Raw genomic sequence first — 46362 nt, 5'->3', positions numbered from 1 at the left:
GGTCTATGTATATTTTATACAAGGGAACCCTATGTCAGGTTCCCTTCATCATCTTCCGAAAATTCTCTCAATACAGAGAGGATATCTGAAGTAGAAAATCCCCGGCGAAGGAGAAATCCGTAAAGCCTCTGCTTCTCTTTTTCATCCATGGGCCCCTGCCCTCTTCGCTTCTTCTGAACAAGTTCCCGGATCACAGCTTCCGTGTCCGTCTCTTCTTCCATTTCCTGAAAGGCCTGGTCAATATATTCCTGAGGAACACCTTTTCTGCGAAGCTCCATCTGAATCCTGGCCCGGCCTTTCCTTCCGCTCTGGTTCTGAATATAAGACAGGGCATACCTTTTATCATCAATATAGTGGAAGGATTCCACATAGGCCAGCGCCGCTTCTGCAGCTTCCGGAGGATATCCGTTTTTCAGAAGCTTTTCTTCCAGATCTTTTTTTGTCCTGTCTCCCTGTTCCAAAAGATGCAGAGCTCTGAGCTTTGCTCTCTTTGTCAGCACTTCTTCTATAATCTCCCTGTATATTTCCGGGGAAATTTCCCGGTCTTTCTCTATATGGTACCGGAATACTTCTCCTTTATACAGGACAAAAGGCGAATGGCCTTCCACTTCTATCTGATATTTCTGTTTTGTCACAGGTCTGATCTCTGTAACAGTCATCTGCATTCTCCTTATGCTTCTTCTGTATCAAGAGGGAGAGTTTCCTGAGCCGGCGCTTCCTTCCCTGCTGTTTCAGTTCCTTCCTCTACAGCCAGTCCGTAATGCTCTCTCACCTTTTTCTCAATCTCTTCGCGAACAGCAGGATTTTCTTTCAGATATTTCTTTGCGTTTTCACGTCCCTGTCCGATCTTGGCATTATCATAAGCATACCAGGCGCCGCTTTTATTTACGATTCCCAGGTCTGCTGCCAAATCCAGCACATCACCTTCTTTGGAAATGCCTTCTCCAAACATAATATCAAATTCTGCCTCTTTGAAAGGAGGAGCGATCTTATTCTTCACTACTTTGATCCTGGTACGGTTTCCTACCATCTCTCCGCCCTGTTTCAGTGTCTCGATCCTTCTTACATCCATACGGACAGAAGAGTAAAATTTCAGAGCCCGGCCACCGGTAGTTACTTCCGGATTTCCGAACATCACGCCTACCTTCTCACGAAGCTGATTGATAAAGATCACGATACAGTTTGACTTGCTGATATGGGCAGTCAGTTTACGCAGAGCCTGAGACATCAGTCTTGCCTGGAGTCCTACATGGGAATCACCCATATCTCCCTCAATCTCTGCCCTGGGTACCAGTGCGGCAACAGAGTCCACGATAATGATATCCACAGCTCCGGAGCGGACCATAGTCTCTGTGATCTCCAGGGCCTGCTCTCCGTTGTCCGGCTGTGATATATACAGGTTATCAATATCTACGCCGATATTTTTGGCATAAGCCGGATCAAGAGCATGCTCTGCGTCAATGAATCCGGCAATGCCTCCTCTTTTCTGCACTTCTGCCACCATATGAAGAGCTACTGTGGTCTTACCGCTGGACTCCGGTCCGTAAATCTCAATGATCCTTCCCTTTGGAACCCCGCCCATGCCCAAAGCGATATCCAGGCTCAGTGAGCCTGTAGGAACTGTCTCCACGTTCATGTTGGCTGCAGAATCTCCCAGTTTCATCACAGAGCCTTTGCCAAACTGTTTCTCTATCTGTCCAAGAGCGGCATCTAATGCCTTTAATTTATCTTCTTTCACCATCTGTGCCATTTTTCTTCTCCTTTTATTTCGCTGTTTCCTTCTACGAACTTATGTTCGCCTATGTATCCAATGATAGTATAGTTTTCAGGGATTGTCAACTGTTTCTTTTACTCTTTACCTGTGTTAGAGGGGTATTTATCTGGGAACCGGGGGAATCCGGAAAGAGCCTGAGCTGTGAGGAAGAGGTGCTCTGTACCTTCTCTGAGAATATAGAATGTATTTCTCTGATATGTTTATGAAAATTATAACACGTCCCAAAGTCCCCTGTAAATCCCAGGAAAATCACCAAAAATCCTCTTTTCAATCCTGTTGAAAACTGTGAAAAAAGCCCTCTCCCCCCAAAAAGAGGAAAGGACTTTTTCTTATCCCTATGGTTTTCGGATTTTTCTTACTGAACAGCAGGCTGGCTGAGCACAGAACGCACATGGGCTACTTCTTCAGGTTTTGCACAGGCTGCTGGAACATAATAGCTCTTGGCTCTGGCAATCTGATAGATTTCCTCCTGAGACATTTCGCACTGGTTCCGCATCTGTTTCAGCACCTGTTTTAACTGGGAATTCTCTGTCTGAGAGATCATCTCTCCGTAGCGTACCAATTCGCCGTTGATCCCTGCCAAAGTATCTGCCACCATTGTCTTATCTGTCATCTTCTCCACCTCCTACTGTAAAAATTTCATAAGCTGCTGCTTGCTCTCCAGAGCAGACTGGGCTGATTTCTGGAAAAACTGCTTCACCTGAGGGTCCTGAGCCTCATGGGCGTAGTCCTGCATTTTACAGTGGGTAGTGTCAAAACCACCAATGAGATGACGAAGATTCTGAAGGTCTAATACCGAAATTTCTGTCATGATCTTTTCCTCCTTAAATTTAGTTTCCACAGTTAGTATGACAAAAATCCGGATTTTTATGTGACATTAAGGATTTCGGATAATCCTTTTGCTGCCAAAATAGGTAAGTAAGAAATAGGCTCCATAAATCAGGATAAAAAGAACTGCCGCCTTTAACAAAGTTCCAGAGTCCTTCACTCTTAACATATGTTAAATGCAGCAGCCCATTTTTAATTTTCTATGTTCAACCTCCGATCAGCCAATTGTACATCTCCTCGTACTGTTTTGCAGAATTATTCCAGGAGAAATCTTTTGCCATGGCCCGATCAATCATTTTATTCCATTCTCTCTTCTTATCGTAGTATACGCCTTCCGCATAACGAATGGTTCCCAGCATCTCATGAGCATTGTAATTTTTAAAGCTGAATCCGGTGCCGGTGCTCTCATATTCATTATAAGGCTCTACGGTATCTTTCAAACCTCCGGTCTCTCTTACAATAGGAAGGGTTCCATAACGAAGGCTCATCAGCTGGCTCAGGCCGCAGGGCTCAAAAAGGGACGGCATAAGGAAAGCGTCACAGGAAGCATAAATCCTGTGGGAAAGTGCATTGTCATAGAAAATATTGGCAGATACTTTGCCCTGATACTTCCATGCAAAATGACGGAACATATTCTCATAACGCTCTTCGCCAGTTCCCAGAACTACGATCTGTACGTTATCCTGGCACAGTTCATCCATTACATAAGCCACCAGGTCGAATCCTTTCTGATCTGTAAGCCTGGATACGACACCGATCATCATAGCTTTTGGATCTTCGTTTAATCCCAGCTCTCTCTGGAGGGCCGTCTTATTCTTTACCTTTTCCTTCCGGAAGGTCTTGGCATTAAAGTTCTTTGCGATCATAGGATCTGTTTCCGGATTCCACTCATTATAGTCCAGACCATTGACAATACCCCTGAGGTCATTGCTGCGGGCTCTCATCAGTCCGTCAAGGCCTTCTCCGTAGAATTCCGTCTTGATCTCCTCTGCATAAGTATTGCTTACAGTGGTAATGGCATCTGCATATACCAGACCGCCTTTTAACAGATTGGCATCTTTGTATGCCTCTAATTTATCTGGTGTAAAGAAGTAAGCCGGCAGTCCTGTCAGCTCACGGATGGTCTTAATGTCCCAGGTTCCCTGGAATTTTAAGTTATGTATGGTCATAACTGTCTTAATTCCCTGATAGAAGGGGCTGTCCTGGAATCCGTCTTTTAAGTATACTGGAATCAGTCCGGTCTGCCAGTCATGACAGTGGATCAGGTCCGGTCTGAAGTCAATGGTAGGCAGAATAGAAAGAGCTGCTTTTGAGAAAAAGGCAAATTTTTCAATATCAAAACGGATGTCTCCGTATGGCTGATATCCTGAAAAATAATATTCATTGTCAATGAAATAGAACTTAATACCGTCATATTCCAGCTGCATAATGCCTACATATTCTCTTCTGTAGCCAATATCCATATAAAAATGGGTAATATACTGAAGCTGGTTTTTATACTCTTCCTTCATGCATAAATATTTCGGAATAATAACCCTTACATCAAAATAGTTTTTGTCGAAACACTTGGGCAATGCGCCTACAACGTCTGCTAATCCCCCGGTCTTTATAAAAGGCACTGCCTCTGAGGCCACAAATAATATCTTTTTCACCTTAAAATACCCTCCTTGCCAGACATTCTGATTCTTTGTCCTTTTCGGACTAAATCTAACGATATTATACCCCATTTTTTATGCAAAGAAAAGTGATTTTTTAAAGGAATCCAGGTATATTGTGTTATTTTTTATATTCCAGCCTGATTTTATCTGCAATCAGGGCGATAAACTCTGAATTGGTAGGTTTTCCTTTTCCTGTACTTACCGTATATCCGAAAAGTTCGTCGATAGTGTCCATTTTCCCCCTGCTCCAGGCCACTTCAATGGCATGGCGGATTGCTCTTTCTACCCTGCTTGGTGTGGTCTGATGCTTTTTCGCTATGGTAGGATATAAGATTTTTGTGATGGAATTGAGCATTTCCATATCGTTTACAGAAAGGATAATGGCATCTCTGAGATACTGATATCCTTTTATATGGGCGGGAACGCCGATCTCATGTATGATATTGGTCACATCTGCTTCCAGATTTCTCTCATAATAACTGGTACTGTTTTCATAGGCATTTACTTTCCGCAGGTCTTTCTTTCTGCCTTCTTTCTCCTGGCGGATATGTTTGATCCTGGACAGAAGCATGTCATTGTCAAAGGGTTTGAGGATATAATAATTGGCTCCCAGCTGGAAAGCGTCCTCTGTAATCTGTTCCTGTCCTACTGCAGAAACGACGATAAAGGCCGGATGCTTTTTCAGTTCAACATCTTTGCTTACCCGTTCCATAACAGTCAGACCGTCCACTTTGGGCATTATAATGTCCAGAAGGACTACATCGGGCTCTTTTTCCTTAATAATATCGTATATTTCGGCGCCGTTGCTGGCATGTCCTACTAACTCCAGCTCCTGGTCTTCATTTATCAGGTTTCCAAGTAAATCTAACATTTTTTCATTATCATCTGCTATAGCGACATTTAACTTCTCCATTACTTATCCTCCATATATTTGTTGCCATATTCTTCAGGAAATGACGGGCGCCCTCTAGAATCGCCATTCCTAAAGACTATTAGTATTATATTATTTGTGGTTTTCAGAATCAAGCTAAATCATACTACAATTAGCGATATATTCTGATAACTTTTCTTCTTTTTCGACATATTTCATATTTTCTTCCCAGAGTGTTTGGATTTATTCCAGCATATTTTCAATGAAAATCCCGTATCCTTTTGAAGAATCCTGAACAAAAACATGAGTTACCGCGCCGATGAGTTTTCCATCCTGAAGGATCGGGCTGCCGCTCATTCCCTGAACGATTCCTCCTGTCTTTGCCAAGAGCTCAGGATCTGTCACCTGTATCTGGAAAGATTTATTGGTATCCTGCTGACTGCTGTATATATCTGTGATCTCTATATCATAATATTCCACCTTTCCCTCTAACTGCATAAGAATCTGGGCTTTTCCTTTTTTTACTTCCTGTTTGTATCCGATCTTCACCTTTTCACCAGAAATCTGGGTGTCAGAAAAAATCTGGCCGAAAATCCCGATATCTGTATTTTTCTCTATGGTTCCGATTTTTTTCTCGTCTTCATATTCAATATAACCAGAAAGTTCTCCCGGAACGCCTTGGGCTCCCCGGATTATAGAAACGATCTGGGCCTGATAAAGTTCGCCTCCCGATACATCCAGAAGTTCTCCTGTGTCTGTGTCGCTGATACCGTGTCCCAGGGCTCCGAATCTGCCTTTCTCATCCACATAGGTAATAGTACCGATTCCCTGGGTATTATCCCTTACCCAAATTCCCAGCTTATAATTTTCTTCCTGGGTAAGCACAGGCTCCAGAGACAGGGGAATCTCTTCTCCCTTTCGATTTACCACCAGCTCTACATTCTCCCCCTGGCAGTCTTCAATTTCTGCAATTAGTTCTCTTTTTCTGGAAACTGTTTTTCCATTTACCTCCAGGATATAGTCTCCTGGCTGGACAATGTTTGCCGCAGGTTCCAGGGCTATACCATTTTGGTTTGTAATCTCTCCCGTATCTACGATGAGCACACCCTGAGTCTCCATGTACAGTCCAACAGGATTTCCTGAAACGCAGACCCACTGATCCTCTACCGTCTCTACCTGTACATTCTTCAGGGGGAGCATTCCCAAGAGCGAGCAGGGAATCTGATAGCTTCCTCTGTCCGACACGTCAATGGTCTCTGGATAGGTTATCAGAGGAATATCCAGAGAATCCCCCAGGCCTTCCTCCTGTCCATACCGGATATAGACCGTATCCGGTATCCTGTCTTTAAGTTCTTCCAGAGAAAGAACTCCCGCAGCTATCAGGTCCGCTAATAAAAATCCGAAAAGAAAGAGACGATAATTACGTTTTTTCGACAAAAAATCACATCCTCTCTTAATTTTATACGAAAAAAGGATACACACTACTGTGTACCCTTTTTATTATGTGACCTTTTGTCTATTTCAATCTTGTATTTTTTTGTTGCTGTGCCAAATCTTTCATTTCTGCAGCATTTTGCAGAACCGCATCGGTTATCTTTGCGCCGCCCAGCATTCTGGCCAGCTCTTCTACAGAATCATCATAAGAAAGTCTGCGGATCCTGGTACTTGTTTCCATATTTTCCACATTTTTCTCTATAAGATAATGGTAATCCGCCTGAGAAGCAATCTGCGGAAGATGGGTAATGCACAGAACCTGATGATTCTCTCCGATAACCTTCATTTTCTCTGCTACCTTCTGGGCAGTCCTGCCGCTGATCCCGGTGTCAATCTCATCGAAGATCAGGGTCTCCGTCTGGTCTTTATCTGCCAGCAGAGTCTTGATTGCCAGCATGATCCTGGAAAGTTCTCCTCCTGATACCACCTGCTGCAAAGGCAGCACCGGTTCTCCCGGATTGGTAGAGATCATGAACGTTATACTGTCTTTTCCCTGGGCTGTATAACTTTCTTTTTCCCTGAAAGAAATATGAAATTCCACATTTAAGAAATTCAGGTCCTGAAGGCTCTGGATAATCTTCTCCTCCAGCATAGAAGCCCAATCTTTTCTGCATCTGGTAAGTTCCTGGGAAGCTTTCTTTAAAAGCATCTCCTGCTCCTCCAGCCTTCTTTCCAAATCTTTTTTTCTGGCCTGGAAATTTTCCAGTCTTTCCAGTTCTTTCTCTTTTTCACCCTGGTAAGAAAGAATTTCCTCAATAGTATGTCCATATTTGGATTTTAAATGATTAATAAGGTCCAGACGGTTCTCCGTTTCCTGAAATTCTTCATCTGAAAAAACAAATTCCGAAAGATAGGAGGACAATTCCCGGTTCAGATCGTTGAGAAGACTGTCCATGTCTTCCATAGAGCTGTAAATATTTTCCAGTTCACTGTCATATTCCCGGATCTGGGAAATTTTCTGCATGGCTCTTCCCATCTGGGCTCCCATCCCTTCTCCTTCATATCCGGTAATCTGATATACGCTGCCAAGGCCTTCCGTTATTTTCTTTCCATTTGCAAGTTTTCTGTAGACAGTCTCCAGTTCCTGGTCCTCTCCTGGCTTCAGCTGGGCCTGGGAAATCTCCTGGATCTCATATTCCAAAAATCCCATTTCCCGCCGCCGCTGCTCTTCATCTATCTGATAGCTTTCCAGCTCTTTTTTCAGCCTGCTGTACTCTATGTAAAAACCTTTTACTCCTTCTTTTTTTTCAAGAATCTCCCCGCCGCCGAATTCATCCAGAATCTCCATCTGTTTCTCCGGATAAAGAAGGGACTGATGTTCATGCTGTCCGTGGATATCCAGTAAAAGAGCTGCGATCTTTTTAATATTTCCTGCCGTGCTGGCCTCTCCATTGACTTTACTGATGCTGCGATTTTCCATAAGCTTTCTGGTTATGATAACCTGACCTTCTTCCGGAAAAACATCCAGCTCTTTTAGTTTTTCCTCTGTACAGGAATCTACCTGAAACACCAGTTCCACCAGGGCATAAGGTGCGCCTTCCCGGATCATGCCTCTGGACATCTTCTGCCCCAGGGCCAGATTCACGGAACCCATTAAGATAGATTTTCCTGCGCCGGTCTCTCCTGTAAGTATATTCAGTCCCGGTCCAAAATCTGCCTGGACCTCCTGGATCAGCGCCAGGTTCTTCACATGTAAATGCACCAACATCTCTGATCCACCCCGTTTTTACTGATTGATGATTTTCTTTATTTTGTTCAAAAGCTGCAATGTTTCCTCAGGACTTTTGCTGAAGCATGCAATAGTATCGTCTCCTGCAATACTGCCCACTACTTCCCGCCAGTTCATATGATCCAGGGCTACCGCCGCTGCGTTTGCCATTCCCACTCCTGTCTTGATCACCAGGATATTCTGGGCCGCGTCCATAGATACAAAAGCTTCTCTCAGAACCCGGATATATTTTTCTCCGTCAGGAGTTTCCTGAGAGGTTACAGCCATATATTTGGATCCTCCTCCTGGCTTTGCAACTTTTGTCAGGTTCAGCTCCCGGATATCTCTGGAAACAGTGGCCTGAGTCACCCGAAATCCGGCCTCATTCAGCCTGGAAGCCAGTTCTTCCTGTGTCTCGATATCATAATGATTGACCAATTCTATAATTTTTGAATGTCTGGCAATCTTCATATCTGCCTCCTAATCTCTCATCTTGGTGCGGAGCACCTCCAAAAAACTGATGTTACTGATCTTAATGATCCTGGTATCTTTTACAGACCGGCGGATCACGATTCTGTCTCCCACATTCATGGCAATGTTGGTATCTCCATCAAAAGATGCCACTGCCTTTCCATTTCCCCTGTGAGTTCCCTGAGCAATCTCCACTCCAATCTCGTCCTCGCCGGGGAAGATAATGCTCCGGGTATTCAAGGTGTGGGGAGAGATAGGAGTCATGAGCATGATATTGGTCTCCGGGGAAACAATAGGGCCTCCTGCTGAAAGGCTGTATCCTGTAGAGCCTGTAGCCGTAGAAATAATAATTCCGTCTGCCGCATAAGCGTTAAGGAATTCCTGGTTGATATAATTTCGGAACCTGGTCACTCCCATAGGGCCATCTCTTCCGATAACAATATCATTTAACGCCACATCCTCTGCCACCATTTTTCCCCGGTGATATACTTTCCCATTAAGCATCATCCGTTTTTCAATGGTATATTCATCTGCCATAAGATGATTCAGGGCCGGTTCAATAGATCCGCTGTCAATCTCTGCCAGATATCCCAAAGTTCCCAGATTAATCCCCAAAAGAGGAATCTGCCGGCTGACCACATCTCTGGCCGCCTGCAGGAGGGTTCCGTCTCCTCCCAGTACAAGCACACATTCCACTTCCTGAGGAATCTGATTTATGTCCGTATAGTGATGAAGATTATCTCTGGTCCCCGTAGATGCAGGACGGATATAGCAGTTCTTTCCTTTGCTCTTTATGTATCCTGCCACCCGGGAAGCAATCTTCAGTCCTTCGTCTTTATCACTGTTTGCAATAATATAAAAATTATCCATAACTATTTATCCAGTTCTTTGTGGGCCTGGGCCACAATTCCATCTATGTCTATATTTCCATCTTCTGGAACCCCCTCTTGCTTTTTCTGGAGGTGAAGAAGATATTCTATATTTCCCTCTGGCCCCTTAATAGGTGAATACTCCAGATTCAGCAGAGCAAAGCCCGTCTCAGAGGCAAAGGCTGTGACTTTTTCTATAACTTCCCGATGAACTGCCGGATCCCTGACTACGCCTTTTTTTCCCACCTTTTCTCTTCCTGCTTCAAACTGAGGCTTAATAAGACAGACTACCTGTCCCTGGTCTTTCAGCAGTTCATAGACAGGAGACAGCACTTTGGTCAGGGATATAAAGGACACATCAATAGAAGAAAAATCTGCTTTTTCTTCCAGATCCTCAGGCGTAACATAGCGGATATTGGTCTTTTCCATACAGACTACCCGGGGATCGTTCCGCAGTTTCCAGTCTAACTGCCCATGGCCTACGTCTATGGAGTAAACTTTTACTGCTCCGTTCTGGAGCATACAGTCTGTAAAGCCTCCCGTGGAAGAACCAACATCCATGCACACACAGCCATCCAGGCTCAGCCCGAAGTGGGTCATGGCCTTTTCCAGCTTCAGTCCTCCCCGGCTTACATATTTTAAGGTATTTCCCCTTACTTCAATCTGAACCGTATCGGGAAACATAGTGCCGGCCTTATCTTCCTTCTGATTGTCTACAAATACGCTTCCAGCCATGATCACTGCCTTGGCTTTTTCCCTGGAAGCCGCCAGGCCCCGCTTTACCAGCAAGACATCCAGACGCTCTTTCATTTATCTGGCCTCCTTGATTTTCTCGTAAATAGATACCGGGTCCAGTCCCAGTTTTTCTTTCAGTTTTTCCGGATTTCCATGCTCCACGAACTGGTCCGGCACTGCAAAAATCAGTACCTGAACCTGAGGATGGTTCATCCGCATATAGTCAGCTACTGCCATACCAAAGCCTCCTGTCTTCACATTCTCTTCCATTGTAACGATCAGGCTGTGGCCGGCTGCCAGAAAGTCCAGCATCTTTTCATCTAAGGGCTTTACAAATCTGGCATTGATCAGAGTCGGGTTCTCCCCATCCTCCTTCAACTGACGGTACACTTTCTCCCCGGTCTTTACCATACTTCCCACCGGAAGAAGGGCTGTCTTTTCCCCTTCAAAAAGAAATTCGCTGCGTCCCAGGACAATGGGAGCCCGAAATTCTTCTAATCCATCATAAGCCTCACCTCTTGGGTAACGGATAGCAATGGGGCCCTGATATTTCACTGCAAATTTCAGCATATCGGAAAGTTCCCATTTATTCTTGGGAGCCATTACTGTCATATTGGGGATCATAGACAGATAGGTCAGGTCAAAACAGCCCTGATGGGTTTCTCCGTCGCTTCCCACTAATCCTGCCCGGTCTACGGCAAAGATCACATGAAGTTTCTGGAGACACACATCTTCTATGATCTGGTCAATGGCTCTCTGAAGGAAAGAAGAATAAACCGCCACCACCGGTATCAGGCCTCCCAGAGCCAGTCCTGCGGCAAAGGTCACTGCATGTTCCTCTGCAATCCCCACATCAAAGAATCTGTCCGGGAACATATTACGGAATCTTTTCAGTCCGGTTCCATCAGGCATTGCAGCGGTAACAGCTACCACCTTTTCCTCCCGGTCTCCGAATTTCCGCATAACTGTAGAAAAAATATCGGTGTAGTTGGCTTTTCCATTTTTGTTTAAAGGAATTCCATGCTCCAGGTCAAAAGCAGCGGTACCGTGGAATCTGGCCGGATGGCGCATAGCCGGCTCATAACCTCTTCCTTTTTCCGTCTTTACATGAACCAGCACCGGGCCCTGGATTTTCCTGGCCTCCTGGAATACCTGGATCATTCTGGCACAATCATGTCCATTTATAGGGCCCAGATAAGTAATGCCCATATCTTCAAAAAACATCCCCGGAATGAGCAGCCTTTTCATACTGTCTTTCGCTTTGTGGATTTTCTTCACTGTGGCAGGTCCGATTCCCGGAATCCGGTTCAGCCCTTTTTTCACTTCAATTTTCAGGTCATTATACCCTTCCGCAGTGCGCAGGTTTCCCAGATAACTGGAGATTCCTCCCACATTCTTGGAGATAGACATTTCATTGTCGTTGAGCACAATGATAAAATTAGATTTCAGCTGTGAGGCATTGTTCAGGGCTTCATAGGCCATGCCTCCTGTCAGGGCTCCGTCTCCGATAACAGAAACCACCTGATAGTTCTCTTTATTCAGATCTCTGGCACACACATACCCCATTCCCGCTGAGATAGAAGTGGAGCTGTGTCCTGTGTCAAAAGAATCACAGGGACTTTCACTCCGCTTGGGAAATCCGCTCATTCCTCCCAGCATACGGAGATGTTCGAATCCTTCTTTTCTCCCTGTAAGGATTTTATGGGTGTAGGACTGGTGTCCCACATCCCAGATAATCTTATCCTCAGGGAGACAGAGCACATAGTGGAGGGCCATAGTCAGTTCTACTGCCCCCAGATTCGAAGCCAGATGGCCTCCTGTTTTGCTTAAATGCTCCAGAAGAAAGGTCCGGATCTCCCCTGCAAGCTGGGGAAGCTGCTCCAGAGGTATATTCTTTATATCGTTTTCTTTCTTTATTTCATCTAACAGCATGGGCTATGCACCTCTATTTTCTGCGGGTACACAGAGAAAGAAACAGTTCTTTTAAGAACTCCGTGTCCCCTGGCAGCTCATCAAGGAGCTTCAGGGCTTCCTCTGTCAGATTTTCCACTTCCTGACCCGCTTTTTCCATTCCTTCCAGCGTAACATAGGTTGTCTTATGATTTTTTTCATCACTTCCCACCGGCTTGCCAAGCTCTTCCTGGTTTCCCGTTACATCCAGGATATCATCCTGAATCTGAAAAGCCAGGCCGATATATCTGCCGATAGTTTCTATCTTTTCCAGGTCTTCCATACCTGCCAGGGCGGCGCCTGCCATAAGTGAGGCTTCAATAAGGGCTGAAGTCTTATTAATGTATATATATTCCAGCATCTCTCTCGTTAAAGGCTTTCCGTCATTCTCCACATCTACTCCCTGGCCCCCTAACATTCCCCGGATCCCGGTCTTTTTTCCCAGGATTTCCAAAGCTCTGGCCGCCCTTCTAAGGGCTTTATCATCTTTTGCCATGCCAAAAGCCCGGAAGGCCGTTTCATAGGCGTAGTTTAAAAGAGCGTCACCTGCCAGAATAGCCGCAGATTCTCCGAAAACCACATGTGTAGTCTTTTTTCCCCGGCGGTATTCATCATTATCAATAGCAGGGAGATCATCATGGATCAGGGAGTGTGTGTGTATCATCTCAATTGCTGCCATAAAAGGTTCTGCCAGTTCTCCCTCTCCGCCGCAGACCTGATACATCTCTCCCAGGAAAATAGGCCTGAGCCGCTTCCCCCCTGCCTCCATGCTGTAATTCATGGCCTTTATGAGATTTTTTGAAAAGCCCTCTTCAGCAGGAAGAAATTTCCCGATGACCTGCTCCGCTCTCTCTGTTCTTTTTTCCAACTCATCTCTAAAATTCACTTAGATCACCATCTTCATTTATTTTCAGCATTTTTTTCTCGACTTTGTCGATTTTTCCACTGCACTGCTTTAAAAGCTCCATACCTTTCTGGTACATAGTAAAAGACTCCTCCAGAGAAATTTCTCTGCTCTCCAGCTTTTCCACGATGTCATCCAGTTCTTTGAGGGACTCTTCAATGGTGGTCTCCTGTCTGCTATTTTCTGTCTGTTCCATTTTTTACGCTCCTCTCTTCCTGCTTTTTGCTCTTTACCTCCGTCTCCAGAGAACCGTCTGTGACCCGGATGACCAGCCGGTCTCCTACTTCTGCCTGGGTAATGCTGGTCACTGCATGTCTCTGCTTGTCTTCTACATAGGAAAAGCCCTGATTCAGTTTGTCCAAAGGAGACAGGCCTTTCATCCGCTCGATATAAATATCCAGCCTCTGTCTTGCCAGATAAATCTGATTTTTCATAGAGGTCTCCAGCTTTTCTTCGATATCCATGAGCCGGGTCCTCATTTCCTGAATCCTGTACCGGGGGCTGCCATGTTCCAGCCGGGTCTGATAATACTTCAGATTTTGTCTCAACATCAGAAGCCTGTTTTCCATAGCTCTGTCCATTTTTCTTTGGTAATTCTCCAGAGAATCAAAAAATGTCCGTATATCTGCTACTGCCAGTTCTGCAGCGCCGGAAGGAGTGGGGGCCCGCAGGTCCGCCACATAATCTGCAATGGTGGTATCTGTCTCATGACCCACAGCGGAAATTACCGGAGTCCGGCAGTCAAAGATTGCTCTGGCCACTGCCTCTTCATTAAAGGCCCATAAATCTTCTATGGAGCCTCCTCCTCTTCCTACAATTATAACATCTACGCCCAGTCTGTCCAGGGTCTGAATTCCCTTTACAATGCTCTGAACAGCCCCATCTCCCTGGACAAGGGCCGGGTAAAGGACAAGCTGCACATAGGGATTCCGTCTTCCTGCAATGTTCCGGATATCCTGTATGGCAGCACCGGTAGGAGCAGTGACCACTCCTACTTTCCGGGCGTATTTGGGAATAGGCTGTTTGTATTCCTGGGCAAACATTCCCATTTCTTCCAGTTCTTTTTTCAGGGCCAGAAATCTCTCATAGAGAAGTCCCGCCCCCTCCAGGGTAATCTCTCTGGCATAGAGCTGGTACTTTCCGTCTCTTTCATAAACGCTGACGCTGCCTCCTGCCACCACCCGGTCTCCGTCTTTCATAGGAAAGGCCAGGCCTTTTCTCTGGCCGGCAAACATCACACAGGATATGGTCCCCGTCTCATCCTTCAGGGAAAAATAAATGTGTCCTGAGGTATGATACTTACAGTTGGACACCTCTCCCTTGATATAGATCCGGTTCAGCATAAAATCCTGGTTAAACATGTTTTTAATATAAGTATTGACCTGTCCTACGGAATAGATACTGTTCATAATGCCTCTCTTGCTACTTTTCCCAGAATTCCGTTAATAAAGGAGGCGGAATCCTCTCCTCCAAAGGTCTTGCTGATCTCCACAGCTTCATTGATGGCCACTTTCACCGGAACATCCTCATCATATTTCATCTCATATACAGCCAGACGAAGGATATTTAAATCTACCTTGCTCATTCTCTTTGTCTTCCAGCCTGTGGATTTTTCGTTTAATATGTTGTCGATCTCCTCCAGATGTTCCTGTACCTTTCCATACTTGTCTTCCATGTAGGCCTGCTCTGTGGGAGCCAGCTCCTCCATAGCGTCGAAATACAGCTTTATCTGCTGAGGCATTTCCTCAGCCTCATTAAACTCCCTTAAAAACAGAAGCTTAAAGATATGTTCTCTCATTTCTCTTCTTCCCATGGTTTCCTCCTTCAAAAGAAAAAGGTGCCTCTAAAAAAGACACCTTACCTCTCTGCTCTTTTAGATGTTTACTTGTCAATGAACTACTATTTGGTCTTTTCGATCTCCACGCTGGCAATGCGTACGTTTACATCGGAAACGGTCAGCCCTGTCATATTTTCGATAGCTGCCTTCACTCTCTCCTGAACAGTCTTGCTTGTTTCCAGGATATTGTATCCATATTTAATATTCAAAGCCAGGTCTACACATACCACATCCTCCAGTACGTCTACCTTCACGCCTTTGGAAAGGTTCTTCATACCCAGCTTTCCTACCAGTTCGTTGGTAATATTTCCAGCCATGGAATCCACACCCTCTACCTCTGTGGCAGCCAGTCCGGCGATGATGGCCACTACCTCATCGGCGATCTGCACTTCTCCAAGAGAGCCGTTGTCATGTATCTTATATACGTTTCTGTCTTCCGCCATAATCTCTACCTCCTAACAGGAAATATCCTGTGATTTATTATACCAAAAGCCATAGAAAATTAAAAGCGGTTTTTTGCTTTTCCCGCAAAAAACCGCTTTTCCTTCCTATTCTCAGTTTTTCGAAAATTCTGCAAGCTTTAAACCTTCATTTCTGTCTAAGGTCATTCCAATGCTCCAGCTGTTGATAAACAGAAGCAGCGGATTTCCTTTCAGGTCCATAACCTTCTTCATATCAGAGGTTCCTGTAAGCTTCTTCACATCCACTTCTTCCTTATTTTCAATCCAGCGGATGTGCTCATAAGGCAGAGACTCCAGACGGATATCCACATTGTATTCATTTTCCAGACGGTATTTCAGCACGTCAAACTGGAGCACACCTACTACCCCTACAATGATTTCTTCCATGCCTCCCATGATTTCCTGGAAAATCTGGATAGCGCCTTCCTGGGCAATCTGGTTGATGCCTTTTACAAACTGTTTTCTCTTCATACTGTCCAAAAGCCGTACTCTGGCGAAATGTTCCGGAGCAAAAGTGGGGATTCCCTCGTACTGGATTTTTCTTCCCGGAGCACAGACCGTGTCACCAATAGAAAAGATTCCCGGGTCAAATACGCCGATGATATCTCCTGCATAGGCTTCGTCTACCACATGGCGGTCCTGAGCCATCATCTGCTGAGGCTGGGACAGACGCATTTTCTTATTTCCCTGGACATGGTAAACCTCTGCTGAGGCTTCAAACTTTCCGGAGCAGATCCGCATAAATGCAATACGGTCCCTGTGATTCTTGTTCATGTTTGCCTGGATCTTAAAGACAAATGCAGAAAAATCCGGATCCATGGGATCGATCTCTCCCTCATCTGACATTCTTGGCAGGGGAGAGGAAGTCATTTTCAGAAAATGTTTCAGAAAGGTCTCCACGCCAAAGTTGGTAAGCGCGGAACCAAAAAACACTGGGGACAGTGCTCCTCTGTCTACCTTTTCCTGGTCAAACTCTGCACTGGCTCCATCCAGCAGCTCGATTTCTTCTAGAAGCTGTTCCTTCTGATCCGGATCAATGACTTCATCCAGACGGGCTTCTTCAATCCCTACTTCTTCCTCGATACCTTCCTTGGTACCTTTCATAGTATCTGAAAAAGTCAGGACTTTTCTGGTCTCCCGGTCATAAACTCCCCGGAATTTTTTTCCGGAACCAATAGGCCAGTTTACCGGACAGGTAGGGATTCCCAGTTCTTTTTCAATATCGTCTAATAGGTCAAAGGTGTCATTGGCATCTCTATCCATCTTATTGATAAAAGTAAAGATAGGAATATGCCGCATAGCGCATACCTTAAAAAGCTTTCTGGTCTGGGCTTCCACACCTTTTGATGCGTCAATGACCATGACTGCAGAGTCTGCTGCCATAAGGGTACGGTAGGTATCTTCTGAGAAATCCTGATGTCCTGGGGTATCCAATATGTTGATGCAGTAACCGTCATAGTTAAACTGCAGCACAGAGGAGGTAACGGAAATACCTCTCTCCTTTTCAATTTCCATCCAGTCTGAAACCGCATGACGGGCAGTCGCCTTTCCCTTAACGCTTCCTGCCAGATTAATGGCTCCTCCGTAGAGGAGGAATTTTTCTGTCAGAGTGGTCTTTCCGGCATCCGGATGAGAAATAATTGCAAATGTACGTCTTTTTGATATTTCTTTGGTATAGTCAGCCACTGTTGGCCCTCCTTCTCTATTTTAAAGGTGTTGTTTTCTCCAAAATTGCACACTGACGCTATTGTAGTATACCCTCAGAAAGGTGTCAAGGGCCTTTTACTCATTTGTCCCGGTTCCTTCTTCTAAAGGTGTGATCACAATATTTTCCACAGGAACGCTGGTCTTCCGCTTTACGATATCCTCGATCTGGGCTCTGCTGGCATCTTCCATATAGGCCTGAGGCACAATTACGTCTGCGCTTTCTCCCGTAAGGTTTACTACCACATCAGTAAAGCCCTGGGCCTCTAAAAGCAGTTCTGCTGCCTCTTCCTGCTCTGCCAGGTCTGTCATATTTACCATAGAGTTTACTGCTTCCTGCTTCTGCTCATCTCCCAGATTTTCATTGTTGATGATTTCTAAAAGGGTCTCCTTATTGGCAGAGCGGACCTGTTCTCTGCTCACCTTTGCCTGGGCGGCAAAATTAGAAGCGCCGGTAAGTACTGCTTCTCCGGGAGTCTCTGTCTGGGCAGTATCCCCACTGGAAGCGTCTGCAGTGTCCGTTCCCTCCTGAGCTTCTACTGCCTGGCTTTCTGTCTCCTGGGTGTCGGCATCTTCCTGAGTGCCATCTTCTCCCTGAGCAGCCTGGCTGTTTTCTTCCAGCAGAGCCGTCTCATCTGTCAGGTCATAGTCCAGGCTGTCAATCTCTTCTACAATCCCCTCTGTATCTGAGGCTGTCTGGGCAGTATCCTCCCCATCACTCCCCAGGTTTTCCAGGGCGCTGTCCATTCCCAGATGATTGTCTGAGTAATTAATGTATCCCGCCACAGCGATCATAATGGCCAGGGCCGTAATGATAACCTGATTTTTCTTGAAGATTTTTTTCATAGACATTCTCCTCTAATTCATTTTCATTACTTTAATTTTATGGGCTTCTACCTGAAATAATACCTGGACAGCCTCCTGAATATTTTGGATCACTACCGGGTCATCTCCGCCCTGAGCCACTACCAGAACTCCTGTGACCTGGGGATAGATTTCCGCAGATACATAAGGGGTCTGATTTCCTCTGGAATCCCGCTCATAGACGGTCTCTGTCTCATCCTTTTCCACAACCTTTTCCTGGGTGCCTTCGCAGGTAAGGAATACTTCTGCCTTTCCCACTCCCTGAACCTGCTCCAGCACCTCCACCAGCCGTTCCTCCATCTTAGTCTGCCAATCCTGTTCCTGAAGACCCTGGTCTGTCTCCTGGGTATTCTCCTCTGTAATGGTATTTTCATTTTCCTGTCTGGTGGGGAGGGCAATAACCAGCAGTAACAGCCCAACTAAAAGCAGGACTCCCAGATTTTCCTTCTTCATCCATTTTTCCAAAGGTTTCATGGAATCACCTCCTGCCCTTCTATGACTTCCCCTTCATTGTCTTCATTCCAGGACTCCTCCCAGTCCTGGGCTTTTTTCTGCCACTCTTCCCTGTCTGTCCGGGAATCCTGGAATTCTTTCACAAAGCTGTCAATCTCTTCCTCCAGACCGGTAAACTGGAAAGCCGGGGAGAGGATCACCAGGATCAGCAGCAGCCCCATATAAAACTGCACGTACTTTTTGTAGCTGTTTTCCGGCAGAAAATGCATCACCGCAGAGGCCAGTATAAAAAAACAGGCCAGATTCTGTATCCAGGAATAAATACTTTCCGCCATCTCCGTGCCCCCTTAATGAGATATGAAAGATACTGACAAAATAGCAATGGTGATCAACAAAAGGAGTTCCAGGGTAAGCAGCACTTTCAGAAGGAGCCTGCAGCCTTCTCCCATGGCAGAAAGGCAGCCTGTCATCCGTCTGTCAGAAACCGGCTGGAGCAGAGCCGCCAGGAGTTTATAAACAAGGGAGTTCATCGCCAGTTTAATGACAGGAGGAAGGCCCAGCAGCACTAAAACCACAATTCCCATAACGCCAAGGCAGTTGCGGATCAGTACTGCTGTTCCAAGGGCTACTTCCGTGGCCCCGTTGATCACATTTCCTATACCGGGAATGGAAGCCGCCGTCTTTCCCAGCGCATCCCTCTTCAGTGAATCCAGGGCCGGACTGACCATATTCTGGATCAGCTCCATACCAATAACCACCGCTGTAATAGTTCTCATGGTCCATTCCAAAATGGTTTTCAGCAGGTCTGCCAGCTTTGAAAGGAAGTCTTCTTTATGCAGATAGTTGATCAGCTCTATGATCACATAGGCCTGGATACCGGGAATCACTGCTTTTAAAAGAAGTACCTGGGTCAGATAGATGACCCCAAAAACCATTTCGTAAAAGACCATTGCAGTGGCTGTCCCGGAAGCTGCCGTCACTGCCAGAAAATAGGATGGCATAAGGGCCTGCATAAAAGCAGTCAGGTCCTCCAGACTCCCGGACAGCTCTGCACTAAGTTCTCCGAAGGAGTGGATCAGAAGCGCCAGGAGAAGCATATATACAATGTAGAAACTGGCTTCTCCTGCCTGACTGCCGGAAAACACATTGGTAAAATTGGCAAACAGCGCCGCCAGGATTACCAGCAGCACTACCTGAAAAAGCACCTCCCGGTCTGCCAGCAGATGCTCATACAAAAATCCTCTGACTGTTTCCAGAACAAAGTCTGGGGTAAATACTTCTTCTCCGGCAAGTATCTTCTCCAGAGCTTGGCGAACACTAAAAGTCTCCTCTCCCAACAGTTCATTTACTGTCTCCTGCATCTCTCCCAGTTCCAATCCCTTCAAAAGAGCTTCCTGACTTTTCTCCTGTTCCTTGAGCAGATCTTCTTCTGTCTGGGAATTGTCACTCTGCTCTTCCCGAAGGGCTTCATCAGCTGCCGAAACAGGTATGGAAAAAAGCAGCATAGCCAGCATTGTCAGAAGAATCCCTGCCGGAAGGTCTGTCCTCTTTTGTCTGTTCTTTCTTCTCATGACAGGAAGCCGTGAATGGCTTCCATAAGTGCCAGAAGCACTGGCATAGACAGGACCATAATATAAAGCTTGGTAAAGATCTCTATCTGAGCTCCTATAGAACCATAACCTGCATCTTTGCAGATTCCGGAAGAAAACTGTCCGATATAAGTAATCCCTATGATTTTCAAAAGAGTAGTAAGATATTGGATATCCACTGGGAGATAATCCTGTATTTTCATCACAGAGGAAAAAAGGTAGGAAAGCTTATCCGTCATATAGAAAAAGATCAGGATTCCTGCTGCCAGGCTGAGATAGACAGAATATTCCGGTCTTGTTCCTTTCAGGAAAAGACCCAGAAGCACCCCTGTCATCCCCAGCATGACGATTCTCACCACTTCCATCCTCAATCCCCCTTACAGTGCAAATAATTCCTGTATTGTCCGAAACAAGTCATAAATATAAGGCAGGATCCAGAACAGCACCAGCACCAGACCTGCCAGACTGGTGAGAAAGGCCAGTTCCTCTCTCTGGCTGTGTTTCAGTATCTGGCAGAGCACAGATACCAGAATTCCCACCGCACCTATTTTAAACAGTAAACTAACCTCCACGCTCTTTCCTCCCTGCTCTCACTTCCTTCATCCCCCATCATGACTCCTTTTCATACCAGCATGATCGCCAGAAACATTCCTGCCATAAGCCCCAGGGCCTGATACATTTTTTTCCTGGCCGGCCCTTCTTTCTCTGTTTTTAGGATCTCTCCTTTCAATTCCTCCAGATACAGATTTATGGTATTTTCCTGCATGGTAATATCCATATATCCCAGGTCCTCTCCCAGGCGGATAAATTCCTCCAAATCTGTTTTCGTTAGGCTGGTCTCCTTTAGATATTTCTCTGCTTTCTGAGAAAAAATCTTGGAAAACCGCTCTCCCTGGTATTCCTTTGCCGCTCTGGATACTTCTCTGAGAAAATCTGAAAGAGGAGGGCGGATCTTGTCCGCCACCCGGACCATAGCCTCTGGCAGAGCTTCCCTGCGGTAAGTGATCTCTCCCAGAAGAAAATACAGCATTTTCTGTATCTCCTCCAGTTCTCTCTGCCTTTTGGTATAACTCAGACTTTTTCCATAGCCCATGGCTCCGCAGGAAAGAATCACCAGAAGGGCTCCCACTGCTTTCAGCATAGGATTCCCTGTTTTCGTTTCCAGTCAAAAAGGCTGGTGCCTCTCTCGTCAAAGATGGCTTTTACCCTTCCTGCCCGGTCCTGATGGTGGAGAACAATATACCTCTCAAAGATTCTCTCCCGGACCAGTCTCTGCATAAGGGGTTTTCTCTTAATGTCCTCCACAGAACTGCCATGGACTGTGGCAAAAAGTTTACAGCCGCAGTGGATCACTGACTCAATGGCGTGGATGTCCTCATAGTCTCCCAGCTCGTCTACTGCCACTACCTCTGGAGACATGGAACGGATAAGCATCATCATGCCTTCGGCTTTTGGACAGCAGTCCAGGACATCGGTACGGATTCCCAGGTCATTTTGGGGGATTCCCTGATAGGAACCTCCGATTTCTGATCTTTCATCTACCACTCCCACAGACACTCCTGGCATATAAGGACTGCCGCTGCTGACCTGACGGATCAGGTCACGGAGCAGGGTGGTCTTTCCGCACCTGGGCGGGGAAATGATCAGTGTATGGCAGATTCTGCCGTTTTTGATAATATAGGGAAGTATTGGCGAAGCACAGCCTTTTATCTGGTGTGACAGCCTGAGATTCATATAAGATATGTATTTTACGCTTTTGATCCTGTCCCCTTCCAGGACAGTCTTTCCTGCAATGCCCACCCGGTGTCCACCCTGAATGGTAATGAACCCCTGGCGGATTTCCTCTTCAAATGCATACATGGAATAGCTGCTCACATATTCCATGGTTTCTTTCAGATCTTCTGCCTTTACAAAGCAGCCCTGGGATTCCTCCCGTGAGAATTCCCCATCTTTTCTGAGAAAATACTCCTTTCCCTGATAAATCAGTATCAGAGGAGCATTGACACGGAGCCGTATTTCATAGAGCTGCTCCATGTCAAAATGAGCTGCCAGCAGAGCCTGCCGGATATGGGCAGGAAATAGTTTTGCGATTTCTTCCTGTTTCATTGTCCTCACCTCTTTTTAAGATATATATATGAGGACAATCCTTTTTTATGCCTCTTTCTCTCTCGGATATAGGTGCCGGATTTCCAGCTGAAAAGGTTCTTCTGCGGCCACACAGCCGGCCAGATCTTTTTCCAGCCAGAAGAACTGGTGGCAGGCAGGCGCCTTCAGGGTTCTCATATCCTGACGGAGTCCTTCTCCGGAAAGCTTGATGCAGCTTTCCTTGTAGGTCCAGAGTTTGATAAACTCCTTGGTACTGTCTTCAGCCTCCAGAATTTGTCGCTGCTCCTGGGCGTTCATGGTCCGTTCTATCATTCTCTGGGACCTTACGGCCCGTTTTTCCTGAATGTCTACCCCACAGGGCATAGAAGAAATCGCACAGACTCCATAGCCCCCTGAATGACTGATGTTAAAATGAATTTCCGGATGTCCTGCCAGGTATGGCTTCCCGTAGGGGCCTTTTTTCAGTGAAGCATCCAAGGCTTTTAGCAGTTGTTTCCGGTCTTTATTTCTTGAAAACAAACTGTCATAGCCCAATTCCTGAAGGCCACAAAGGAGAAGAAGCCGGCCACAGAGGCTTTCCCGGTTCTTCTCCTCTTTCCATTCTCTGGTCCACTCTTCCACTTTTCCTACATAGAGATAAATTACTCCCGGCTTCACAGTTCCTTACTCCTTTCCACCAGACTAGATTCCAAAAGGAACCTGGAAGGCTCCAGCTTCTTCTCATGGCGCTCTCCCACATAGAAAAGGGAAAGTTCCTTTCTGGCCCTGGTCATCCCTACATAGAGAAGGCGGCGTTCTTCCTCCACATCGCTCTCTCCTGCTGCTTTCCGGTAGGGAATGATCCCTTCATTTACATCCATAATAAAAACCCGGTCAAATTCCAGGCCTTTGGCACTGTGAAGGGTAGAGATTACTACGCCTTCTTTTTCTGTATTCTGCTGTCTAGCCTGTTCCTTCAGCTTTTCCGTATACTGGGCAATATGAGTAAACCATTCTTCAAAGGTCTTATATCCCTTTGCACTTTCTGCCAGTTCATCCAATACCTCGTAAAGCTCCTCGGTACGGAGTTTTCGATAGGAGGCATAGTCTTTTAGAAACTCTTCATAGCCTACTCCATAGCGGATATAATTAATGGCTCCATAAGGCGTCATAGCCTTTAGAGTCTTCAGATCCTCCTCCATACGGTCAATCCTGTCACACATCCATTCCTTATCCTCATAGAACCACCGCAGTTCTTCAAAGGAAACGGTCTCTGCATCCAAGGCTTCTCTGGATATGTAGCGGTTGGGCCGGTTCATGACCTGGAGAAATTCCTTACGGCTTCTGTCTCCCATAGCCAGCTTCATATAAGAAATCATATTTTGGGCAATCCAGTGGTCGAAAAGATTGGGAAGACTGTCCCGCATCTGAAAGGGAATCTGGTACTCCAGCAGAATCTCCACCAGGAATCTGGCGCCGGAATTGGTCCGATAAAGAACTGCCATCTCCTCGTAAGGACACCCCTCTTTTCTGGCCTTCTGAATACAGTCTTTTACATAAAGCTCTTCTTCCCGTCCCTTTTCAAACTTTTTGATCACCGGCACCGGTCCCGGCTGATTTTCTGTATAAATCTTTTTCCGGAATCTTTTCTTATTCCCGGCAATCACTTTTCCCGCCGCCTCCAGGATCTGTGGGGTAGAACGGTAATTGCAGGAAAGAAGTTCTGTCTGGACTTTAGGGAAATCTTTTGGGAAATTCATCATGATCTCCGGTCTGGCTCCCCGGAAGGCATAAATAGACTGGTCGTCGTCACCTACAATGAAGAGATTGTTCTGAGGCGCTGCCAGCATTTTTACAATATCATACTGAAGTTTATTAATATCCTGGAATTCGTCTACCAGGATATACTGAAATTTTCCCTGCCATCCCCGGCGGATATCCTCCCTCTGGTCCAGAAGCTCATAGCAGTAAAGGAGCATATCGTCAAAATCCAGAAGTCTGCCCCGGCGGCAGCGATTTACATAGGCAATATAAATGCTCCGAAAAATCTCATCAGGGCAGTTGGCAGAGTAATAATGTTCCAGAGGAATCCTGGTATTTTTTACCTGGCTGATCTCCTGGGATAGTCCCTGGAAAAAGTCCTTCTCATCTTCGATTTCCAGGTGCTTTCCATAAGCAATTTCTTTAAGCATCTCATACTTTCGCTCTTCACTGAGGATATTTTTCCCTGTGAGGTGATAAGCATGGCGGAGGATTCCGTAAAAAACTCCGTGAAAGGTACCAAAAGTCACCCGGCGGTAATCCGCCTTCAGCCCGGCCTCTTCACAGAGTTTCTCAAATCTGTCTTTCATTTCTCTGGCGGCGGCCTTTGTAAAGGTCACCACCAGAATATTTCCCGGATTTACCTGATAGTTTTCCAGAAGATACTCAACTCTTCTGGTCATGGTAGCGGTCTTGCCGGATCCCGGACCTGCCAGCAGCATCATAGGTCCTTTAAAATGCCTGACCGCCTTTTCCTGGGCACTGTTCATCTTCATAGTCTGCTGCTTTCTTCCTCCTTACAGCTCAGCGAAGTTTTTCCACGGCAGCCTGCAGTCTCTTAAGGCTTTCTTCTTTGCCCAGAACCTCCAGGATTTCCGTAGCTCCTGCAGGAGTCATCTGCTTTCCGGAAAGAGCTGTACGGATAGGCCAGAGGATCTGACCGTTCTTGTATCCATTCTCCTTGGCAAATCCGCAGAGCAGTTCATAGAGAGCATCATTGCTGTAGTCTTCCTGATTTTCCAGCACAGGAATGATCTTCTCCAGCACTTCTAAAGAAAGCTCCGGATTTGTCTTCATCTTTTTATGGGTATACATGGAAACATCGTATTCCGGCACCTGTTCAAAGAAATCGATCAGCTCCGGAATATCCGGGAATACTTCAATCCTGGTCTTCACCATGGCAGCGATCTTCTTAAGGTCAATGTCTCTTGTAATGGTTTTCTGGATATAGGGCAGCGCCATGTCATAGAACTTGTCAAAGTCCATAGCCTTCATATACTCTCCGTTCATCCACCGAAGCTTCTGCACATCAAAAACTGCCGGAGACTTGCTCATATGGCGGTAGTCAAAGGCTTCTACCAGTTCCTCCAGTGAGAAGATCTCACGATTATCCTCAGGACACCATCCCAGAAGCGCCACATAATTTACAATGGCCTCTGTAAGGAATCCCTGTTCTACCAGGTCTTCATAGGAAGAATGGCCGGAACGTTTGGAAAGCTTTTTATGCTCTTCATTGGTAATCAGAGGGCAGTGTACATAGGTAGGAACTTCCCAGCCAAAAGCCTCATAAATACGATTATATTTTGGTGAAGAGGAGAGGTATTCGTTACCTCTTACTACATGAGTGATCCCCATCAGATGGTCGTCTACTACATTTGCAAAGTTGTAGGTAGGATATCCGTCAGATTTGATCAGGATCAGGTCATCCAGCTCATTATTAGGCACAGTAATGTCTCCGTAAATATCATCGTGGAAAGTGGTTGTCCCCTCCACCGGCATGTTAAACCGGATGACATAGGGCTCTCCTGCAGCCAGTTTTGCTTCTACTTCTTCTTTGCTTAAGTGAAGGCAGTGCTTGTCATACATAGCCACTTCTTTTCCTTCAATGTTTGTCTTTAAGGATTCCAGTCTCTCCTTAGTACAGAAGCAGTAATAAGCGTCTCCCTGGTCAATCAGCTGCTTTGCATATTTCAGATAGATGCCCTGGGCGTTTCTCTCACTCTGGACATAAGGACCGCAGCCTCCGTCTTTATCCGGACCTTCGTCATGTTTCAGTCCTGTCTCCTCCAGGGTATGGTAAATGATATCCAGGGCCCCTTCTACAAAACGTACCTGGTCAGTGTCCTCAATACGCAGGATGAAATCTCCTCCCTCATGCTTTGCAATGAGATAAGCGTACAGTGCAGTCCTTAAATTTCCCACATGCATCCTTCCGGTAGGGCTGGGGGCAAATCTTGTTCTTACTTTACTCATTCTTTTCTCTCCTTATCTATTGAATACTGTGAAGCCTTATAATTAAACATGGAAAGGGGGTATGCGGTCCGCAACCATATACCCCACTGCACAAATTATACATAACCTGTTTTTCTTTTGCAAGGTTAAAAAAAGAAAAATCATTTCTGTCTTTCTCTATCTCACCGGAGCAAACAATACCTTACCTGTCCCTCGGTAAACATTTACCAGACCTTCTCCGGACACAGCGGAACCCATCAGGGATCTTCCTGACCTCTCCACAGTAAAGTCCAGGCTGCCGCTCCAGGCCACTGCCATGTTGCCGTCGATCTTGATCACATCATCCCGAAGGGTCACTTCCACCAGTTCTTCCTTGGGACAGGGGGATTCCAGACATAAGACTCCGCTTCCTACGATCCCCAGATTAAACAGCCCCTCATTGCCTGCTGCTGCAGAAGAAAGGGTGGAACGCATTACTGCCTTATGCCGGAGATTCGCGTCGCAGGCCAGGAACATGCCGTCATCCAGGACTACTGAACCGTTCCATTCGTCTACATCCAGAAGGATTATGTGCTTATAGGTTGGCTCCAATACCATAACCCCATCTCCTGTATATTCCGGCTTTATAGCCGACTCTCCTGTCACCTTTCCTCTGACTGCCTTCCCAAGCAGATCGCCAACTCCCTTAATCCCTGTGGTGGCTTTTACATTTCCCACCATCCACTGCATAGCTCCGGACTGGACCGTCACATTTGCCTGGCTCAGATCACACATAACCTGGCGCTTCCGCACATTCATGGCATTGCAGAAATAGGCCGCCATGGCGTTGGTTGGAGCTACGCTGAGATCCCGTGCGTATTCGATCACAGTAAAAGGCCCCATAGAGTCCAGTACATTGATATCATCATTGTTGGTAAAATTACTGATATGGAACATAGTTTTTTCCTCCCATTCTTTAATATAATTTCGCTTAAACCTTCTCCATGAGCAGACACTCCTTTAAAAAACAAAGTCCATACTTTCGGATATCCTCGTATTCCACCGACAGTATTTTCCGTGAAATCGCCTGCCTTACTTATGGATAGTATACCGTCTCGCCAAAAGCATTACAACTAAAAAAAGACCTGTCCGTAAAATCCATGCTTTTATAAAGCCCCGGATTTATATGGACTGGTCTTTTTCTTCTATCTCTCTTGATTTGCCCGGTCAAATTCTTCCATAATATTCTTAACCTTCTCGATCTTATCACACCGATAGGCGTTCTCCCCGCAGAACAGCAGAGCCTGGTCCAGTTTTCCTTCTGCAGCATTAACTAAAGCCTGAGTGATGCAGTAGGGGATCTTTGCGGGATCACAGGTGGTAATACAATGATAACAGTGTTTGATCCTGCATTTTTCTTTCTGGGTTTTGTCGATAAAGGCATTGTGGATGGCCCGGCCTGGCATGCCCACAGGACTTTTCACAATGCAGATATCTTCTTTTTTTGCCTTAATATAAGCTTCTTTGTAGGCTGGCGCTGCGTCACACTCTTCAGTAGTGACAAACCGGGTAGCCACCTGGACGCCGTCTGCCCCCAGAGACAGCGCGTGCTTCATATCTTCTCCGTCGAAAATTCCTCCGGCTACCACCACAGGGATTTCTCTTCCAGCTTTTTTTGCATATTCTCTGGTTTTGCCAATAATACCCCGGATCACCTGGTCATAGGGCTCCTGGGTAAAAGTCTCCAGCTCCTCTAAAGAAAAGCCCAGATGCCCACCCGCACTTGGCCCTTCAATTACCACAAAATCCGGATATCGGTTATATTTTCTCTCCCACATTCTGATAAGAACATTGAGAGATTTCACAGAAGAGACTATCGGGGCGATTTTTACAAAAGAACCCTCTGTATATTTGGGCAGATCTACCGGAAGTCCCGCGCCGGAAATGATCACATCTGCTCCTGCCTCTACTGCTGTTTTTACATATTCTTCATAGCGCTGGGTGGCTACCATGATATTAAAACCTACAATACCGCCGTCGGCAATTTCTCTGGCTGCCGCCAGCTCTTTTTTCATGGCCCTGTAGTTGGCCTCAAAAGGGTTTTGATAAAAATCCGGCTCCCGCCACCCGATCTGAGCGGTAGAGATAATACCGATTCCGCCGTTGGCCGCCACAGTGCCGGCCAGACGTGAAAGACTGATTCCCACTCCCATTCCTCCCTGTATCACAGGGATCCTCGCCTCTAAATCACCGATTTTTAATCCTGTACCCATTTAACTCTCCATTTCCAAAAAGAGCTGCCGTATGGTCTTATCCAGAGAATGTATTCTCCGGCAGCAGAAATACAGCAGCTCCTTTCTACAACTATTTACATTTTCCGAAATCTCTCATAACGCTGGGCTGCCAGCTCTTCTCCTGACATGCCTTCTGCTTTTTCCAGAAATTCCATCATTCTGCTCTTCATATCTTTAGACAGCTCTTCCAGGTTATCCCTGCAGGCAGGAATATCTTCTGGGATTACCTGTTCCACAATCCCCAGCTCCAGCAGGTCTTTTGCCGTGATCTTCATCACTTCCGCAGCTTCTTTGGCCTTCTTGCTGTCTTTCCAGAGAATAGATGCAAAGCCTTCCGGAGAAAGAATGGAATAAGTAGCGTTTTCCATCATCCATACTTCATTTGCCACTCCCAGGGCAAGAGCGCCGCCGCTGCCGCCTTCTCCAATTACAATAGAAAGGACCGGCACTTTCAGATCAGACATTTCCAGAAGATTTCTGGCAATGGCCTCTCCCTGTCCTCTTTCTTCTGCTTCAATGCCGCAGAAAGCTCCCGGAGTATCGATGAAACAGATTACCGGACGGTTAAATTTCTCTGCCTGCTTCATCAGACGCAGGGCTTTTCTGTATCCTTCCGGAGAAGGCATACCGAAATTCCTGGTAATATTATCCTTGGTATTTCTTCCCTTCTGAACACCGATAACCGTTACCGGCTGACCGTCTAATACTGCCAGGCCCCCTACAACAGCTCCGTCATCCCGGAAAGCCCGGTCTCCGTGAAGTTCCATAAAACTGTCGAAAATGGTTTCTATATAATCCAGACTGGTGAGGCGTTTGGAATCCCTGGCCGCCTCTACTTTTTCCCAGGCTGTCATCTCTTTTTCTTTTTTTCTTTTCCTGGATTTCTTTTCTTCCTTATTTTCTTCTGGAAGGCTGATTCTCAAAAACTGGCAATAGCCCTTATTCCTCTGATGGAGTTTCACAAGATTTGACAACGTCTGTTTCAGATTCTCTCTTCTTACGATTCCATCGATAATTCCGTGTTCCACCAGGAATTCAGACCTCTGGAATCCCTCAGGCAGCTTCTGTCCAATCGTCTGAGCGATAACTCTGGGTCCGGCAAAGCCGATCAGGGCTCCCGGTTCTGCCAGGATAATATCTCCCAGCATGGCAAAGCTGGCGGTAACCCCTCCTGTGGTAGGATCCGTCAGCACCGGAATGTAAAGAAGGCCGGCTTCGCTGTGACGTTTAATGGCTGCGGATGTTTTTGCCATCTGCATAAGGGAAATGATCCCTTCCTGCATCCTGGCGCCGCCTGAACAGCAGAACAGGATTACCGGAAGTCTTTCCTGTGTAGCCCGCTCAAAAGATTGTGTGATCTTTTCACCCACTACATGGCCCATACTTCCCATAAGGAATCTGGCATCACAGACTCCCAGGACCACTCTCTGGCCGTCAATTTTGGCTTCTCCGATGCGGACAGCCTCTTCCAGATGGGTCTTGGCCTGAACCTGGGCGATTTTTTCTTCGTACTCCGGATAGTCCAGGGGATTGGAGTTGGCAAGGCCGGTACACCATTCGGTAAAACTTCCCTTATCCGCCACCATCTTGATCCTGGTCTTTGCCTTAATACGAAAATACCCGTTACATTTCGGACAGATATAATAATGACTGACTACGTCCTCTTTATATAAAAGCTCCCCGCACTTGGGACATTTTACCCACAGGCCTTCGGGCACGGAAGGAGCCCCTTCCGGTTCCTGCCTCTGTTCTTCGCCTTGTACTTCCTGTGTCTGTACATTGGCAGACTTTTTAAATAAATCCTTTAATCTGGACATCTCCGTGACTCCTTTATCTTAAATCTTTAATCCATGTCATAGTGCTCTGGAATAAAGTGGGTGGTTACATTTCCCTCTACAAAATCTTTTTGATTCAGAATATCGTATTGGAAATCCAGATTTGTCTGGACTCCCTCAATGACCACCTCTCCCAGAGTGCTTCTCATTTTTGCAATGGCAGAAGCCCGGTCTTTATCGTACACGATCACTTTCATGATCATAGAATCATAGTTGGGCGGAATCTGGTAGCCGTTAAATACAGCGGTATCGATCCGGACACCGTTTCCCCCGGGAAGATGGATGTTCTCAATGGTTCCCGGACAAGGCATAAAATTCCTGGAAGGATCTTCTGCGTTAATCCTGCACTCAATGGCATGGCCTCTCATAACAATATCCTTCTGCTCTACAGAAAGAGGCAGGCCTGCGGCAATACGGATCTGTTCTTTTACCAGATCTACGCCGGAGACAAATTCTGTCACCGGATGTTCTACCTGGATCCTGGTATTCATTTCCATAAAGAAAAATTCTCCGGACTTGTCCAGAAGGAACTCAATGGTTCCTGCACTCTCATAGCCTACGGCCTTGGCTGCTTTAACTGCAGTCTCTCCCATCTTTTCTCTGGTAGCCTGGTCAATGGCGCAGGAAGGGGACTCTTCGATCATTTTCTGATGACGTCTCTGGATAGAGCAGTCTCTCTCTCCCAGCTGGACTACATTTCCAAATTTATCACCTAAAATCTGAACCTCAATATGTCTGGGCTCCCGGACATATCTCTCCAGATACATGGTATCGTCAGCAAAAGCATTTACAGATTCTCTCTGGGCAGTATTGAAGTTTTCCTCAAAGTCTTCCAGACTCTCAGAAACCCTCATTCCTTTTCCGCCGCCTCCTGAGGAAGCCTTTATCATAATGGGGAAACCGATTTCTTTTGCAGCTTCCAGAGCTTCCTGTACATTGTGCACCGGCTCTTTTGTACCCGGCACTACAGGAACTCCTGCCTCCATCATAGTCTTTCTGGCTTCAGATTTGTTTCCCATCTTATGGATGATCTCCGCAGAAGGACCGATAAAGGCCACATTACATTTTTCACACATTTCTACAAATCTGCTGTTTTCAGAGAGAAATCCAAATCCTGGATGGATAGCCTCTGCCTTTGTGGATACTGTAGCGCTTAAAATCCTTTCCATATTCAGATAGCTGTCCTGAGGAGCAGCAGGACCGATGCAGATTGCCTCATCGGCCAGCTGGGCATGGAGAGCGTCTCTGTCCGCTTCGGAATAAACCGCCACAGTCTTGATCCCCATTTCTCTGCAGGCCCGGATGATCCGCACTGCGATCTCTCCTCGGTTTGCGATTAATATTTTCTGAAACATACCTTTCACTCCTTTACCCGATCATAAAGGTCATTTCACCCATTACGGTAACTTTTCCATCCTGGTTTTTGGCCACTGCTTTTCCAATGCCTACAGGACCTTTTTCCTTAATGATCTCCACTTCCAGAGTCAGTACATCTCCCGGTACTACTTTATTCTTAAATTTTGCATTGTTAATGGCTCCAAAATAAGCGGTCTTTCCCTTGTTTTCCGGCTTGCTGAGAATTGCCACTGCCCCAACCTGAGCCAGAGCTTCAATCTGAAGTACTCCTGGCATAATGGGCTCCTGAGGGAAATGTCCTGCAAAAAATGGCTCATTGTAGGTGACACATTTTCTTCCTACGGCTCTTACTCCCGGCTCCATTTCTTCAATGGTGTCCACCAGCAGGAACGGATGTCTGTGAGGAATGATCTCCATAATCTCTTTGGTTGTCAGTTTCATTATCTTTCCCTCCTATTTGATCACGAACAGCGGCTGTCCATACTCAACCACTTCTTCGTTGGATACCAGTACCTTTTCTACAGTACCGTCGAACTCCGATTCAATCTCATTCATCAGTTTCATGGCTTCCACAATAGCCAGTACCTGGCCTTTTTTCACCGTATCTCCTTCTTTTACATAAGGTTCCGCATCTGGTGAAGGAGCATTATAGAAGGTTCCTACAAGAGGGGATTTTACTACATTTCCATCTAAAATCTCTTCCTGGGTCTGTTGAGCGTTCTCCCGGGCAGGGACTGCTGCCTGTACAGTTTCTGTAACCATTGCGGCAGGAACTGCTGCAGCCGCCTGGGGTGAGGCAATAACTTTCGTCTGTTTATCTGTTTTCATGGAGATTTTCAGATTTCCCTCTTCCATGGTAAACTGTGTAAGGTTTGACTCGCTGACTGTATGAATTAACTCAATGATTTTTTCTAATTCCATCGTATCTCCTCCGTCAATCAATCATGATATTTTTTGATCAGCAGGCTGGCGTTGTGTCCTCCAAATCCCAGGGAATTGGAAAGGGCATATTCGATTTCCATTTCCTGTCCCTGTCCTGTTACATAGTCCAGATCACACTCTTCGTCCGGCACCTGATATCCTACAGTTTCATGGATATAACTGTTTTCAATTTCTTTCACACAGGCAATAAATTCTACAGCGCCTGCTGCGCCCAGAAGATGTCCGATCATAGATTTTGTAGAGTTTACCTTTAATTTATAAGCATGGTCTCCGAATAATTTCTTAATGGCTCTTGTCTCGAACAGGTCGTTATGATGAGTGCTGGTTCCGTGAGCGTTGATATAAGTTACCTCTTCCAGAGGAATTCCCGCTTCATTGATGGCATATTCCATACATTTTGCAGCGCCTTCTCCGTCTTCTGCCGGAGAAGTAATATGGTAAGCATCGCTGGTAGCTCCATATCCTACGACTTCTGCAAGGATCTTGGCGCCTCTCCTTTTCGCATGCTCCAGCTCTTCCAGAACTACCACTCCTGATCCTTCACCCATGACAAAACCGCTTCTCTCCTTATCAAAAGGAACTGAGCAGCGTGCTGGATCCGGGTTCGTGGAAAGAGCAGTAAGAGCGGTAAATCCGGCGATTCCCAGAGGTGTTACACTGGCCTCTGTACCACCTGCTACCATAACGTCTGCGTCTCCTGCCTGGATACTCCTGTAGGCTTCGCCAATGCTGTGGGTTCCTGTAGCACAGGCGGTTACCACATTGATGCTCTTTCCTTTCAGGCCGAACTGAATAGATACATTTCCTGCAGCCATGTTAGAGATCATCAGAGGCACCATCAGAGGATTTACTCTGTTTGGTCCTTTTTCTACCAGTTTTGTATGCTCTCTCTCTACCGCCTGCAGGCTTCCAATACCGGAACCGATGGAACAGCCTACACGGAAAGGATCTTCCTTCTCCATATCCAGGCCAGCCTGCTCGATTGCTTCCTTTGCGGCTGCCACTGCATACTGGGCGAAAAGTTCCATTCTCTTTGCCGCCTTAAAGTCCATATAATCTTTGCCCTGGAATCCTTTTACTTCTGCTGCCAGATGCACTTTATAATCAGAGGTGTCAAATTTGGTAATTTCTCCAAATCCGATCTTCCCCTCTTTTAATCCATTCCAATATTCTTCTACATTTAATCCGATAGGAGTAATGGCTCCCATACCGGTAACAACAACTCTTTTCATATATCCTCCTACATGCACATACCGCCGTCAACGCTGATGACCTGGCCGGTAATATAATCTGCTTTGTCTGACGCCAGAAAAGCTACCATCTCTGCGATATCTTTCGTCTTTCCAAATCTTCCCAGAGGAATCTGCTTGCAGGCAGCTTCTTTAATATCCTCTCCTAATACTTCTGTCATCTCTGTATCTACAAAGCCGGGAGCTACTGCATTTACGGTAATGCCTCTGCTGGCCAGCTCTCTGGCCATAGTCTTGGTCAATCCGATGACCCCTGCCTTGCTTGCTGCATAATTGGCCTGTCCTGCATTTCCCAGGATACCGGATACGGAAGAGATATTGATGATCTTTCCGCTTTTCTGCTTCAACATCTGGCGGGCACTGTGACGGATGGTGTTAAAAGCTCCCTTTAAATTGGTATTGATCACCGCATCAAAGTCTTCTTCTTTCATACGCATGATCAGATTGTCTCTGGTAATTCCGGCGTTGTTCACCAGGATATCCAGCCGTCCATATTCTTTAATGATACTCTGTATCATTTCCTGGCAGGCATTAAAATCTCCTACGCTGCACTGATAAGCAGCGGCCTGTCCGCCGTTTTTCTCAATGGTCTCTACCACTTCTTTTGCTCTGGCTTCAGAGCCGTTATAATTTACAACAACAAAATTTCCCTGGGCTGCTAAAGTCAGGGCAATCTCTCTTCCGATTCCCCTGCTGGCCCCTGTGACTAACGCTACTTTCTTATCCAGCATATCTATCCCTCACATTTCCTGCTGCAGTTCTTCCACAGCCTTTTCAAAGTCTTCCACAGTCTGAATGTTGATCACTTTCACATTCCGGTTAATCTTCCTCATAAAACCACTTAAGGTTTTTCCCGGGCCGATCTCTACAAAAGTATCCACGCCGTCGGCAATCATAGTCTCTACACACTGCTGCCAGCGTACAGAAGAAGAAACCTGAGCCACCAGAAGGTCTTTGATTTCTTCCTTATTCTTTACGTACTGTGCAGTAACATTGGTGGTGTAAGGAACCTCCACCTCCTGAAGGACCACATCCTTAAGAACCTCTCCCAGTTTTTCCCCTGCACCTGTAAGCATTTTGGAATGGAACGGTCCGGAAACCTTCAGAGGTATCACCCTCTTAGCACCTGCTGCTTTAAGGGCTTCGGAAGCTTTTTCTACTGACTGAGCCTCTCCGGTGATTACAATCTGTCCCGGACAGTTATAGTTGGCAATGGATACGATCCCTTCTGTCTCCTGACAGATTTTTTCAATCACAGAAGCCTCTGTTCCCAGGACTGCCGACATGGCTCCCCCCGTAGGAACTGCCTCCTGCATAAAGATTCCTCTTTTTCTTACTACTGCAAAAGCATCCTCCATAGTCATGGCTTTAGATGCGATCAGTGCTCCATATTCTCCAAGGCTCAGTCCTCCTGCTGCATCGGGAATGATCCCTCTTTCCTCCAGAGCCTTTAAGATGGCAGTCTCTACCGCCAGCATGGCGATCTGGGTATATTCTGTAATATTGATCTTCTCATTCTCCTCAAAACAGATTGTCTTCAGATCCAGTCCGGAAATCTCTGAGGCTTTATCTATTACTTCTCTGCATACAGGAAATGTCTCATAAAAATCCCTGCCCATACCCACATACTGGGCACCCTGGCCAGGGAAAATAAATGCTGTTTTTCCCATGTTCTTACCTTCCTTATATCTCCAAATATTTTGATTAACAAAGTATTTATCTAAAAGAATAGGAAGCACGCTGTTGCGGCCTCCCATCTTGTTTTTAATTCCTGACAACAGCCGGTTTCAAAGGATCCCGTCTATTGTTTTATTCTTCTACGCCTTTTGTTTTCAGATAGTCAACTACTGCACCTACAGTTGTCAGATCCTGTAATTCCTCGGAAGGAATCTCAACAGAGTATTCATCTTCCAGAGCCATAACCAGCTCAAACAGGTCTAAGGAGTCAGCTCCTAAATCTTCTTTAAAAGATGTCTCCAGAGTAATGCTTTCTGCGTCACAGTTTAACTGCTCTGCAATGATCTCTTTCATTTTTTCTAACATGATTTCCTATCTCCTTTAAATTACATTATTCAATCCCCAATGGGAATTTTGCTGTCATGAATACTTTGATGCTCAAAGTATATCTTCTTTCCCTATATTTGTCAACCCTTTTTATTCCGTAAATTTAATTTGCCTGGAGATGCTTAAAGCAATGGCGATTTCCAGCATCAAAAACAGGATTGACGTACCTCCATAACTGATGAAAGGAAGGGTGATTCCCGTTGTAGGAATCCAGTTCAGTACCACACAGATATTCAATATCACCTGAAGGGCAATATGTATCATGATCCCCCCAACTACCAGGGACCCATAAAAATCCGGAGCATTCTCCGCAATAAAAAACAGACGGTACAGCAGGTAGGCAAACAGGATAAGAACTATCAATCCGCCGAAAACTCCCAGTTCCTCACACACGATAGAAAAAATCATGTCATTCTGGGCCTCGGGCACAGGCCCCAGTTTCTGCACACTGTTTCCCAGTCCCTTTCCAAAAAAACCTCCGCTTCCGATGGCGTACAGAGCCTGCATGATCTGGTATCCTCCTTCACTGGAATACTGTTCCGGATTCAGCCATACCAGGATACGCCCCAGACGGAAACTGCTCAGATTTTCTGTGTCGATCACCGCATCCTTCAGCACTGTCTGAAGGACAACCCTGCCCACAACCACCAGAACTGCCAGAATACCGCCCATAATTATAAAGGGCCTGGTCTTTGGATGTGCAATGAAAATCATAATTACGGTAATCGCCCCTATAATAATTCCTGTACTTAAATTTTCTGTAAGCAGGAAAGCTCCCATTGCCAAAAGACCGCCTGTACACAGAAGAAAAACAGAGCCCCGGAGAGTCTTTACATTCTTTCCCATCTTTATGATCAGACAGGGAATAAAGGTAATAGCTGCGATCTTTGCCAGTTCCGAGGGCTGAAACTGCAGGGCAGTCCCCGGAATAACCGTCAGCCATCTTCTGGCGCCGTTTACCTCTACGCCTAAAGGCGAATATTTAACCAAAAGCATCAATATCAAAGAGAGCACATAAATTCCGCCGCTGATATAATAAAGGACATGATAGTCTAATCTGGATATAAGCAGCGCTCCCAGGATACTGGCTATACTGATTATGGCCTGACGTCCAAAAAAACGCATATCGTTTTCATAGTTTACCTGAGAAGTATAGGCACTGGTGCTGTAAAGCATGACCAGGCCGAAACAGGTCAGCAGAATTACAATAGCAACCAGATTATAATCATAATATCTTGGTTTTGCCGCCTGTTTTTTATTTTTTTTTGGCATTATTTACCCTCCCGCTTAAATTCCAAGGGCATACTCCAACAGTTCTGCAAAACCTGTCTTCGTACCGCTCTCCTGATTCTGCACCTTACGGACCAGAACAGGATCATCTGTGATTATATTGTCAACCCCCATGTCCAGCATCCGTTTTATATTCCCCCTGTAATTTACCGTCCAGGCATGAACCTCTTTTCCCAAAGCATGAGCCTCTCTCACAAATCTCTCTGTCACATAATCATATCGGACACTGAAAAAATCTGCAGCTTCAGCCTGGGAAATACTCCCATAGCTCATTGTCATAATATAGCCTGTCCCGATTTCAGGCGCAGTTTCTTTTATCTGTTCCAGGAACTGATAACTCATAGATGTGACCACGCAGTGCTCCTGAAAATCATTCTCCCTGATCACCTGGATCACTCTCTGAACAATCCCCTTATTTTTACCATTATACTTAATCTCTATGTTTAAGTCCAGTCTTCCATAGCAAAATTTTAATACATCTTCCAAAGTGGGGATTTTTTCCCCTTTAAAATCCTCTCCGAAAGAACTTCCTGCATCCAACTGGCTGATCTCCTGGTAGGTCATCTCCCAGACTTTCTTATCTACGCCTGTAATTCTTTCAAGAGAATCATCATGGAGCAGGATCAGTACTCCGTCTTTCGTTTCCTGCACGTCAATTTCTGCAGAGTCTGCTCCACATTCCCAGGTATACTCCAGGGCACTGAGAGTATTTTCCGGTGCTCTGAGAGCTCCGCCCCGGTGGGCGGTAATATTTGCATCTGCGTTCAGACTTTCCAGAACCGTATCGTGACTCACTGCCGTGGCTGCCAGATATCCCCCTTCCATTCCCACAAATAATATGGTCAGAAAGGCGGCTGCTCTGCGCCGCCCCAGTTTGGAAAGCCAGCTGTAGCTGCGTACCAGTCTGCAGAGGGGAACATCCTCATTTTTCTGCCTGTGAAAGCGGGAATAGACTGCATAAACAAAGGCCAGACTGCCTATCATCTGAAGGCCTCCTGCAAAAACTCCCATAGCCATATGAATGTATTCTTTATAGATCAGCACACTTGTAATCTTTCCTTCTTCCGGCCTGAGCAGCATAACAGCTCCGGTTATGCCCACAGTGGTCAGAAGATAAAATGCCGCTCCAATGACAGCCAAGATCAGATAAAGGATAACGCCTCCTCTGAGAATAAGTTTCCAGCGTTTTTTCAGTAGATGGATTCCCTTTCCGATTCCAGCAAGACTTTTTTCACTTTCCAAAAAACAATAGGGAAGAGCGAATACGGAACAGCCGGAGATCAGAAGCAGGATTGCCAGAAACAGATACAGAAGGCCATGGGGAGTCACTGTCTGATAAATCTCTCTTGCCGTAAATTCCAGAAGCCCTACATAGGAAGCCTCCAGCACCAGAAAACAGGCGCTAAGAAAAGGAACGGACAGAGCTGCCCAGAAAATCCACAGAAATTTTCTCTGTCTGAGGAGTCTCAGAACTCCTTTTAACCCTTCTATAAAAAAATCACTTGCATAAAGTTTTCTTTTTGCTGCTGAATGCTGGAAACCCCAGAGCAGCGCCGAGGCCTCTATGAGAAAAAACAACAGCAGTACCGCAAAAGCTCCAAGAAACAGCAGTATGGTCCAGGGACTTTTAATAAACTCCCCGTAATTTTCCGCAGTAAGATAACTGAATCCCTGATGTTTCAGAGAGATATCCACTGCCTTTTCTATAATCTGCATGGTCAGGAAAAAAGTCAGGATACGATAGCCTGTCTCAAAAAGCAGCAGGTTTCCCAGATTGTGTCTGACTGCTTTCCATGTGTGTTTCAAAATTCTTTTCATAAGTCTGTCCGCCTTTTTGGTATCTTTACATTATTTTAACAAAAACAGACTGGCTTATGCAAACAGAAAGACAGACATCCGATTTTCACATTTTATGCAGAGTCTCATAAAATATTACTGTAATATTCGGGCAGATATATTTCTGCTGATAGATCTGAGAGGTTTAAAAATGGATAATTGCAGAATGAATTATACAGCTTCCCGTTCCTGCCGCATCAGCCCCAGGGAAATGTCTCCCTCCTGGGGCTGCCAACCTTCTTCAGGCAGTTCGGATAAGATTGAAGACACCTGCATTTACACCCATGCAGATGAACTTCCCCTGACAATGGCCTATGTGCCCTGTCAGAAATTTTCCAATACTTTCTCTTTGTGTAAAGGCCTGCAGATGGGAACCATCTTTCCGGAACTGTGCAAACCTTTTTGTGGAAAGCGAGGTGGCTGCAGATGAATAAAAATTGCAGATATTCCAGAGAGCAGCTGTTAAATACCATCAACGAGGTCAGCTTTGCAGTAGATGACATAAAGCTTTATCTGGACACTCATCCTGAGGACGAAAAGGCTCTTGAATTTTTTAAGGAAAAAGTAATGGTCCGGAACGAGGCCCTGAAAGAATATGCCGCCCAGTACGGTCCCCTGACCATTGATACTGGAGATGATGCCTGCAGCAGGCAATGGGACTGGGTCCTGGAACCCTGGCCATGGGAAGGAGTGTGCTGAATTATGTGGAATTATGAAAAACGTTTACAATATCCTGTTCATATTAAAACGCCTAATGCAAAGATTGCCAAGATCATTCTTACGCAATATGGGGGCCCTTACTCCCGTAACCTAGAACGGTTTTTCTACTTATTTTAAATGTGAATGAGAATTGATTAAGAAGATGACACAATATGTACTCCCCGGAGGGCTTCCGGGGAGTTTTTTTTGATATAAATATTTATCATGAATAAAATCTTCCTATATTTAGCCCTTTTTATTTTTTATAACAAATTTTTTCACCTCAAACAATATTGCATTACTTGTCCGTTCTGCTAGTTGTTGTTCTTCTAAAAACTTTTGAGTCTCTTTTTCATCCTCAAAGTCCCTATGTTTTAACAGTGTTTCTGTGACATCTAAATTATCTTTTATTTTTTTAATAAGGCTTCCAATATCTTCATACTTGTTTCTTTCATCTTCAATTTCAAGGATAAGCTGAAGTTCTAAAACTTTTCTATTATATTCCAGTAAATCTGAGAAATATTGTCCTTTATTCCCTTTTACTAATGAAGATATAATTTTTTTAGGATACATATCTAAATAAGTAGCTTCATTTATAATTTTATGAAAAAATTCTAACTTTTCTTGTTGTTCTCTTTCCTGTCGATTTGATACTATAGTCTTCCAAAGAACTATTAACGTAATTGCTCCACCAATAATGGCTCCTAAGTATGAGCCCCAAAATCCTATCCAGTCATTGCTTCCTTCTATTTTAGGCCACGGTATCCAATATGAAGACACACAAAACGCCACCACCATAGGGCTTATTGGCCAAAGTCCGCCGGCGTCTCTGTCACCTGGTTCATGACATAATCAATTTCCTGGAGTTCTTTACGGTGCATTGCCGCCGTCTGCCAGTCATTTATTGCTCCGGATATAGATCGGTGTGTCCCCGGTTCGCCACAGCCCAGGTATTTCAATATCATCTTTTCTTCGTCATCTGTAATCCAGAAGGGCTGTCCATACCTTCCGCATTTTATCCTCCCTCCTTAATCAGCGTGTAATAGATAAATTCGTAGCCGTCCGCCGTAAATCCTTCCCTAAGACTGTCTTTATCCAGATACCAGCCTGGGGGAATTTTTATTTCCCGGGAAAACCTATTCCCCTTCATTGGCTGTTTTTTCGGCACAGGGCGAATCAAGTTCTTGCTGGGATTGTAAGATTTTTTCTGAAGCTGTTCGTCTGTATCTCTGGTCTTTTGAAAGTACTTGATGAAGTATTCCGCCAGCCTTCGATATTGCCCATTTCTCTCCATTGGCTTTAACGTTGTATATCCATATGGCCATACATCCCTTATCTTTCTGGCGTCAATAGGGCTGAGTACCATATGTATATGGGCAGCTCCTCTTGTTCCCACTTCTGCGGTCCAGATGTACTTTAGAATCCGTTTTTCCTTTTTGTATACTTTTCTAAGATCCCGCAGGAGTTTCTGTTCCTGCTTATGCAAAAGCTTCGCATCCTGCGGTCTGTCTTCCTTTCGGTAGCTGAAGGTCACATACCAGCACTCTCCATTAAAATTTGCGTTCAACAGCCTTGTCAGTCTTTTTACCAAGTGCCTGTCGTTGATTTTTCTTTGCTGCTCCGTTGTGGGGTTTACCCGGGGCCTTCTCTTTTGTCCCTTTGGCTGCAGCCAATATGTATAAAACTTGGCAATCTCCTTTGTCTTCCCTGCCTTGCATATCATCTTCATGTACGGCATATTCTGTCCTCCTGGTTGAAACAGTAATAAACTTAGCAAGTCTAAAACGGGCATTCGCCCGTTGTTTTTTTTCGGCCATATATGCTATACTTGTCCTGTGATGAGTAGCCTATATGGCTTGCCCGGAGGTTTCGGCCTCCGGGCTTCTATTTTTGTATGAATGGTATTTCAAGGTTTCCGCTCCTGTCCCGCCGGCGGCATCCCATAAAGTGTTCCTTTCCTCCATGGGAGCCGTAGAACTGATCTATGGTGTGAAAGCTCTCCAGCGACAGAGAAGTGATTCCATATCGTGCTTTTATTTCCTCAATCTTGTGAAATACAGGAATTAAATCTTTGCTTAAATCGGCAAATTCTCCCATTGCATTTTCTCCTTACTCGCCTTATAATAAAGGCGTGCTAAACTATTTAACGTCCGTTTGGGTGCCAGCCCGGCGGACCTCTTCTTTTTTCAATGCTTCTTTGTAATCACATACCGCCATGAAGGCTTTAACGCAGAGTTCCATGGTTTTGTTTCGTGGTAGATTACGATTTTTAATATATTCGCTGCATTCATCACGCAGCATTTCCTCCATTTTGAATACTGTTTTGCTTTTCACACTTTTTTCGCCTCCTCTCTTCCCAGTCCCGGGCAACTTCTATCAACCACAGTATTGCGCCAAATATAATTGTTACTCCTAAAATCTGCGTGAATATTCCGTCCTCCGGCGGGATGCGAAATACTGTGTTGAACGCCAGGGCTGTCAATAATGCTGCCTCCGTGATGCTTGTCCTATGCAATGCTTGTCCCTCCTTTCCCGCCTCAGGCGGTCTTTTTCTTAAGCTTAGTTTCAAATCCAACCGCCCTTCCGGCCCGGCAGATTGTCTCGGCTACAATTTTTGCCACCATTTCTTCCGGGAGCTGGTCTTGATTTACCCATTTTCCATTTACTTTAATTTCGCTGATTATTTGCATTGAATCACCTCTGTTTTAGGGTATGTAATGTACGTTGTCCAGGTTCATATCTAAACACAATATGTTCCTGGAAGTTTTCTGCACTCTGCATTTACACGGGGTTGTGACCGCCCTTGCCTGCATTACAGGCGGAGCTTATGCTCCGCTATCCTATTTTTCAGTTGAATCTGTAACTACTGTGTCTGCTCCCTGGACAGTTACCCAGCCATGTTCCTTCCGGGCTTCAGCTTCTGTCATTTTAATAAGTTCGTCTGTAATAGATGCAGCCTTAATCCGGTTCGCTTCAGCTTCAGCCTCTGCATTTGTAATTGTAACCGCCTTATCCGCTTCCGCTTTTGCTTTGTCGGCTTCTCCCTGAGCAATAGCGGTCTGCTTATCCAGTTCCGCTTTCTCTGCGTCCTGCTTTGCCTGTTCTTTTGCCTGTACCTTGGTCTGAAGCTCCTCATCAAGCTGCACATCTATGATCAGAGCGGAGGAAACTTCCATTCCATACTCTTCTCCTAATTTTGCGTTCAAATATTCAGTAATGGCCTGTCCGACCTCTGCTCGTTTGTCTGAGTAGATGTCCATGACAGAAAACTGTGGCGTGACTTCTTTTATGTATGCAAGTATGGAATTTTTCACCTTAGATTCCACGATCTGGTTTCCGTCCATGCCGTTAAATTTTTCATATACGCTGGTCACTTTTTCCGGTATGAAATTATAGTTGACAGTCATATTCATCTTTACCATTCCGCCATCTGCTGGAGCGTCAACATGAGTATCTTTTTCCAGTTTCTTTTCATTGAAATCTGCTGCATTGTTGCTGAGCACAAGCTGCTGCTGCGATACTGGAAAATTTTCCACACGGTTAAACGGTCCTACAAAATGAATCCCTGGACCAAGAGTTTTTTCCTGTACTCCGTTTTGGACTGACCAGACTACCCCAACTTCTCCCTGATCTACGCTTGTCAACGACATAGCTATATAGATCCCTCCAGCGATAGCAGCTATTCCGATAATGATTCCAGCTATTATTGAAGATTTCTTACTCATTCTTATTCTCCTTTACTTTCTTCTTCATTTTTTTGTAAGCTTCCTTTTCCACATCAAAAGCGTTTTCTCTTCTTTTGATGGATATAAATGCCTTATTCCATATCCACCATACTGCTATCCCGGCTATGGCTAGTGTAAGGACGGCAGCTACGAATACAAGAAACCTCATGTTTTCACCTCCTGCTTCTCTTAATATTGTAATTACATGTAATGTGCCACTTTTTGTCTCATTTCGTGACAATTTAAATAAAAAAATTTCTTGTACGCTTCTTTTATAATATTTTGCCAATTTAATTTTTATAGAATCTCTGGGCACTCGTTTTTCAGTTTCATACATTCCAAGTGTAGATGTAGCTATTCCGATATCTTTCGCTACCTCTTCCTGAGTTTTATCTCCTCTTAACTCAGTAAGTTTTTTCCCGAATCCTTCCATTTGCTCCTCCTTTCTTTTGTCACTTTTTGTGACTAGCCATAATATATCACTCATCTCTCATATTGTCAATATCTTTCTTCACATTATGTGACACTTTTCATTTACTTTTACCACGTTTTGTGATAATATGTATATAAGGAGGTTTCAAATATGGGCGATTTCAGTAAAATATTTAAAGCTTTACGACAGTCTAGCGGATACACGCAACAAGAGTTTGCGGATAAAATAGGTATTTCACGAAGCACTATAGGTATGTACGAAACAGGCGCTCGGGAACCCGATTTTGAGACATTAGAAGCTATAGCTGATTTTTTTAATGTAGATATTGATTATTTATTAGGAAGAACTAACAAGACAACCGTACTACCCGAATCTTCCTACTATTTTAATGATGAAGCTAGAGAAATGGCAGAATTCATGTTTAAACATCCAGAATACAAAGTATTATTTGATGCTTCACGGAAAGTAAAAAAAGAAGATATCGAATTTGTTAAAGAAATGATTGACCGTGTAAGGGGTGATTCCAATGACACCGGTTGTTAATGTATCATTAGCCGACCTACCATGTTCTATAAAAGCATATACCGTGGTTTCACCGGATGGTACATACAATATAATTTTAAGTTCCAGGCATACCCACTATCAACATTTATTATCTTACCATCATGAAATGAGCCATATAGAAAATGGCGATTATGATAAGCAGTGCAGCGCTGATTTAGTTAAATTTTTTGCACACGGCTAAACCATTTTAATACACAACCAATTATATAGGGAAGGAATTTTATGAAAAAGAAATTTTTAATTCTCTTATTGATCCTATGTTTTTCTGCCTCAACAATAGCATGCAACTTCCACGAGTTTGCTCAAAAAGGAGACTATTCTCAATCTAATCTCGACCAAGGGGCATCCAATGAAAGAGAAGGCCCCAACCAAACATCAAATACGGTTTTTCAAAGCAATGCATCTGTTTCGCTAGTGGCTAATATCACATCGCCCAAAGTCGGGGATGCCAAAATGTTCTGTAATAAAATAGCTGCTGGTTCGGACGGTGAGCTTGTTCTTTTTAATACCGATGGAACTGTATATAAAAAATTTTCTAATATTCCTGTAAACTGGCTATACCCATCTGAGGACGATATGATTATTGTCAGTGGTAGTTTTAACCATCAAATTCTTCTCACAGAATTTGATGACGATTTTGAAATTAAGAATAGTAAGGTGTTGTTTGATAATACCAACCTTCTTATCGATCCTACCATAACAAAATATAACGATATATGGATATTAACATATATTGAAATCAATGGAACTGTAAATAATTCAAATCCAGATGCTGAAAATGGATTGTACACAGTACATTGTTATACATCGTCGGATCTTTCAGAATGGACACTTGTTTCTGATATTATCTCTTGTAAAAATAATATAGAAGATGGTGATTTAGTTATTAACAATGACATTTTCTATTATATTTTCGAAAAAGAGTCTTATGACAAGGGTCCTTCCTCTTTAGAAGTAATTTCCTCTAAAGATCATGGCGTAACCTGGGAAAACAAAAAAACAATTATTTCAAATGATTCCGATAATGAACTTGCTTCTGTATTTCCAACTTCTTCAGGATATAGTTTATACTATAGCAGTGATGTACAAAATCCCGGAAAAAGTTATGACGGAGCATCTGTTTATTGTGCAAATCTAAAAAATGATTTTTCTATGGAGAATACATATGAGATTCCGCTTGATGAAACTAATGGGATCCTTTTATATGATGTTGTAAGAAAAGATAGGGACTGCTATTTTCTCTATTCTCAAAATTATATAACAAAAAACAATTTATTGCTTAAGAAAATTTCTTTAAAGTAATCCATATTTCGCCATTTTACAAAAGAGGGGGGAATCTCTTATGGGATTAAGGTTTAAAAAAAGTATCAAAATTGCTCCTGGGGTAAAGCTAAATCTAAATAAGAAAAGTACAAGTGTTACTTTTGGCGGAAAAGGGTTTCATCACACTATAAGTTCAACTGGAAAGAAAACCACAACCGTCGGTGTACCCGGTACGGGAATAAGTTATACGGAAACTTCTTCCAAAAGAAAAGCTTCCACTCCACCGCCGCTTCCTCCAGAAGGCACTTCTGGGTTCAATGCTTTGCCAGAGGATCCTAACAACAGGAAACAACGTGGCTGCCTATTTTATTTACTTGCTCTTTTGGCTATTTGTTTTGCCATTGTGTTATATCCCCTTGTATGGATACCGGCTATTGGATTTTTAGTATACTTTCTCATCAGAAAAGATCTGTACGGCACCAAGAGGCGGAATATAGCAATTTCAGGCGCAGTATTTATAACTTCTTTAATTGTTTTTGCTTTGTTTCCGTCATCTTCTGATTCCCCCGAAAGCATATATGCCG

The 46362-nt window shown here is 44.9% G+C and carries 54 protein-coding genes and 1 pseudogene (1 of these 55 cut by a window edge); 6 read left to right on the top strand and 49 right to left on the bottom strand.

Translation table 11 applies throughout. From position 1 onward, the window contains the following. Positions 1-29: 29 nt before the first annotated feature. The 41 genes from B5G00_RS01885 to B5G00_RS01680 all read right to left on the bottom strand — a co-directional run bounded on the left by B5G00_RS01885 (position 30) and on the right by B5G00_RS01680 (position 39076). Positions 30-659, bottom strand: a complete 630-nt coding sequence (locus B5G00_RS01885) for a regulatory protein RecX (protein WP_087267612.1) — start codon at positions 657-659, stop codon at positions 30-32. Between the two features lie 11 nt (positions 660-670). Continuing rightward, a complete protein-coding gene (gene recA / locus B5G00_RS01880; protein WP_204247315.1) occupies positions 671-1741 on the bottom strand; it encodes a recombinase RecA in 1071 nt (356 codons plus the stop codon). A 388-nt stretch (positions 1742-2129) separates the two neighbouring features. Then, positions 2130-2387, bottom strand: coding sequence for a spore coat protein (locus tag B5G00_RS01870; RefSeq protein ID WP_087267602.1), 258 nt, complete (start codon positions 2385-2387; stop codon positions 2130-2132). Positions 2388-2399: 12 nt separating this feature from the next. After that, positions 2400-2585: a hypothetical protein gene (locus B5G00_RS01865; RefSeq protein WP_087267600.1), complete on the bottom strand. Its 186-nt coding sequence runs from the start codon at positions 2583-2585 to the stop codon at positions 2400-2402. Between the two features lie 223 nt (positions 2586-2808). Beyond that, positions 2809-4254 (bottom strand): glycogen synthase GlgA, encoded by a 1446-nt coding sequence (gene glgA, locus B5G00_RS01860; RefSeq protein WP_087267597.1) that lies wholly within the window; start codon positions 4252-4254, stop codon positions 2809-2811. A gap of 124 nt (positions 4255-4378) precedes the next feature. Beyond that, positions 4379-5173 (bottom strand): sporulation transcription factor Spo0A, encoded by a 795-nt coding sequence (spo0A, locus tag B5G00_RS01855; RefSeq protein ID WP_087267594.1) that lies wholly within the window; start codon positions 5171-5173, stop codon positions 4379-4381. Between the two features lie 201 nt (positions 5174-5374). Then, positions 5375-6568 (bottom strand): SpoIVB peptidase, encoded by a 1194-nt coding sequence (gene spoIVB / locus B5G00_RS01850; protein ID WP_087267591.1) that lies wholly within the window; start codon positions 6566-6568, stop codon positions 5375-5377. Between the two features lie 79 nt (positions 6569-6647). Next, the gene (recN, locus tag B5G00_RS01845; RefSeq protein ID WP_087267589.1) at positions 6648-8333 is read right to left on the bottom strand and encodes a DNA repair protein RecN; all 1686 of its coding nucleotides are present in this window, start codon (positions 8331-8333) and stop codon (positions 6648-6650) included. A gap of 18 nt (positions 8334-8351) precedes the next feature. Beyond that, positions 8352-8804 carry an arginine repressor gene (locus tag B5G00_RS01840; RefSeq protein ID WP_087267586.1) on the bottom strand — a complete coding sequence of 151 codons (453 nt, stop codon included), beginning with the start codon at positions 8802-8804 and terminating at the stop codon, positions 8352-8354. Positions 8805-8813: 9 nt separating this feature from the next. After that, positions 8814-9674, bottom strand: a complete 861-nt coding sequence (locus B5G00_RS01835) for an NAD(+)/NADH kinase (protein WP_087267583.1) — start codon at positions 9672-9674, stop codon at positions 8814-8816. Positions 9675-9676: 2 nt separating this feature from the next. Then, positions 9677-10483 carry a TlyA family RNA methyltransferase gene (locus B5G00_RS01830; RefSeq protein WP_087267580.1) on the bottom strand — a complete coding sequence of 269 codons (807 nt, stop codon included), beginning with the start codon at positions 10481-10483 and terminating at the stop codon, positions 9677-9679. Then, a complete protein-coding gene (gene dxs / locus B5G00_RS01825) occupies positions 10484-12340 on the bottom strand; it encodes a 1-deoxy-D-xylulose-5-phosphate synthase (RefSeq protein ID WP_087267577.1) in 1857 nt (618 codons plus the stop codon). A gap of 13 nt (positions 12341-12353) precedes the next feature. Beyond that, positions 12354-13244 (bottom strand): polyprenyl synthetase family protein, encoded by an 891-nt coding sequence (locus tag B5G00_RS01820; RefSeq protein ID WP_087267574.1) that lies wholly within the window; start codon positions 13242-13244, stop codon positions 12354-12356. Further along, positions 13234-13458 carry an exodeoxyribonuclease VII small subunit gene (xseB, locus tag B5G00_RS01815; protein WP_087267571.1) on the bottom strand — a complete coding sequence of 75 codons (225 nt, stop codon included), beginning with the start codon at positions 13456-13458 and terminating at the stop codon, positions 13234-13236. Before xseB ends, B5G00_RS01820 begins: the two co-directional genes overlap by 11 nt. Continuing rightward, entirely contained in the window at positions 13439-14671 is a 1233-nt protein-coding gene (gene xseA / locus B5G00_RS01810; protein ID WP_087267568.1) for an exodeoxyribonuclease VII large subunit, read from the bottom strand. Before xseA ends, xseB begins: the two co-directional genes overlap by 20 nt. Next, a complete protein-coding gene (gene nusB, locus B5G00_RS01805; RefSeq protein ID WP_087267564.1) occupies positions 14668-15075 on the bottom strand; it encodes a transcription antitermination factor NusB in 408 nt (135 codons plus the stop codon). Before nusB ends, xseA begins: the two co-directional genes overlap by 4 nt. 86 nt (positions 15076-15161) lie before the next feature. Continuing rightward, on the bottom strand, positions 15162-15542 hold the full coding sequence (locus B5G00_RS01800) for an Asp23/Gls24 family envelope stress response protein (protein ID WP_087267561.1): 381 nt from the start codon (positions 15540-15542) through the stop codon (positions 15162-15164). Positions 15543-15653: 111 nt separating this feature from the next. After that, complete coding sequence (locus tag B5G00_RS01795) at positions 15654-17246, bottom strand: peptide chain release factor 3 (protein WP_087267558.1); 1593 nt, start codon at positions 17244-17246, stop codon at positions 15654-15656. Positions 17247-17342: 96 nt separating this feature from the next. Continuing rightward, positions 17343-18110: a SpoIIIAH-like family protein gene (locus tag B5G00_RS01790; protein ID WP_087267555.1), complete on the bottom strand. Its 768-nt coding sequence runs from the start codon at positions 18108-18110 to the stop codon at positions 17343-17345. A gap of 12 nt (positions 18111-18122) precedes the next feature. Further along, positions 18123-18602, bottom strand: a complete 480-nt coding sequence (locus B5G00_RS01785; protein WP_087267552.1) for a stage III sporulation protein AG — start codon at positions 18600-18602, stop codon at positions 18123-18125. Then, entirely contained in the window at positions 18599-18916 is a 318-nt protein-coding gene (locus B5G00_RS01780; RefSeq protein ID WP_087267549.1) for a stage III sporulation protein AF, read from the bottom strand. Before B5G00_RS01780 ends, B5G00_RS01785 begins: the two co-directional genes overlap by 4 nt. Positions 18917-18928: 12 nt before the next feature. Next, positions 18929-20152, bottom strand: coding sequence for a stage III sporulation protein AE (locus tag B5G00_RS01775; protein ID WP_242971248.1), 1224 nt, complete (start codon positions 20150-20152; stop codon positions 18929-18931). Then, the gene (gene spoIIIAD, locus B5G00_RS01770) at positions 20149-20535 is read right to left on the bottom strand and encodes a stage III sporulation protein AD (RefSeq protein WP_087267546.1); all 387 of its coding nucleotides are present in this window, start codon (positions 20533-20535) and stop codon (positions 20149-20151) included. Before spoIIIAD ends, B5G00_RS01775 begins: the two co-directional genes overlap by 4 nt. Before the next feature lie 12 nt (positions 20536-20547). Beyond that, a complete protein-coding gene (gene spoIIIAC, locus B5G00_RS01765) occupies positions 20548-20742 on the bottom strand; it encodes a stage III sporulation protein AC (RefSeq protein ID WP_087267543.1) in 195 nt (64 codons plus the stop codon). 50 nt (positions 20743-20792) lie between these two features. Then, on the bottom strand, positions 20793-21311 hold the full coding sequence (locus tag B5G00_RS01760) for a stage III sporulation protein AB (RefSeq protein WP_087267540.1): 519 nt from the start codon (positions 21309-21311) through the stop codon (positions 20793-20795). Further along, positions 21305-22276: a stage III sporulation protein AA gene (spoIIIAA, locus tag B5G00_RS01755; RefSeq protein ID WP_087267537.1), complete on the bottom strand. Its 972-nt coding sequence runs from the start codon at positions 22274-22276 to the stop codon at positions 21305-21307. Before spoIIIAA ends, B5G00_RS01760 begins: the two co-directional genes overlap by 7 nt. 45 nt (positions 22277-22321) lie before the next feature. Then, on the bottom strand, positions 22322-22933 hold the full coding sequence (locus B5G00_RS01750) for a 4'-phosphopantetheinyl transferase family protein (RefSeq protein WP_087267534.1): 612 nt from the start codon (positions 22931-22933) through the stop codon (positions 22322-22324). Then, positions 22930-24792 carry an ATP-dependent helicase gene (locus tag B5G00_RS01745; RefSeq protein WP_087267531.1) on the bottom strand — a complete coding sequence of 621 codons (1863 nt, stop codon included), beginning with the start codon at positions 24790-24792 and terminating at the stop codon, positions 22930-22932. Before B5G00_RS01745 ends, B5G00_RS01750 begins: the two co-directional genes overlap by 4 nt. A 28-nt stretch (positions 24793-24820) precedes the next feature. Next, positions 24821-26269, bottom strand: coding sequence for a glutamate--tRNA ligase (gene gltX / locus B5G00_RS01740; protein WP_087267528.1), 1449 nt, complete (start codon positions 26267-26269; stop codon positions 24821-24823). A 156-nt stretch (positions 26270-26425) separates the two neighbouring features. Next, on the bottom strand, positions 26426-27184 hold the full coding sequence (locus B5G00_RS01735; protein ID WP_087267525.1) for an AIM24 family protein: 759 nt from the start codon (positions 27182-27184) through the stop codon (positions 26426-26428). 248 nt (positions 27185-27432) lie between these two features. Then, complete coding sequence (locus tag B5G00_RS01730; protein ID WP_087267522.1) at positions 27433-28500, bottom strand: NAD(P)H-dependent flavin oxidoreductase; 1068 nt, start codon at positions 28498-28500, stop codon at positions 27433-27435. Positions 28501-28595: 95 nt separating this feature from the next. After that, on the bottom strand, positions 28596-30338 hold the full coding sequence (locus tag B5G00_RS01725) for an acetyl-CoA carboxylase carboxyltransferase subunit alpha (protein ID WP_087267518.1): 1743 nt from the start codon (positions 30336-30338) through the stop codon (positions 28596-28598). A 26-nt stretch (positions 30339-30364) separates the two neighbouring features. Further along, entirely contained in the window at positions 30365-31711 is a 1347-nt protein-coding gene (locus B5G00_RS01720; RefSeq protein ID WP_087267515.1) for an acetyl-CoA carboxylase biotin carboxylase subunit, read from the bottom strand. Positions 31712-31724: 13 nt separating this feature from the next. Next, positions 31725-32153 carry a 3-hydroxyacyl-ACP dehydratase FabZ gene (fabZ, locus tag B5G00_RS01715; RefSeq protein WP_087267512.1) on the bottom strand — a complete coding sequence of 143 codons (429 nt, stop codon included), beginning with the start codon at positions 32151-32153 and terminating at the stop codon, positions 31725-31727. A gap of 12 nt (positions 32154-32165) precedes the next feature. Beyond that, the gene (accB, locus tag B5G00_RS01710; protein WP_087267510.1) at positions 32166-32633 is read right to left on the bottom strand and encodes an acetyl-CoA carboxylase biotin carboxyl carrier protein; all 468 of its coding nucleotides are present in this window, start codon (positions 32631-32633) and stop codon (positions 32166-32168) included. A gap of 17 nt (positions 32634-32650) precedes the next feature. After that, the gene (gene fabF / locus B5G00_RS01705; RefSeq protein ID WP_087267507.1) at positions 32651-33886 is read right to left on the bottom strand and encodes a beta-ketoacyl-ACP synthase II; all 1236 of its coding nucleotides are present in this window, start codon (positions 33884-33886) and stop codon (positions 32651-32653) included. Between the two features lie 8 nt (positions 33887-33894). Next, positions 33895-34635 carry a 3-oxoacyl-[acyl-carrier-protein] reductase gene (gene fabG / locus B5G00_RS01700; protein ID WP_087267504.1) on the bottom strand — a complete coding sequence of 247 codons (741 nt, stop codon included), beginning with the start codon at positions 34633-34635 and terminating at the stop codon, positions 33895-33897. A 9-nt stretch (positions 34636-34644) separates the two neighbouring features. After that, positions 34645-35574 carry an ACP S-malonyltransferase gene (fabD, locus tag B5G00_RS01695; protein ID WP_087267676.1) on the bottom strand — a complete coding sequence of 310 codons (930 nt, stop codon included), beginning with the start codon at positions 35572-35574 and terminating at the stop codon, positions 34645-34647. 139 nt (positions 35575-35713) lie between these two features. Further along, a complete protein-coding gene (gene acpP, locus B5G00_RS01690; RefSeq protein ID WP_087267500.1) occupies positions 35714-35947 on the bottom strand; it encodes an acyl carrier protein in 234 nt (77 codons plus the stop codon). 111 nt (positions 35948-36058) lie between these two features. Next, on the bottom strand, positions 36059-37240 hold the full coding sequence (locus B5G00_RS01685) for an FtsW/RodA/SpoVE family cell cycle protein (protein WP_204247311.1): 1182 nt from the start codon (positions 37238-37240) through the stop codon (positions 36059-36061). 15 nt (positions 37241-37255) lie between these two features. After that, positions 37256-39076 (bottom strand): glycerophosphodiester phosphodiesterase, encoded by a 1821-nt coding sequence (locus tag B5G00_RS01680; protein WP_087267492.1) that lies wholly within the window; start codon positions 39074-39076, stop codon positions 37256-37258. A gap of 169 nt (positions 39077-39245) precedes the next feature. Here B5G00_RS01680 and B5G00_RS01675 point away from each other — a divergent pair, with 169 nt between their 5' ends. The 3 genes and pseudogenes from B5G00_RS01675 to B5G00_RS19730 all read left to right on the top strand — a co-directional run. Then, positions 39246-39524 (top strand): spore coat associated protein CotJA, encoded by a 279-nt coding sequence (locus B5G00_RS01675; RefSeq protein ID WP_242971247.1) that lies wholly within the window; start codon positions 39246-39248, stop codon positions 39522-39524. Continuing rightward, positions 39521-39793, top strand: a complete 273-nt coding sequence (locus tag B5G00_RS01670; RefSeq protein WP_087267489.1) for a spore coat protein CotJB — start codon at positions 39521-39523, stop codon at positions 39791-39793. Before B5G00_RS01675 ends, B5G00_RS01670 begins: the two co-directional genes overlap by 4 nt. A gap of 3 nt (positions 39794-39796) precedes the next feature. Continuing rightward, positions 39797-39892: pseudogene (locus B5G00_RS19730) on the top strand (manganese catalase family protein); the annotation flags it as partial. Between the two features lie 147 nt (positions 39893-40039). Here B5G00_RS19730 and B5G00_RS01660 read toward each other — a convergent pair. The 8 genes from B5G00_RS01660 to B5G00_RS01635 form a co-directional block, all read right to left on the bottom strand. Beyond that, positions 40040-40573, bottom strand: a complete 534-nt coding sequence (locus tag B5G00_RS01660; RefSeq protein WP_143276485.1) for a hypothetical protein — start codon at positions 40571-40573, stop codon at positions 40040-40042. A gap of 23 nt (positions 40574-40596) precedes the next feature. Then, positions 40597-40758, bottom strand: coding sequence for a hypothetical protein (locus B5G00_RS18840; RefSeq protein WP_158229556.1), 162 nt, complete (start codon positions 40756-40758; stop codon positions 40597-40599). 50 nt (positions 40759-40808) lie between these two features. Further along, positions 40809-41531 carry a rolling circle replication-associated protein gene (locus B5G00_RS01655; RefSeq protein WP_087267480.1) on the bottom strand — a complete coding sequence of 241 codons (723 nt, stop codon included), beginning with the start codon at positions 41529-41531 and terminating at the stop codon, positions 40809-40811. A gap of 146 nt (positions 41532-41677) precedes the next feature. After that, a complete protein-coding gene (locus B5G00_RS01650; protein ID WP_087267477.1) occupies positions 41678-41890 on the bottom strand; it encodes a hypothetical protein in 213 nt (70 codons plus the stop codon). 42 nt (positions 41891-41932) lie between these two features. Further along, a complete protein-coding gene (locus tag B5G00_RS18570) occupies positions 41933-42127 on the bottom strand; it encodes a hypothetical protein (protein ID WP_140403102.1) in 195 nt (64 codons plus the stop codon). Positions 42128-42330: 203 nt separating this feature from the next. Then, complete coding sequence (locus B5G00_RS18835; RefSeq protein ID WP_158229557.1) at positions 42331-42483, bottom strand: hypothetical protein; 153 nt, start codon at positions 42481-42483, stop codon at positions 42331-42333. A 150-nt stretch (positions 42484-42633) separates the two neighbouring features. Further along, positions 42634-43518 (bottom strand): prohibitin family protein, encoded by an 885-nt coding sequence (locus tag B5G00_RS01640; RefSeq protein WP_087267471.1) that lies wholly within the window; start codon positions 43516-43518, stop codon positions 42634-42636. Continuing rightward, positions 43511-43951 (bottom strand): helix-turn-helix transcriptional regulator, encoded by a 441-nt coding sequence (locus B5G00_RS01635; protein ID WP_087267468.1) that lies wholly within the window; start codon positions 43949-43951, stop codon positions 43511-43513. The genes B5G00_RS01640 and B5G00_RS01635 overlap by 8 nt, the downstream gene beginning before the upstream one ends. A gap of 150 nt (positions 43952-44101) precedes the next feature. On the opposite strand from B5G00_RS01635, the gene B5G00_RS01630 reads away from it, so the two are divergent. From B5G00_RS01630 to B5G00_RS01620, 3 genes are all read left to right on the top strand, one after another. Then, a complete protein-coding gene (locus B5G00_RS01630) occupies positions 44102-44494 on the top strand; it encodes a helix-turn-helix domain-containing protein (RefSeq protein ID WP_087267465.1) in 393 nt (130 codons plus the stop codon). Positions 44495-44737: 243 nt separating this feature from the next. Further along, a complete protein-coding gene (locus tag B5G00_RS01625; RefSeq protein WP_087267462.1) occupies positions 44738-45817 on the top strand; it encodes a hypothetical protein in 1080 nt (359 codons plus the stop codon). A gap of 40 nt (positions 45818-45857) precedes the next feature. Further along, a protein-coding gene (locus B5G00_RS01620) for a DUF4236 domain-containing protein (protein ID WP_087267459.1) crosses the window boundary here: on the top strand, positions 45858-46362 show its 5' portion. Its footprint extends 386 nt past the window's final position; 505 of the gene's 891 nt are visible here — the first part of the coding sequence; the start codon lies at positions 45858-45860; the stop codon falls past the right edge of the window.

Origin of the sequence: Blautia sp. An46, from assembly GCF_002161645.1 — a bacterium.
Lineage (GTDB): Bacteria > Bacillota > Clostridia > Lachnospirales > Lachnospiraceae > Blautia > Blautia ornithocaccae.
The sequence above is the reverse complement of the archived record's forward strand: the minus strand, read 5'-3'. Positions and strand labels throughout refer to the sequence as shown.

Excerpts from the sequence above, each read along its gene's own strand:
- recN (WP_087267589.1), bottom strand. The coding sequence starts at position 8,333 with ATGTTGGTGCATTTACATGTGAAGAACCTGGCGCTGATCCAGGAGGTC.
- B5G00_RS01685 (WP_204247311.1), bottom strand. The coding sequence starts at position 37,240 with ATGCCAAAAAAAAATAAAAAACAGGCGGCAAAACCAAGATATTATGAT.
- B5G00_RS01680 (WP_087267492.1), bottom strand. The coding sequence starts at position 39,076 with ATGAAAAGAATTTTGAAACACACATGGAAAGCAGTCAGACACAATCTG.
- dxs (WP_087267577.1), bottom strand. The coding sequence starts at position 12,340 with ATGCTGTTAGATGAAATAAAGAAAGAAAACGATATAAAGAATATACCT.
- B5G00_RS01745 (WP_087267531.1), bottom strand. The coding sequence starts at position 24,792 with ATGAAGATGAACAGTGCCCAGGAAAAGGCGGTCAGGCATTTTAAAGGA.
- acpP (WP_087267500.1), bottom strand. The coding sequence starts at position 35,947 with ATGTTAGAAAAAATGAAAGAGATCATTGCAGAGCAGTTAAACTGTGAC.
- gltX (WP_087267528.1), bottom strand. The coding sequence starts at position 26,269 with ATGAGTAAAGTAAGAACAAGATTTGCCCCCAGCCCTACCGGAAGGATG.
- B5G00_RS01725 (WP_087267518.1), bottom strand. The coding sequence starts at position 30,338 with ATGTCCAGATTAAAGGATTTATTTAAAAAGTCTGCCAATGTACAGACA.
- fabD (WP_087267676.1), bottom strand. The coding sequence starts at position 35,574 with ATGGGAAAAACAGCATTTATTTTCCCTGGCCAGGGTGCCCAGTATGTG.
- B5G00_RS01790 (WP_087267555.1), bottom strand. The coding sequence starts at position 18,110 with ATGAAAAAAATCTTCAAGAAAAATCAGGTTATCATTACGGCCCTGGCC.
- accB (WP_087267510.1), bottom strand. The coding sequence starts at position 32,633 with ATGGAATTAGAAAAAATCATTGAGTTAATTCATACAGTCAGCGAGTCA.
- fabZ (WP_087267512.1), bottom strand. The coding sequence starts at position 32,153 with ATGAAACTGACAACCAAAGAGATTATGGAGATCATTCCTCACAGACAT.
- spoIIIAA (WP_087267537.1), bottom strand. The coding sequence starts at position 22,276 with ATGAAACAGGAAGAAATCGCAAAACTATTTCCTGCCCATATCCGGCAG.
- xseB (WP_087267571.1), bottom strand. The coding sequence starts at position 13,458 with ATGGAACAGACAGAAAATAGCAGACAGGAGACCACCATTGAAGAGTCC.
- B5G00_RS01785 (WP_087267552.1), bottom strand. The coding sequence starts at position 18,602 with ATGAAACCTTTGGAAAAATGGATGAAGAAGGAAAATCTGGGAGTCCTG.
- B5G00_RS01720 (WP_087267515.1), bottom strand. The coding sequence starts at position 31,711 with ATGTTTCAGAAAATATTAATCGCAAACCGAGGAGAGATCGCAGTGCGG.
- B5G00_RS01870 (WP_087267602.1), bottom strand. The coding sequence starts at position 2,387 with ATGACAGATAAGACAATGGTGGCAGATACTTTGGCAGGGATCAACGGC.
- B5G00_RS01675 (WP_242971247.1), top strand. The coding sequence starts at position 39,246 with ATGGATAATTGCAGAATGAATTATACAGCTTCCCGTTCCTGCCGCATC.
- xseA (WP_087267568.1), bottom strand. The coding sequence starts at position 14,671 with ATGAACAGTATCTATTCCGTAGGACAGGTCAATACTTATATTAAAAAC.
- B5G00_RS01640 (WP_087267471.1), bottom strand. The coding sequence starts at position 43,518 with ATGAGTAAGAAATCTTCAATAATAGCTGGAATCATTATCGGAATAGCT.
- B5G00_RS01780 (WP_087267549.1), bottom strand. The coding sequence starts at position 18,916 with ATGGCGGAAAGTATTTATTCCTGGATACAGAATCTGGCCTGTTTTTTT.
- B5G00_RS01635 (WP_087267468.1), bottom strand. The coding sequence starts at position 43,951 with ATGGAAGGATTCGGGAAAAAACTTACTGAGTTAAGAGGAGATAAAACT.
- B5G00_RS18840 (WP_158229556.1), bottom strand. The coding sequence starts at position 40,758 with ATGATATTGAAATACCTGGGCTGTGGCGAACCGGGGACACACCGATCT.
- spoIIIAD (WP_087267546.1), bottom strand. The coding sequence starts at position 20,535 with ATGGAAGTGGTGAGAATCGTCATGCTGGGGATGACAGGGGTGCTTCTG.
- B5G00_RS01655 (WP_087267480.1), bottom strand. The coding sequence starts at position 41,531 with ATGCCGTACATGAAGATGATATGCAAGGCAGGGAAGACAAAGGAGATT.
- B5G00_RS01760 (WP_087267540.1), bottom strand. The coding sequence starts at position 21,311 with ATGCTGAAAGCAGTGGGAGCCCTTCTGGTGATTCTTTCCTGCGGAGCC.
- B5G00_RS18835 (WP_158229557.1), bottom strand. The coding sequence starts at position 42,483 with ATGCAAATAATCAGCGAAATTAAAGTAAATGGAAAATGGGTAAATCAA.
- B5G00_RS01840 (WP_087267586.1), bottom strand. The coding sequence starts at position 8,804 with ATGAAGATTGCCAGACATTCAAAAATTATAGAATTGGTCAATCATTAT.
- spo0A (WP_087267594.1), bottom strand. The coding sequence starts at position 5,173 with ATGGAGAAGTTAAATGTCGCTATAGCAGATGATAATGAAAAAATGTTA.
- B5G00_RS01830 (WP_087267580.1), bottom strand. The coding sequence starts at position 10,483 with ATGAAAGAGCGTCTGGATGTCTTGCTGGTAAAGCGGGGCCTGGCGGCT.
- B5G00_RS01735 (WP_087267525.1), bottom strand. The coding sequence starts at position 27,184 with ATGTTCCATATCAGTAATTTTACCAACAATGATGATATCAATGTACTG.
- recA (WP_204247315.1), bottom strand. The coding sequence starts at position 1,741 with ATGGTGAAAGAAGATAAATTAAAGGCATTAGATGCCGCTCTTGGACAG.
- B5G00_RS01865 (WP_087267600.1), bottom strand. The coding sequence starts at position 2,585 with ATGACAGAAATTTCGGTATTAGACCTTCAGAATCTTCGTCATCTCATT.
- fabG (WP_087267504.1), bottom strand. The coding sequence starts at position 34,635 with ATGCTGGATAAGAAAGTAGCGTTAGTCACAGGGGCCAGCAGGGGAATC.
- B5G00_RS01730 (WP_087267522.1), bottom strand. The coding sequence starts at position 28,500 with ATGGGTACAGGATTAAAAATCGGTGATTTAGAGGCGAGGATCCCTGTG.
- B5G00_RS01630 (WP_087267465.1), top strand. The coding sequence starts at position 44,102 with ATGGGCGATTTCAGTAAAATATTTAAAGCTTTACGACAGTCTAGCGGA.
- B5G00_RS01800 (WP_087267561.1), bottom strand. The coding sequence starts at position 15,542 with ATGGCGGAAGACAGAAACGTATATAAGATACATGACAACGGCTCTCTT.
- B5G00_RS01625 (WP_087267462.1), top strand. The coding sequence starts at position 44,738 with ATGAAAAAGAAATTTTTAATTCTCTTATTGATCCTATGTTTTTCTGCC.
- nusB (WP_087267564.1), bottom strand. The coding sequence starts at position 15,075 with ATGGGAAGAAGAGAAATGAGAGAACATATCTTTAAGCTTCTGTTTTTA.
- B5G00_RS01670 (WP_087267489.1), top strand. The coding sequence starts at position 39,521 with ATGAATAAAAATTGCAGATATTCCAGAGAGCAGCTGTTAAATACCATC.
- fabF (WP_087267507.1), bottom strand. The coding sequence starts at position 33,886 with ATGAAAAGAGTTGTTGTTACCGGTATGGGAGCCATTACTCCTATCGGA.
- B5G00_RS01775 (WP_242971248.1), bottom strand. The coding sequence starts at position 20,152 with ATGAGAAGAAAGAACAGACAAAAGAGGACAGACCTTCCGGCAGGGATT.
- B5G00_RS01835 (WP_087267583.1), bottom strand. The coding sequence starts at position 9,674 with ATGGATAATTTTTATATTATTGCAAACAGTGATAAAGACGAAGGACTG.
- B5G00_RS01885 (WP_087267612.1), bottom strand. The coding sequence starts at position 659 with ATGACTGTTACAGAGATCAGACCTGTGACAAAACAGAAATATCAGATA.
- B5G00_RS01650 (WP_087267477.1), bottom strand. The coding sequence starts at position 41,890 with ATGGGAGAATTTGCCGATTTAAGCAAAGATTTAATTCCTGTATTTCAC.